54 protein-coding genes and 1 tRNA gene are annotated in these 56857 nt (G+C 61.3%); 31 read left to right on the top strand and 24 right to left on the bottom strand.

Annotated elements, in window-relative coordinates; all coding sequences use genetic code 11:
* Window positions 1-245: 245 nt before the first annotated feature.
* From MHY08_RS04125 to glpX, 4 genes are all read right to left on the bottom strand, one after another.
* Entirely contained in the window at window positions 246-1814 is a 1569-nt protein-coding gene (locus MHY08_RS04125) for an MDR family MFS transporter (protein WP_239235474.1), read from the bottom strand.
* Window positions 1808-2431 carry a TetR/AcrR family transcriptional regulator gene (locus MHY08_RS04120; RefSeq protein ID WP_204609626.1) on the bottom strand — a complete coding sequence of 208 codons (624 nt, stop codon included), beginning with the start codon at window positions 2429-2431 and terminating at the stop codon, window positions 1808-1810. The genes MHY08_RS04125 and MHY08_RS04120 overlap by 7 nt, the downstream gene beginning before the upstream one ends.
* Window positions 2432-2605: 174 nt before the next feature.
* The gene (locus tag MHY08_RS04115) at window positions 2606-4006 is read right to left on the bottom strand and encodes a class II fumarate hydratase (protein WP_204609624.1); all 1401 of its coding nucleotides are present in this window, start codon (window positions 4004-4006) and stop codon (window positions 2606-2608) included.
* Window positions 4007-4091: 85 nt separating this feature from the next.
* Window positions 4092-5105, bottom strand: coding sequence for a class II fructose-bisphosphatase (gene glpX, locus MHY08_RS04110; protein WP_204609622.1), 1014 nt, complete (start codon window positions 5103-5105; stop codon window positions 4092-4094).
* A 188-nt stretch (window positions 5106-5293) separates the two neighbouring features.
* On the opposite strand from glpX, the gene MHY08_RS04105 reads away from it, so the two are divergent.
* Window positions 5294-5863, top strand: a complete 570-nt coding sequence (locus MHY08_RS04105) for a DUF4245 domain-containing protein (protein ID WP_200435108.1) — start codon at window positions 5294-5296, stop codon at window positions 5861-5863.
* On the opposite strand, the gene MHY08_RS04100 is transcribed toward MHY08_RS04105, so the two are convergent.
* The 3 genes from MHY08_RS04100 to xseA are packed head-to-tail and all read right to left on the bottom strand — an operon-like array spanning window position 5847 to window position 7747.
* Window positions 5847-6215, bottom strand: a complete 369-nt coding sequence (locus tag MHY08_RS04100) for a hypothetical protein (RefSeq protein ID WP_204609621.1) — start codon at window positions 6213-6215, stop codon at window positions 5847-5849. The two genes, MHY08_RS04105 and MHY08_RS04100, sit on opposite strands and share 17 nt — an antisense overlap.
* The gene (locus MHY08_RS04095; RefSeq protein ID WP_204609618.1) at window positions 6215-6484 is read right to left on the bottom strand and encodes an exodeoxyribonuclease VII small subunit; all 270 of its coding nucleotides are present in this window, start codon (window positions 6482-6484) and stop codon (window positions 6215-6217) included. Before MHY08_RS04095 ends, MHY08_RS04100 begins: the two co-directional genes overlap by 1 nt.
* A 21-nt stretch (window positions 6485-6505) precedes the next feature.
* Window positions 6506-7747 carry an exodeoxyribonuclease VII large subunit gene (xseA, locus tag MHY08_RS04090; protein ID WP_239192605.1) on the bottom strand — a complete coding sequence of 414 codons (1242 nt, stop codon included), beginning with the start codon at window positions 7745-7747 and terminating at the stop codon, window positions 6506-6508.
* Window positions 7748-7888: 141 nt separating this feature from the next.
* Between xseA and MHY08_RS04085 the strand changes: the two genes are divergently transcribed.
* Window positions 7889-8839: a 4-hydroxy-3-methylbut-2-enyl diphosphate reductase gene (locus tag MHY08_RS04085; protein WP_239235473.1), complete on the top strand. Its 951-nt coding sequence runs from the start codon at window positions 7889-7891 to the stop codon at window positions 8837-8839.
* Window positions 8840-8904: 65 nt separating this feature from the next.
* On the opposite strand, the gene MHY08_RS04080 is transcribed toward MHY08_RS04085, so the two are convergent.
* The 3 genes from MHY08_RS04080 to MHY08_RS04070 form a co-directional block, all read right to left on the bottom strand.
* Entirely contained in the window at window positions 8905-9708 is an 804-nt protein-coding gene (locus tag MHY08_RS04080) for a DUF6542 domain-containing protein (protein WP_239228023.1), read from the bottom strand.
* Between the two features lie 62 nt (window positions 9709-9770).
* Entirely contained in the window at window positions 9771-10841 is a 1071-nt protein-coding gene (locus MHY08_RS04075; RefSeq protein WP_239228024.1) for a DNA recombination protein RmuC, read from the bottom strand.
* A 36-nt stretch (window positions 10842-10877) separates the two neighbouring features.
* Window positions 10878-12347, bottom strand: a complete 1470-nt coding sequence (locus MHY08_RS04070; protein ID WP_239235472.1) for an AI-2E family transporter — start codon at window positions 12345-12347, stop codon at window positions 10878-10880.
* Between the two features lie 47 nt (window positions 12348-12394).
* On the opposite strand from MHY08_RS04070, the gene ychF reads away from it, so the two are divergent.
* From ychF to MHY08_RS04050, 4 genes are all read left to right on the top strand, one after another.
* Complete coding sequence (ychF, locus tag MHY08_RS04065; RefSeq protein WP_239228025.1) at window positions 12395-13480, top strand: redox-regulated ATPase YchF; 1086 nt, start codon at window positions 12395-12397, stop codon at window positions 13478-13480.
* Between the two features lie 130 nt (window positions 13481-13610).
* On the top strand, window positions 13611-14144 hold the full coding sequence (locus tag MHY08_RS04060) for a type 1 glutamine amidotransferase domain-containing protein (protein ID WP_239235470.1): 534 nt from the start codon (window positions 13611-13613) through the stop codon (window positions 14142-14144).
* 226 nt (window positions 14145-14370) lie between these two features.
* A complete protein-coding gene (locus MHY08_RS04055) occupies window positions 14371-15282 on the top strand; it encodes a cation diffusion facilitator family transporter (RefSeq protein WP_239235468.1) in 912 nt (303 codons plus the stop codon).
* Window positions 15283-15795: 513 nt separating this feature from the next.
* Window positions 15796-16725: a PRC and DUF2382 domain-containing protein gene (locus MHY08_RS04050; RefSeq protein ID WP_239235465.1), complete on the top strand. Its 930-nt coding sequence runs from the start codon at window positions 15796-15798 to the stop codon at window positions 16723-16725.
* Window positions 16726-16795: 70 nt separating this feature from the next.
* On the opposite strand, the gene MHY08_RS04045 is transcribed toward MHY08_RS04050, so the two are convergent.
* Entirely contained in the window at window positions 16796-18157 is a 1362-nt protein-coding gene (locus MHY08_RS04045; protein WP_239235463.1) for a dicarboxylate/amino acid:cation symporter, read from the bottom strand.
* 281 nt (window positions 18158-18438) lie between these two features.
* On the opposite strand from MHY08_RS04045, the gene MHY08_RS04040 reads away from it, so the two are divergent.
* From MHY08_RS04040 to nrfD, 5 genes are all read left to right on the top strand, one after another.
* Window positions 18439-19533 carry a thermonuclease family protein gene (locus tag MHY08_RS04040; protein WP_239235461.1) on the top strand — a complete coding sequence of 365 codons (1095 nt, stop codon included), beginning with the start codon at window positions 18439-18441 and terminating at the stop codon, window positions 19531-19533.
* Between the two features lie 187 nt (window positions 19534-19720).
* The gene (gene pcp / locus MHY08_RS04035) at window positions 19721-20308 is read left to right on the top strand and encodes a pyroglutamyl-peptidase I (RefSeq protein WP_239235459.1); all 588 of its coding nucleotides are present in this window, start codon (window positions 19721-19723) and stop codon (window positions 20306-20308) included.
* Window positions 20309-20355: 47 nt separating this feature from the next.
* Complete coding sequence (gene fdnG / locus MHY08_RS04030; protein WP_239235457.1) at window positions 20356-23622, top strand: formate dehydrogenase-N subunit alpha; 3267 nt, start codon at window positions 20356-20358, stop codon at window positions 23620-23622.
* Window positions 23623-24681: a 4Fe-4S dicluster domain-containing protein gene (locus MHY08_RS04025; protein WP_239228032.1), complete on the top strand. Its 1059-nt coding sequence runs from the start codon at window positions 23623-23625 to the stop codon at window positions 24679-24681.
* On the top strand, window positions 24678-25793 hold the full coding sequence (gene nrfD / locus MHY08_RS04020; RefSeq protein ID WP_239235455.1) for an NrfD/PsrC family molybdoenzyme membrane anchor subunit: 1116 nt from the start codon (window positions 24678-24680) through the stop codon (window positions 25791-25793). The genes MHY08_RS04025 and nrfD overlap by 4 nt, the downstream gene beginning before the upstream one ends.
* Here the strand turns inward: nrfD and MHY08_RS04015 are convergent.
* Together MHY08_RS04015 and selD are read right to left on the bottom strand one after the other, a co-directional pair.
* The gene (locus MHY08_RS04015) at window positions 25790-26314 is read right to left on the bottom strand and encodes a hypothetical protein (RefSeq protein ID WP_239235453.1); all 525 of its coding nucleotides are present in this window, start codon (window positions 26312-26314) and stop codon (window positions 25790-25792) included. The genes nrfD and MHY08_RS04015 overlap by 4 nt on opposite strands.
* A gap of 69 nt (window positions 26315-26383) precedes the next feature.
* On the bottom strand, window positions 26384-27367 hold the full coding sequence (gene selD / locus MHY08_RS04010; protein ID WP_239235451.1) for a selenide, water dikinase SelD: 984 nt from the start codon (window positions 27365-27367) through the stop codon (window positions 26384-26386).
* Between the two features lie 170 nt (window positions 27368-27537).
* Between selD and MHY08_RS04005 the strand changes: the two genes are divergently transcribed.
* The 3 genes from MHY08_RS04005 (at window position 27538) to selB (ending at window position 30747) form a co-directional block, all read left to right on the top strand.
* Window positions 27538-27632: transfer RNA gene (locus MHY08_RS04005), tRNA-Sec, on the top strand.
* 25 nt (window positions 27633-27657) lie between these two features.
* Window positions 27658-28974: an L-seryl-tRNA(Sec) selenium transferase gene (selA, locus tag MHY08_RS04000; protein ID WP_370658784.1), complete on the top strand. Its 1317-nt coding sequence runs from the start codon at window positions 27658-27660 to the stop codon at window positions 28972-28974.
* Entirely contained in the window at window positions 28975-30747 is a 1773-nt protein-coding gene (selB, locus tag MHY08_RS03995; protein ID WP_239235449.1) for a selenocysteine-specific translation elongation factor, read from the top strand.
* A gap of 27 nt (window positions 30748-30774) precedes the next feature.
* Here selB and MHY08_RS03990 read toward each other — a convergent pair whose 3' ends face one another.
* Entirely contained in the window at window positions 30775-31860 is a 1086-nt protein-coding gene (locus MHY08_RS03990) for a hypothetical protein (protein ID WP_239235448.1), read from the bottom strand.
* 266 nt (window positions 31861-32126) lie between these two features.
* On the opposite strand from MHY08_RS03990, the gene MHY08_RS03985 reads away from it, so the two are divergent.
* Together MHY08_RS03985 and zupT are read left to right on the top strand one after the other, a co-directional pair.
* Window positions 32127-33992 carry a BCCT family transporter gene (locus MHY08_RS03985; RefSeq protein WP_239235577.1) on the top strand — a complete coding sequence of 622 codons (1866 nt, stop codon included), beginning with the start codon at window positions 32127-32129 and terminating at the stop codon, window positions 33990-33992.
* A 34-nt stretch (window positions 33993-34026) separates the two neighbouring features.
* The gene (zupT, locus tag MHY08_RS03980; protein WP_150851315.1) at window positions 34027-34824 is read left to right on the top strand and encodes a zinc transporter ZupT; all 798 of its coding nucleotides are present in this window, start codon (window positions 34027-34029) and stop codon (window positions 34822-34824) included.
* 27 nt (window positions 34825-34851) lie between these two features.
* Here zupT and MHY08_RS03975 read toward each other — a convergent pair whose 3' ends face one another.
* Genes MHY08_RS03975 through MHY08_RS03965 form a run of 3 tightly spaced genes read right to left on the bottom strand, consistent with a single transcriptional unit; the run spans window position 34852 to window position 37068 of the window.
* Window positions 34852-35799, bottom strand: coding sequence for a DUF808 domain-containing protein (locus tag MHY08_RS03975; protein ID WP_239192536.1), 948 nt, complete (start codon window positions 35797-35799; stop codon window positions 34852-34854).
* Window positions 35800-35802: 3 nt separating this feature from the next.
* Window positions 35803-36339: a DUF402 domain-containing protein gene (locus tag MHY08_RS03970; protein ID WP_204609571.1), complete on the bottom strand. Its 537-nt coding sequence runs from the start codon at window positions 36337-36339 to the stop codon at window positions 35803-35805.
* Window positions 36340-37068: a hypothetical protein gene (locus MHY08_RS03965; RefSeq protein WP_239235447.1), complete on the bottom strand. Its 729-nt coding sequence runs from the start codon at window positions 37066-37068 to the stop codon at window positions 36340-36342.
* 275 nt (window positions 37069-37343) lie between these two features.
* Here MHY08_RS03965 and typA point away from each other — a divergent pair, with 275 nt between their 5' ends.
* Complete coding sequence (typA, locus tag MHY08_RS03960; protein ID WP_239192530.1) at window positions 37344-39254, top strand: translational GTPase TypA; 1911 nt, start codon at window positions 37344-37346, stop codon at window positions 39252-39254.
* 11 nt (window positions 39255-39265) lie between these two features.
* Here typA and MHY08_RS03955 read toward each other — a convergent pair whose 3' ends face one another.
* Window positions 39266-39928, bottom strand: coding sequence for a GPP34 family phosphoprotein (locus MHY08_RS03955; RefSeq protein WP_239192528.1), 663 nt, complete (start codon window positions 39926-39928; stop codon window positions 39266-39268).
* A gap of 89 nt (window positions 39929-40017) precedes the next feature.
* Here MHY08_RS03955 and MHY08_RS03950 point away from each other — a divergent pair, with 89 nt between their 5' ends.
* The 7 genes from MHY08_RS03950 to MHY08_RS03920 are packed head-to-tail and all read left to right on the top strand — an operon-like array spanning window position 40018 to window position 45780.
* Complete coding sequence (locus tag MHY08_RS03950; RefSeq protein WP_239235446.1) at window positions 40018-41649, top strand: ABC transporter family substrate-binding protein; 1632 nt, start codon at window positions 40018-40020, stop codon at window positions 41647-41649.
* On the top strand, window positions 41639-42508 hold the full coding sequence (locus MHY08_RS03945) for a PIG-L family deacetylase (protein WP_239192522.1): 870 nt from the start codon (window positions 41639-41641) through the stop codon (window positions 42506-42508). The genes MHY08_RS03950 and MHY08_RS03945 overlap by 11 nt, the downstream gene beginning before the upstream one ends.
* Window positions 42508-42885 carry a hypothetical protein gene (locus MHY08_RS03940; RefSeq protein ID WP_005327488.1) on the top strand — a complete coding sequence of 126 codons (378 nt, stop codon included), beginning with the start codon at window positions 42508-42510 and terminating at the stop codon, window positions 42883-42885. The genes MHY08_RS03945 and MHY08_RS03940 overlap by 1 nt, the downstream gene beginning before the upstream one ends.
* A 53-nt stretch (window positions 42886-42938) precedes the next feature.
* Entirely contained in the window at window positions 42939-43262 is a 324-nt protein-coding gene (fdxA, locus tag MHY08_RS03935) for a ferredoxin (protein WP_005327491.1), read from the top strand.
* 3 nt (window positions 43263-43265) lie between these two features.
* Complete coding sequence (gene dapC, locus MHY08_RS03930; RefSeq protein ID WP_239235445.1) at window positions 43266-44354, top strand: succinyldiaminopimelate transaminase; 1089 nt, start codon at window positions 43266-43268, stop codon at window positions 44352-44354.
* A complete protein-coding gene (locus tag MHY08_RS03925; RefSeq protein ID WP_239235444.1) occupies window positions 44311-45186 on the top strand; it encodes a pseudouridine synthase in 876 nt (291 codons plus the stop codon). The genes dapC and MHY08_RS03925 overlap by 44 nt, the downstream gene beginning before the upstream one ends.
* A gap of 30 nt (window positions 45187-45216) precedes the next feature.
* On the top strand, window positions 45217-45780 hold the full coding sequence (locus MHY08_RS03920) for a GtrA family protein (RefSeq protein WP_204609555.1): 564 nt from the start codon (window positions 45217-45219) through the stop codon (window positions 45778-45780).
* 241 nt (window positions 45781-46021) lie between these two features.
* Here MHY08_RS03920 and MHY08_RS03915 read toward each other — a convergent pair whose 3' ends face one another.
* From MHY08_RS03915 to MHY08_RS03890, 6 genes are all read right to left on the bottom strand, one after another.
* Entirely contained in the window at window positions 46022-46504 is a 483-nt protein-coding gene (locus tag MHY08_RS03915) for a transcriptional regulator (RefSeq protein ID WP_204609553.1), read from the bottom strand.
* Window positions 46497-46706, bottom strand: coding sequence for a helix-turn-helix transcriptional regulator (locus MHY08_RS03910; RefSeq protein ID WP_049377975.1), 210 nt, complete (start codon window positions 46704-46706; stop codon window positions 46497-46499). The genes MHY08_RS03915 and MHY08_RS03910 overlap by 8 nt, the downstream gene beginning before the upstream one ends.
* Before the next feature lie 57 nt (window positions 46707-46763).
* The gene (locus MHY08_RS03905; RefSeq protein ID WP_239235443.1) at window positions 46764-47621 is read right to left on the bottom strand and encodes a type IV toxin-antitoxin system AbiEi family antitoxin domain-containing protein; all 858 of its coding nucleotides are present in this window, start codon (window positions 47619-47621) and stop codon (window positions 46764-46766) included.
* A 318-nt stretch (window positions 47622-47939) separates the two neighbouring features.
* Entirely contained in the window at window positions 47940-49271 is a 1332-nt protein-coding gene (locus MHY08_RS03900; RefSeq protein ID WP_239235574.1) for an amino acid permease, read from the bottom strand.
* Window positions 49272-49370: 99 nt separating this feature from the next.
* The gene (dapD, locus tag MHY08_RS03895) at window positions 49371-50342 is read right to left on the bottom strand and encodes a 2,3,4,5-tetrahydropyridine-2,6-dicarboxylate N-succinyltransferase (protein WP_204609547.1); all 972 of its coding nucleotides are present in this window, start codon (window positions 50340-50342) and stop codon (window positions 49371-49373) included.
* A gap of 17 nt (window positions 50343-50359) precedes the next feature.
* Window positions 50360-51718, bottom strand: coding sequence for an amino acid permease (locus MHY08_RS03890; protein ID WP_239235441.1), 1359 nt, complete (start codon window positions 51716-51718; stop codon window positions 50360-50362).
* A gap of 89 nt (window positions 51719-51807) precedes the next feature.
* On the opposite strand from MHY08_RS03890, the gene dapE reads away from it, so the two are divergent.
* Genes dapE through MHY08_RS03855 form a run of 7 tightly spaced genes read left to right on the top strand, consistent with a single transcriptional unit; the run spans window position 51808 to window position 56563 of the window.
* Entirely contained in the window at window positions 51808-52896 is a 1089-nt protein-coding gene (gene dapE / locus MHY08_RS03885) for a succinyl-diaminopimelate desuccinylase (protein ID WP_239192502.1), read from the top strand.
* A 3-nt stretch (window positions 52897-52899) separates the two neighbouring features.
* The gene (locus MHY08_RS03880; RefSeq protein ID WP_239228039.1) at window positions 52900-53664 is read left to right on the top strand and encodes a TIGR00730 family Rossman fold protein; all 765 of its coding nucleotides are present in this window, start codon (window positions 52900-52902) and stop codon (window positions 53662-53664) included.
* A 14-nt stretch (window positions 53665-53678) separates the two neighbouring features.
* Window positions 53679-54491, top strand: a complete 813-nt coding sequence (gene folP, locus MHY08_RS03875; RefSeq protein WP_200435252.1) for a dihydropteroate synthase — start codon at window positions 53679-53681, stop codon at window positions 54489-54491.
* Complete coding sequence (locus MHY08_RS03870; RefSeq protein ID WP_239235439.1) at window positions 54488-55210, top strand: glucosyl-3-phosphoglycerate synthase; 723 nt, start codon at window positions 54488-54490, stop codon at window positions 55208-55210. The genes folP and MHY08_RS03870 overlap by 4 nt, the downstream gene beginning before the upstream one ends.
* A gap of 3 nt (window positions 55211-55213) precedes the next feature.
* The gene (locus MHY08_RS03865; RefSeq protein ID WP_005323537.1) at window positions 55214-55507 is read left to right on the top strand and encodes a DivIVA domain-containing protein; all 294 of its coding nucleotides are present in this window, start codon (window positions 55214-55216) and stop codon (window positions 55505-55507) included.
* A 12-nt stretch (window positions 55508-55519) separates the two neighbouring features.
* On the top strand, window positions 55520-55687 hold the full coding sequence (locus MHY08_RS03860) for a DUF3117 domain-containing protein (RefSeq protein WP_005323535.1): 168 nt from the start codon (window positions 55520-55522) through the stop codon (window positions 55685-55687).
* Window positions 55688-55696: 9 nt separating this feature from the next.
* On the top strand, window positions 55697-56563 hold the full coding sequence (locus MHY08_RS03855) for a methyltransferase domain-containing protein (RefSeq protein WP_239235437.1): 867 nt from the start codon (window positions 55697-55699) through the stop codon (window positions 56561-56563).
* Window positions 56564-56857 lie beyond the last annotated feature (294 nt).

The following is a 56857-nucleotide window of genomic DNA, read 5'->3' as shown; positions in this document are numbered from 1 at the left end:
TTTAGGCCTTAGAACCAGGGGAGCGGCAATAAAAATGCCCCGCCTAGGGCGGGGCATATCGGCCCACCGTGCGCGCGGGCTTGCGCCACACTTCGATGGGACCGGCCTGGATTTGCAACGCCGCTTGGAGGGCGCCGGGGCATATCCAAGGGCGGATTCTATGGGGGCGTCGGCAAGCGGGAGTGCATCGCGCAGGGCGTGCAGCTCCTGGCTAGTGGCCTGTATTTCTGCAGGTGAAGGTGATATTAGTCAATCGTTTCCTTCAGTCGTTCCTCGCGCAGTGGCAGGAGGAGGATGAGGGCGACGATAACCAGCGGAACCATGAGGGCGATGACCGGGGTCAGTCCGTCATTGTAGGAGTTGAGGATGGCTTCCTCGATGGGCTTGGGGAAGGATGCAACCAAATCCGGGGTGAGGCTATTGGCACCGCCATTGGCATCGCCAAACTTCTCCGCGTAGGCAGCACCCTCCGGTCCCATCTTCTGGAAAGCCTCAGGCATGCGGGTGGCCATCTCATCCTTCATATTGTGGATGAACATGGAGCCGACCAGGGAAGCGCCGAGGGCGGAGCCGATCTGGCGGAAGAAGTTATTCGCCGCGGTAGCCGTACCCACCTGGGACAGCGGGAAGGAGTTCTGGACGATGAGCACGAGGACCTGGATAACCATGCCCAGACCGATGCCGAAGACCAGGAACTCGCAGCCCAACTGCTTCAGGGAAGTCTCCACGGAGAGGTGGGACATCCAGAACAGGGCGCCGGCGGTAACCGCCAGGCCGATGATGGGGTAGACCTTGTAGTGGCCGGTGCGGGCGATGATGAAGCCTACGCCGGTGGAGGTGCCGATAAGGCCCACCATCATCGGGATCATCATGAGACCCGCCTTGGTTGGGGTCAGGGTGTGCACCATCTGCAGGTAGGTAGGCATGTAGCCCAGAACACCGAACATTGCCAGGCCAAGTACCACGCCGGAGAGAGTGGTCAGGGCCATGTTGCGGTTCTTGAACAGGCGAACCGGGATGAGCGGTTCCTTGGCGCGCAGTTCCATCAGGACGGTGATGATGGCGCCGATGATGGTGATGGCACCCAAGGTGAGGATCATGGAAGAGCCCCACTCGTACTCGGTGCCGCCCCAGGTGGTCATGAGGATAAGGGAAGCGGTGGTGATGGCGATGAAGGTAGCACCAAGCCAGTCAAAGCGCTTCATATCGGCATCGCCTACGCGCAGGTGCAGCACTAGGGTACACACGATAATGGCGAGGATGCCCAGCGGGATATTCATCCACATGCCCCAGCGCCAGCCTGGGCCGTCGGTGAACCAGCCGCCGAGGACGGGGCCGAGAACGGAGGACAGGCCGAAGACGCCGCCCATGATGCCCATGAACTTGCCGCGCTCACGGGAGGAGGTGACCTCGGCGATGATGGACTGGGAGGAAATCATCATAAAACCTGCGCCAAAGCCCTGCACAGCGCGGGCGATGATCAGCAGCGTCATGGAGTCTGCAAAGCCGCCGAGGGTGGAGCCCACGACAAAGGTGGCGATACCGCCGATATAGAGCCACTTGCGGCCTAGCATGTCACCCAGCTTGCCGGAAATAGGCATGGCGATGGTCATGGTGACAAGGAAGGCGGAGATGACCCAGCTCATGTGGTCGACGCCGCCAAGCTCACCAACGATGGTTGGAAGAGCAGAAGAGAAGATCATTTGGCCCAAAGAGCTCATCAGCATGGTGAGCATCAAAGCCGAGAAGATAAGCCCGAGGTTATCGGCTCGGGATTGGCCCTGCGAGGGGGCTTTAGTAGCCGTATCTACCATCGCATTCCTTTCATAAAATCTGTTATTAGCGTGAGGGAAGTATCGAGTCGCGCGTGGAGGTCCTTGCTGCAATCCGCGTCGGGGGATGCCATCGCAAGCCAAAGTGCCTCGCGGACGAGGCCGGCGATGAGCATCGCCTCGGTGCTCGAGGAGCAGTTATCGAGGACGCGAAGCTCCGGTTCTGTGGTGAGGCGTTCTTCAATGAGATCGATAAGCTCAATGGATTTTGCCCGCTTCCGGCTTATTGCCGCCGCGGCCGCATCAGGATCATTAGAGATGCGCTTGCGGCGGTCCCGGATGGTCGGGTTGATGTGGTGGCCTTCCATATGCTGCCTGACCAACTGGAGGACGAGTCCTACCATGCTGGTCGTTGGCTCAGTGAGGAAGAATTCCCGCATCTCTTCCGTAAACTCGGTGCTTGGAGCACCTAGTACGGCGGATTCCTTAGAGTCGAAGTAATTGAAGAAGGTGCGCCGAGAAATACCGGCTACTTCGCAGATCCTCTCAATCGTGACCGCGCTAAAGGATTGTTCATCCACCAGCTTCGTGGCGGCATCCTCAATGCGCAGGCGCGTCTCGAGGCGCTTCTGCTCGCGTAGTGATAATTCTTCTTGCACGCCATGCAACTTTACACTCGGTGCAAACTTGCACCAAGTGCAAAAGTGGTGATTTTAGAGGTGCGTTTCCTCTAATGTGTGCTATGCCATAGCGCTTGCCGACGCCCCCTTACCCCAGGCATGCGAAACCCCGCCCGAGTCCTGCCCGGGCGGGGGTGGCGGTGCGGCGAGTACTTAGAAGTTATCGCGGTCGCGGTTAGTCATGCTCAGCACGTTGAGGCGCTTATCCAGCTCTTCCTCGGTGAGGTTTTCGCCGTCGACGAAGCCCAAGTCAATAACGGCCTGACGGACGGTGATCTTCTCGTGCAGGGCGTGCTTTGCTGCCTTAGCTGCGTTCTCGTAGCCGATGGCAGAGTTGAGCGGGGTCACGATGGAGGTGGACGACTCCGCAAAGTGCTTCATGCGCTCCTCGTTGGCCTCGATGTGATCGATGCACTTATCGGCGAAGACGCGGGAAGCATTAGCCAGCAGGCGAGCGGACTCGAGTACGTTGCGCGCCATCATCGGGATGAAGACGTTGAGCTCGAAGTGGCCCTGGGCGCCGCCGAAGGCTACGGCTGCGTCGTTGCCCACCACCTGGCCCGCCACCATGGTGACGGCCTCAGGGATAACCGGGTTGACCTTACCCGGCATGATGGAGGAACCCGGCTGCAGGTCCTTCAGGTGAATCTCGGCCAGACCAGTCAGCGGGCCGGAGCCCATCATGCGCAGGTCATTGGCAATCTTATTGAGGGATACAGCAATCGAGCGCATGGCGCCGGAGAACTCCACCAAGCCATCGCGGGCTGCCTGGGCCTCGAAGTGATTTTCTGCTTCCTTCAGTTCCTTCACGCCGGTGAGCTTCTTCAGCTCTTCGGTGACCTTGGCACCAAAGTCTGCGGAGGTGTTCAGGCCGGTACCGGTGGCGGTGCCGCCGATGGCCAGCTCGCCCAAGCGTGGCAGGGTGGCCTCAATGCGTTCAATGCCCAGCTCGATCTGGCGGGCGTAGCCGCCGAATTCCTGGCCCAGGGTAACCGGGGTGGCATCCATCAGGTGGGTGCGGCCGGCCTTGACCACATCGGCGAATTCCTTGGCCTTCTTGGTCAAGGATTCGTGGAGGACCTTCAGACCCGGGATGAGGTCATTAACGGCAGCTTCCGTAGCAGCCACGTGCGTAGCGGTGGGGAAGGTGTCATTAGAGGACTGGCCCATGTTCACGTGGTCATTCGGGTGAATTTCCACGCCATTGTTATGTGCCAAGGAGGCGATAACCTCATTGGTATTCATATTGGACGAGGTGCCGGAACCGGTCTGGAATACGTCGATTGGGAAGGCGTCGTTATGCTTGCCCTCGGCGATTTCAGTGGCGGCAGCAATGATGGCATCGGCCTTATCCGCATCCAGCTTGCCGGAAGCCTTATTTGCCTGAGCGCAGGCTGCCTTGAGCAGGCCAAGGGCGCGAATCTGTGCATTTTCCAGGCCACGGCCGGAAATCGGGAAGTTGTCCACTGCGCGCTGGGTTTGTGCACGCCACAGGGCATCTGCAGGAACCTTAACTTCGCCCATGGTGTCATGTTCAATGCGGTATTCAGTCATGTGAAGATCACCTCAGTTAATTGGGTAGTGTGTGCTTTCCAGTATGGCGGAGATCTAAAAGAAGGGCCGCCTTCGGGGGTGAACCCTACTTCTTGGTTGGCGTGTTGTAGTCCACGACGGAATACTCCTGCAGCTTGGACAGCTTGTGGATGGAGTCGATGTAGCGGATGGTGCCGGACTTGGAGCGCATAACCAGCGAGCGGGTCGTAGCACCGGAATTACGGTAGGAAACACCACGCAACATGTCACCATTGGTCACGCCGGTGGCGGCGAAGTAGCAGTTCTCAGAGGAGACCAGATCAGTAGTGGTGAGAACGCGGTCCAAATCGTGGCCGGCGGCGCGGGCCTTTTCTGCTTCCTCTTCATCCTTCGGCCACAGCTTGCCTTGGATTTCGCCGCCCATGCAGCGCATAGCGCAGGCGGTGATGATGCCCTCTGGGGTGCCGCCGATGCCCATCATCATGTCGATGGAGTTCGAATCCTGGCAGGTGGCGATGGCGCCAGCCACGTCACCATCCATGATGAGGCGCACCTTGGCGCCTGCGGCGCGAATTTCAGAGATGAGCTGTTCGTGACGAGGACGGTCAAGGACCACCACCGTCAGATCGGAGGGGCGAATATTCTTCGCCTTTGCCACGGACTGGATATTCCATTCCACGGACTCGTTGATATCGATAGCGCCAACTGCCTCGGGGCCAACGGCAATCTTTTCCATGTAGAAGACTGCGGAAGGGTCATACATGGTCCCGCGTTCGGCAGCCGCAATGACAGAAATGGCGTTGGGGCGGCCTTCCGCCATCAAGCGGGTACCGTCGACCGGGTCTACGGCGATATCCATGGCGGCACCCTCGCCGGTGCCTACCTCTTCGCCGTTAAAGAGCATGGGGGCCTCATCCTTTTCGCCCTCACCAATGACAACGACGCCGTTCATCGCTACGGAATTGATGAGCTTGCGCATGGCGTCGACCGCCGCGCCATCGCCCTCATTCTTCTGGCCGCGGCCTACCCAACGGCCGGAAGCGAGTGCTGCTGCCTCGGTGACACGAACCAGTTCCATTGCCAGGTTGCGGTCAGGAAGATAAGACGTATTTTCGGACATGTGTAGTGGTTGCCTTCCATAGTTTTCTCATCGAGGGGTGTTCCCCTTGATGCTCTACCTTTCCATTCTCGCACTTTTTTGCTCTAATGGGTTCGATTTTGCGCCCCATTTGTGGGGGATTGACAGATCTTTCGGAGCAAAAGGGGCCGTGTGGCTTTTTGAAAGCAGGCCGTGCGATACTAAGGCGCGTGGCTGCAGAAGAAAGACCAAAGATTTTTGAAGGCGCGAAGGATATTTCTCTGTCCCTCGCCGTCGTGGTGATTATGATGCTGCTCGCCGTGGGAGCGACCGGCCTGTGCTCAATTAACTCCGAAACCCAGCAGGGAGCGGTGCAGGAAGTGGATGAACAAACCTTCCTAGACACCCAGGCTCGCGCAGGGGTCGGTGCTATTCGCAATCCCGAAATGCCGGAGGGCTGGGAGGCCAATGCTGCCCGCCGCGTAGATATGGGCGGCGAGAATGCCACCGTGGTCAGCTGGGTGACCGCTGACCAAGGGTTTGTGGAGTCTACACAAACGCAGGTCGCGGCCGATAAGGCAGGCGAGGCGTACGATGCCAACTACCGCGGCATTGAATCCGCCCGCGAGGTCAAGGGCCACCAAGTGCGGGTGCTAGAAAGCGACGATGATTCCGTGCGCCGCCTGTGGGTTACGGATTTGGGCGATGCCCGTCTCATCATCTCCGGCGCCGCGGACGACAGTGACTTTGAGGCTGCTACCGCTGCGTTTATCGACGCCGCACCTATAGCCGAAAAATAACCTCGCCCAAGCCTTCTTCCGCGGCGGTGGCGCTAAGACCGTCGCCGGCTTGGGCGATAACTTCAGCTAGGGCCTGCGAATCTAGGCCGCTGAGGCGTGTTTTTCCTGCAAAGACATCGATGCGCTCGCGCTGCGAGCGCTGCGGATAAATGGCAATCTCGCGTACTTTGTCGTCCGTAAAGCGCAGCACCACAGATTGGGAGAAGTAGCTCACCTCATTATCGTCGCGGGTGTGCGCAGGGCCGAAGAATTCTTCTACGAATTCTCGGGAGTCTCCCGCCATGATGGAACCGGCGGCCGCGGATTTCGATACAAAGTCCACGCGCTCGCCTGGATACCCATAAATCTGCACTACTCGTCTCCTTCAGCGTCTGCGTCCTCGGCCCGATCGAGCGCGTCTTCCACACGCTTCGCCGCGCCGTCGAGGTGCGCCTCGCACGCACGGGCAAGCGCCTCCCCGCGCTCCCAGTACTTCAGCGACTCATCCAAGCCCATTTGTCCGAGCTCGAGAATCTTGACGGTTTCAATGAGTTCATCGCGAGCTTGCTCATAGCTCAATTCTTCTACTGGGGTAAAAGCATCCTGGCCTGGCTGGCCGGTACCAATGGTGTCCTCGGACATGATTTTCTCCTCGTCTGGTGATTAATCGGCGGCCTGGGAGGCCATAGAAACTGCGGTAATAGATCCATCGCCTACGCGAATGCGCAACTGTGCGCCGGGTGGGGATTGCTCATATGAAGTCACAACCTCAGGGCCGGAGCCGTCCTTGGGCACTACCTGGACGATGGAGTACCCGCGGGCGAGAGTCGCCGACGGACCCAAGGCCGAAACGCGGGCGCGCAGCGATTCCACGTGGCGGGTTTCTCGCTCCACCATGACTTCAATTTCTCGCCGCATGGTGGCGCGGGTGCGCTCTACCTCTTCGCGGCGCGCACGGATAGGGGTCATTGGGTCCGCCATGACAGGCCGGGAACGAATATTGTCGAGGCCGCGCCGTTCCCTTTCCACCCAGCCGCGCAGCGCGGCCGCCATGCGAGAGCGAGCCTCTGCGACGATGGCGCGCTCCTCTGTCACAGAGGGCACGACGCGCTTGGCGGCGTCGGTAGGCGTCGCAGCGCGCAGGTCGGCGACGTTATCGAGCACCGGGCTGTCCGGCTCATGGCCAATGGCAGAGACTACCGGGGTGCCGGCCGCAGCCACTGCGCGTTGCAGTGCTTCTTCCGAGAAAGGCAGCAGATCTTCCACGGAGCCGCCGCCACGGGCGATGATGATGACGTCGACTTCAGGATCCGCATCAAGCTGCTGGAGCGCATCAATAACCTCAGGCACGGTATTCGCACCCTGGACCGCGGTATTGAGGACGCGGAACTGCACCGCTGGCCAGCGGTCATGGGCTACCGCCATCACATCCCGCTCTGCAGCCGAGCCGCGGCCGGTAATCAACCCGATTTTGTGTGGCAGGTAGGGGAGGGGCCGCTTGCGTGCGGGATCGAAAAGGCCTTCAGTAGCCAGCTGTTGGCGCAGCTTTTCAATACGAGCGAGCAGATCGCCAATGCCTACATGACGAATTTCGGTGGTCCACAGCGAAAAGGAACCGCGTCCAGCGTAAAAGGCGGGCTTACCGTGGACAATGACGCGGTCGCCGTCTTTTAGCGGTGCTGACAATGACTGCAACATCGATGATGGGCAAGTCAATTGCACGGACTTTTCCTGCTGTACGTCACGCAGCGTGAGGTAGGACAGCTTCCAGGTGGGCTTGAAGTTAATTTGGGTCAACTGACCCTCTACCCACAGGTAACCCAGGCGCTCGATCCAGCCCTTGACTTGGTCATTGACCTTGCCAACGGGCCAGGGAGTGTCCGGTGTATTTGCCGGTTGATTCACACAGCCTCCCTTTCTTCAGTCTGCCGTGTTCTTCCGTCTAGTTTAGGGGCCAGCGCAGTTGATTGTCCCGCTCGGGGTAGTCAGAAAGGTGACGTTAGGCCCCACTATTGTTTTGCGTAGTGTTTCGATACTCTGGGAGCCATGACTGATGGTAAAAATGTTCTCCTCGCGGCCCCGCGCGGATACTGCGCGGGCGTGGACCGCGCGGTCGAGACTGTAGAAAAGGCGCTGGAAAAGTACGGCGCGCCCATTTATGTACGCAAGCAAATCGTGCACAACCGTTACGTCGTAGAGTCTCTGGCAGAACGCGGCGTCATCTTCGTCGACGAGGCCTCTGAGGCACCAGAAGGCGCTCACCTAGTCTTCTCCGCCCACGGTATTTCCCCAGCCGTGCGCGCAGAGGCAACGCAGCGCAAGCAGCTTACTTTGGATGCCACCTGCCCATTGGTAACCAAGGTGCATAAGGAAGCCCAGCGCTTCCAGCGCGATGGCTACCACATCCTCTTGGTTGGCCACGAAGGCCACGAAGAAGTAGAAGGCACTGCCGGCGAAGCACCTGAGGTCACCCACCTCGTGGACGGTGTCGAGGGCGTCGCCAAGCTGCCAGATTTCTTGCAGGATGAGAAGCTTATTTGGCTGTCCCAGACCACGCTATCGGTGGATGAGACCATCACCATTGTCAATAAGCTGCGCGAGCGCTTCCCACACCTGGAGAACCCGCCTTCAGACGATATTTGCTACGCCACCCAAAACCGCCAAGAATCCGTCAAGGCCATTGCGCCACAGTGCGACCTGATGATTGTGGTGGGCTCTAAGAACTCCTCCAACTCGGTGCGCTTGGTTGAGGTGGCGCTGGAGGCAGGCGCCAAGGCTTCCCACCTCGTGGATTTTGCCAAGGAAATCGACGAATCTTGGTTGGAAGACGTCCAGACCGTCGGCGTAACCTGCGGTGCTTCGGTACCTGAGTTGCTGGTACGCGAAGTACTGGAGTTCCTAGACGAGCGCGGTTATAGCGACGTAGAGCAGGTAACTACCTCTACCGAGACGATTACCTTCGCCCTGCCGCGCGACCTGCGCCCAGCACGCACCTAAGTAGCGTTCGCCTATACGGCGGTGAAAACGAAAGAAAGGCCCGGAAACGGGCCTTTCTTTTTGCTTTAATCCTCGTCGTAGAGGTTATCGTCCCAGCCTTGCTTAGGCTGTTCCTTTTCCTGCTGAGACGCCGGGACGGAATCGCCAGCGCGCCGGGCTGGATCCGGGCGCAGCGGATTGTCGCGTTCCTCTTGTTGCATTCGGCGGCGCTCTTCACGGTCGCGCCCACGCAGGCGATCCTTTGGCGCTGGGCGTGACTTCTTTAACGTGTGCGAGGCGCGGGCGCGCTGCGGTGCGGCTTGAGACTGCTTGGAGTTCTTTGCCGGCTTATCGCGCGCCATCAAGTCTGCAACCGATAGGCGTTCCTCGCGGTTGCGTCGGTCTTGTTCGGCGTCGGCACGGCGGGAAGCGGTTTCCATTTCGGCGGTGCGCTTGGCCGTCTTGCGATAGCGTGCCCAGCGCAGCCAGGCGATGATTGCCGCACCCACGAAGGCAATGAGGAGCCACAGGAACCTCTGGACAAGGGGGAACGCCGCGGTGACGATCGCCGTCTTGGAAAACGCCGATGCGCCGTCTGGCAAGTTGGCCTTGGTGATAAAGAAACCGGCCACGCCCACCGTTATGGCATACACAATGGGGATAGAAGCCACGGTGAGGAAGAGGCCGCGTTCTTCTACGATGAGCGCCACCAGCAGCGAGCCGATGACAAGGAACGCGAGGTAAGCCCACCCGATGGAACCCATCAGGATGGAAATCAACGCGCCCGTGAGCAAGAGTGCCGCGAGCAGCCCAAGGCCCTTGCCCAGCGTGATGCTGGGGAGACCGGAGCTTTGGGCGGCGGAGGACTTTCTTTGCTTGGCTTGTGACACGTCGGAAGATCCTACCGGTTGCCGCCGGCCCATGGCTATTTCCACGCACGAAAGCGGCGGATTTATAGTGCCGAATTCCCGCGCGGCCAGGTATCAATAGGCAAGGGCTCCCGCGGGGTGCGATCCGTGCGGCCGGGGATATCCATCTCATGCAATTTGCGGGCGGTCACGCCCACGCGGGAATCAAGCGAAGAAAGCGTGGCATTATAAGCCTCGACTGCTTTCTCCAGGTTATGGCCCACCTTGCTGTAGTGATCAGAAAGCGTATTCAGGCGCGTATACAGTTCGCGCCCTAAGCGCTGGACCTCCTTAGCCTTGGCGGAGATATCTTCTTGGTGCCAGCCCATGGCCACCGTGCGCAAGAGGGCAAAAAGCGAGCTGGGGGTGGCGATCACTACATTGCGTTCAAAGGCGTACTCGATAAGTTCTGGATCCACCGATAGCGCGGCATCAAGGAAGGGGTCTGCGGGAACGAAGAGGATGACGAACTCGGGCGTTGGTTGAAACGCCTCAATGTAGTCCTTCTGCGATAGTGCTTGGACGTGGCCGCGCATTAAATGCGCGTGGCGGCGGAGGAAGCCGGCGTGCTCTTCTGGGTCATCGGTTTCTAGGGCGTCAAGGTAAGAGGTAAAAGGAACCTTGGCATCGACGATGATGTGGCGGCCACCGGCCAAATTGATGAGCATGTCAGGGCGGACGATGCGCCCGCCTAATGGGGCGGAGACCTGGCAATCAAAGTCCACGTGTTTGGTCATACCGCCTAGCTCCACCACGCGCTCTAATTGCACCTCGCCCCAACGGCCACGCACATTGGGTGAGCGCAAAGCGGTTACTAGTTTGTCGGTGCGTTCGGTCAGGCGGGAGGAGGTGCGGGTCACCGCCTGCACCTGGCTGGAGAGGGAGGCGAGCAGCGCGGTGCGGTCTTCCTCAATTTCTTGGAGCTGAAATCCCAAGCGGTCCATGGCCTTTTCTAGCGGTTGGAGTTCGGCTTGGCGGCGCTGCGAGTCTTGTAGCGCGCGGTGCTCGGCGCTCGGCGCGGAGCGCGTAGCGGAGTAAGAATGGGCCAGCCAGCCCATTACCGCGCCGAGGATGAGGCCGATAAAAAGTAGCAGCACGGGCAAAGTGGAAGTCATGACTTCCAGCATGGCACGCGCGGCCGACACGACCCATTATTTTTTCGAATCTCCGTTCAAAAGGCCTTCGAAGGCGTCGCGGGCGCGGCGCAGGTTTGCGCGCATGCCGGGCTTGTCATGCTCCTTGGGGGTGGATTCCACATTGAGGGCGGCGTCGAGGGAATTGGAATCGCCGTCCGCGGAGACGTCGGCAAACGCGCCTTCTGGGGCTGCATAGTCCGGCATCTTGAGCCATGCCTCGCGCTTATAGCGCCCTTGGTCTTCGGTGTAGCGGCCGATGAGATAACCAGCTACGGTAGAAAAGTCCAGATCCGCGGCGGTCTTTTCGCCCGACTGTAGCTTCATCATGTCTTGTCCGTAGCGGTAGGCCACCGCAAACATGGCGGCCGTCGGAACCGCGAGGAAACCACCTATCAGGCCAAAGAGAGCTGAGCCGACCGTGACGGAAACCAAGACGATGACCGGGTGCAGGTCCATGGCCTTGGACTGCAGCCAGGGCGAGAGGACATTGCCCTCCAACTGCTGGACCAGCAACACCAAGCCGAGGACGAGCAGAGCCTTGGTTACGCCAAGGGAGACCAACGCGATGGTGACGGAGAGGGCGCCGGCCACGATCGCGCCGACGAAGGGGATAAAACCCGCGATAAAGGTGATGATCGCCAAAGCCATGGCCAGCGGAACGCCGATGAGGGCGAGGCCGACGCCGATAAAGATGGCGTCGACAAGCGAGACAACTGCTTGCGCGCGAATGAAGCCGCCCAGCGTATTCCAGGCGCGAGTAAGCAGCTCCGTCAGATGCCAGCCGGCGCGCTTGCCCGTGGCATCGCGCAGCCAGGGAAGGAACTTAGCGCCGTCCTTCAGGAAGAAGAAGGTCAGCACCAACACGATAAAGAGCGTGACCAAGATGGAGGTAGCGGTGCCGATGCCGGTAAAGACCGATCCGGCGATGGCTCCGGCACGTTGCTGCAGCCAGGACGCCGCCTCGTCGATGTAGCTACTCATGTCATCGCTATCAAGGTTGAGCGGTGGGCCCTGGGCCCAGAGCTGAAGGCTTTGGATGCCGGAGACCGTCTGCAAATACAGTGACCGGGATTGGCGCATGAAGTCTGGGGCGACAAATGCAATGAGGCCGCCGACGGCCGTGAAGGAAACCAAAATGGTTACGGCGGCCGCCAACGCGGCGGGAAGGCCAATATTGCGCAGCTTTTTAGCCACCGGTGCCAGAACGGTGCAGATAATAAGGGCCAAAAGAACTGGCAAAAGCCCCTGCCAGAAGTTACCCAGCAAACGGTAGAGGGCGTAGAGGAATACGCAGATGATGAGCAGGCGAACGGCCCATAGGGAAGCGGCCTTAACCACCTCGCCGGCGATGACGGAGCGGTCTACCTGATCGCCTGGTGGATGTGGGGATACATCCTCCAGCTTGCTGGTGTCGAAGCTTTCATCAAACTTATCGCCCAGGCCCGCTTGGGGGTCATCGGGCAGCGGTTGGTTATCAGAATTCACCCCACCATCTTGCCTTAAAAGAAGGCGGGTGCGTTAGGATTGGCCCCGTGAGTCTTACACTAGGAATCGTCGGCCTGCCCAATGTGGGCAAGTCCACTTTGTTTAATGCCCTGACCCGTTCCGAGATCCTGGCGGCGAACTACCCGTTTGCCACCATCGAGCCCAACGTGGGCTTGGTGGAGCTGCCGGATTCCCGCCTGACCCAGCTGGCGGAGATGTTTAACTCTGAGCGCATCCTGCCTGCCACCGTGTCCTTCGTGGACATCGCCGGCATCGTCTCCGGCGCTTCGCAGGGTGAGGGTATGGGCAACGCGTTCCTAGCCAATATCCGCGAGGCAGACGCCATTTGCCAGGTAGTACGCGCCTTCTCTGATGACAATGTCATTCACGTCGATGGCAAGGTGGACCCGCGCAACGATATCTCCGTTATTAATACCGAGCTCATTCTTGCGGACCTCCAGACCATCGAAAAGGCCCTGCCGCGCTTGGAAAAGGATGCGCGCAAGAATAAGGATTTGGCCGCCGAGGTGGAAGCAACCAAGAAGGCCCAGGAGATTTTGGAAGATGATCGCACCCTCTTCGCCGCCGCGAAGGAGGGCGAGATTGACCTCGCCCTCGTGCGCGATCTGCACCTGATGACGGCTAAGCCCTTCCTCTATGTCTTCAATTCGGATGAAGCAGTGCTTACCGACGACGCTAAGAAGGAAGAACTCCGCCAGCTCGTCGCCCCGGCTGAGGCCGTATTCCTCGATGCGCAGACCGAAACCGAGCTGCTCGAGTTGGAAGAAGATGAAGCCCGCGAGTTGCTCGAGGCCGTAGGCCAAGATGAGCCGGGCCTAGCTACCCTGGCTAAGGCAGGTTTTGCCACCTTGGGTCTGCAGACCTACCTCACCGCCGGGGAGAAGGAGGCCCGCGCGTGGACCATTAAGCAGGGCTCTGCCGCCCCGCAGGCCGCCGGCGTTATTCACACTGACTTTGAGAAGAAGTTCATTAAGGCCGAAATCGTTTCCTTCGATGATCTTGTAGAAGCCGGCTCCATGGCTGAGGCCCGTGCGCATGGCAAGGTCCGCCAAGAAGGCAAGGACTACATCATGCAGGACGGCGATGTGTGCGACTTTAAGATCGGCGGCTAATTCCACACCGCTTTGAACCGGCCCTTTGTCAGAGCGAGAAGGCACCGCCCACTCACGCACAAAAGAAGGTAGCGAAGGCGAAACTTCCGCGTTACTGTGGGCGGCGTGCCCGAACAAAGGAGGCTGCAACATGGCTGACCTAGATAACAAGACCATTGCCATCATCGCTACCGATGGCTTCGAAGACTCCGAGCTGACCTCCCCGTTGGAGGCCGTGAAGAACGCTGGTGCTACCGTGCGCGTCCTCGCCCCAAAGGCCGGTACCATCACCGGTAAGAATGGTACGGAGATTTCCGTTGACGCCGCTACTGCTGACTCCACTGGCGAGTCTTTCGACGGCATTATCCTGCCTGGCGGCACCAACAACGCCGACCTCATCCGCCTGGACAAGGCTGCAGTGGAAATCGTGCGCAACCACATGAGCAAGGATCTCCCGCTTGGCGCCATCTGCCACGGCGCTTGGATCCTGGCTGATGCTGAAGCCCTCAAGGGCCGCACCCTGACGTCTTTCCCATCCCTGCAGACCGACCTGCGCAATGCAGGCGCTACCTGGGTAGATGAGGAAGTCCACTGCGACCAGGGTTTGGTCTCGTCCCGCACTCCAGATGACCTGCCAGCCTTTAACGCCAAGCTGGTAGAAGAGTTTGCAGAGGGACAGCACTAAAGTTCCACGAATTTCAGCCACGGGTACTGCCCGTGGCTTTTTTCGATCTTGCGCCGGTGTCATGTGCCCTATAAAGTTAGTTTTTCTGAAGGGGAGTAGTTCCCTCGGTTAATTCCGAGATGACTGGTCGACATACTGGCGTGTAGCCCGGCCAGCCAGCGCCCGCAGTGCCCGCGGCCGTGAACGAGACCTTCGGTCCGCAACCGAACCGAAGGGAGAAGTGACTATGTCCTCTATTGGCTCAGAGCAGCGCATTCTTGAGCGCTTCATGCAGCTGTCCATCGCCGCCGCTGTGGCCACCATTATCCTCAAAGCCTTGGCCGCGTGGGTTACCGGCTCGGTGGGCTTCCTCTCCGATGCCTTCGAATCCATCGTGAATCTCGTCGCAGCCGTCGCCGGCTTTTATGCCCTCCGGATTGCCTCTAAGCCGGCCGACGATAACCACCAGTTTGGTCACGGCAAAGCCGAGTACGTCTCCGCCTTGGTAGAGGGCGCAATGATTTTTATTGCGGCCGGCATGATCGTGTACACGGCGATCCAACGCTTCTTTGTTCCGCAGCCGATTGAAGAGCCGGGCTGGGGCTTGGCGTTGTCAACGCTTTCGTCCGTGCTCAACGGCGCAGTGGGTATCGCGCTCATCCGTGCAGGTAAGCGCTACCGTTCCGCCACCTTGGAGGCGGATGGGCACCATCTGTTTACCGACGTCTGGACTTCCGTCGGAGTCCTTGTCGGCATCGCCGCCGTATTCCTTACTGGCTGGTGGTGGCTGGATCCTGTAGTGGCGCTCGCAGTGGGCATCAATATCTTATGGACGGGCTATAGCCTCCTGCGCGATTCGGTGAGTAGCCTGCTTTCTGAGGCGCTTCCCGACGACGAGCGCCAGAACATTAGGCAGCTCCTAGCTCGGCTGGAGCAGGAACACTCGGTAAACTTCACGGATCGTCGCACCGTGGCCTCTGGCCGCCAGCGGTTGGTGTACCTGACCATGGAGGTGCCAGGGGAGTGGAGCGTCATGCACTCCCACGAGGTTGCAGACGCAGTGGAAATTGCCCTCGACGAGCTTTACCCAGGCTGCAGTGCGTTCATTCATGTGGAACCAGCCGGTCTGGAAAATCGACGCCCGTACCTATTCCGCTAAGACTTAATCTTCTCAGCTTTCTGCCGACAGCTGAGGTGAATGCGCACTAGACCAATATGTGTGTAGGCCTGTTCGGGGGCACGGACTTGTATGTTGCCTGTAAATTGGCGGGGTAAAAGCACACCCTCTTTAAACAATCCTGTGGTACTGCTGTCACCGCATTTCGGGGGTGTGGTGAACAATGGACGATTTGGAGATCGTGAAGGGGTGCGTCTAGGACGCTGCGGGCGAGAGAATCGACATCCGGTTTCCCGGTTTGGGTGTTTATGGTGCAGATTTTCCAATGTTATAGAACTGTTATCAACCGTTCTGAGCTGCATCAAGCTTGGCTTTGGTGAACAAAGTTGAGAAAAATCTCCGCTAGCGGTCGAAAAATTTTGATTTCTCCGTATGGTGGTTGTCACAGCAATCAATTGGAGATTTTCACCCCCACACTCCACGTGGCGGGGTTGGAAAATGTCCTTTTGTTTGGTTGAAGATAGCTATACCAATAGCAGAAAGGATTTACTGACAATGGGCAAGAACATTAAGGACCTCTTTAACGCAACCGCATACGACAAGGACGGCGAGAAGCTGGGCGACGTTAACGAGGTATTCGTTGATGACCAGTCCGGCCAGCCTACCTTCGTTGAGGTTAACCACGGCCTGTTCGGCATGAACTCCAGCTTGGTTCCGCTGCGTGGCCACGACTTCTCCGGCGATGACCTGAAGCTGGGCTTCTCCAAGGACCGCATCAAGGATGCTCCGGACTTCGACTCCGATAAGCCGCTGACCCCTGAGGCACAGTCCGATATCTTCAAGCACTACGGTCTGGAAAACGCACACGACGTTACCGACTACAAGGATTCCAACCTTGACTCCAAGCGCGACGTTCAGGCTGGCGCTGACAAGGATCACAACCTGACCGCAGGTGCTGGCGCTGCTGGTGCTGGCGCAGGTGTTGCAGGTGCAGGCGTTGCTGGTGCACACGCTGATGAGAAGAAGGCAGCTACCCACACCACTGACGCCGCTGCTACCGAGCGCAAGGCTGGCGTAGCTGATGACGCTGCAGCTGCACGTACCAACAACGATGGCGAGCTCATCCGTTCCGAGGAGCAGCTCAACGTCAACAAGGAGCGCGTCGCTACCGGTGAGGCTCGCCTGCGCAAGTACGTTGTGACCGACACCGAGTCCGTTGAGGTTCCGGTTGAGCGTGAAGAGGTTCGCGTCGAGCGCACCCCGATCAACGCTGAGGATGCCAAGAACTACAACGGCTCCATCTCCGGTGACTCCGAGGAAGCTTCCGTCACCCTGCACGAGGAGCGCGTGAACGTGAACAAGGAAACCGTTCCGGTTGAGAAGATCAACCTGAAGAAGGACACCGTTCGCGACACCGAGACTCACACCGAGGAGCTGCGCAAGGAGCAGATCGACACCGATGGTGTTGACGGCCTCAAGAAGTAAAAGAGCATAGCTAAACGCCCGCAAGGAATACCTTGCGGGCGTTTCTTTTTTCCTTATCTAGGAGACTGGTTTAAGCCTTGACGCCGATAGCCTCAGCCGAGTCAGAATCCATAATGTCCTTGACGCCGTTCTCGGCAGCATCCCAGGTTGCCTTGTCCTGGATGCCGGCGCGCTTAGCCACGATGGTGGCGCACAGCACCTGTCCGGTGACGTTGAGTGCGGTACGACCCATGTCAATAATCGGCTCGATAGCAAGCAGGAGACCTACACCAGCCAGTGGCAGGCCGAGCGTGGAAAGCGTCAGAGTGAGCATCACCGTTGCGCCGGTGGTGCCTGCGGTGGCAGCGGAACCGATGACGGACACAAAGATGATGAGCAGGTACTGGGTGAAGTCAAGGTCGATGCCATAGAACTGGGAGACGAAGATGGCAGCGATGGCTGGGTAGACGGAAGCGCAGCCATCCATCTTGGTCGTTGCGCCCAGCGGAATGGCAAAGGAAGCGTACTCGGACGGAACGCCCATAGCCTTTTCGCTGAAGCGCTCGGTAGCTGGCATGACGCCCATCGAAGAACGGGTAACAAAGCCCAGGGAGGTCACGGGCCATACGCGCTTGAAGAAGCCGATGACCGGGATCTTGTTGAACTTCAGCACTGCCGGGTAGACCACGGCAAATACCAGGCCCATGCCTACGTACATGGCCAAGACGAACTTGCCCAGCGAGCCCAATGCATCCCAGCCGTAGGTAGCTACGGCCTTACCGATGAGGGCCGCGGTGCCAATCGGGGCAAGGCGGATAATCCACCACAGGATGACCTGAATGACCTTCAGGAAGGACTCGGTAAAGCGCAGGAAAGGCTCGGCAGACTTGCCAGTCTTGACGGCGGCGATACCAATGGCCAGCGAGATGACGAGGAGCTGGAGGGCGCCAAAGCTGAGGGATACTTCGCCGTCGGAAAGCGAGGCAGAAAGGCCCACGAAGTTCTGGGGCAGAAGCTGCTCAAAGAACGCGGTCCACGAGCCGACGTGGGAAGGATCCTGCGCGGTGGAAGCATCGATGCTCGTACCGATGCCCGGCTTCATTACGACGGCGACAATGATGCCCGTCAAGACGGAGAAGAATGCGGTGATGGCAAACCACACAAGCGTGGAAATTGCCAGGGAAGCGGCGTTGGCCACCTTGCGCAGATTAGCCACGGAAGTAACAACAGCGGCGAAGATGAGTGGCGGGATCATCACCTTGAGCAGCTGAACGTAGGCGCCGCCGACGCCCGTGAGCAGAGTGGTCAACCAGCCTGGGTTATCTGGGTCGGTATCCATGCCGGAGGCAATGAAGCCCAGGATAAGGCCGATGATGAGGCCCGCGATGACCTGAGCACCGAATCCCGTGGCCCAGCCGGGAAGCTTGGAGCGCGAAGATTCTTGTTGAGACATAAAGATTCCTTTGAAAATAAAAATGGACAGATCGGACTATTTTCCAGATACTGTTCTGTTCAACTTCAACATCGCTCAGCTTATTCCTTCTACGTCTGTAGGTACAAAGTGCGAGTGGTTTGCCGTGGCTAGAACCTCACCTTTCACGCTCACGGAAAGGTGGATCTGCGCTGGCTTTATGGCGCTGGTGAGCGCGAAGGGAGGGGAGTTTGAGCTACCACATGTGTCCCATTGCTAACTTTAAGTAGCTACTCTCTCTATCTTTCTCAGGAGGAACATTTATGGGCTGGGTTAAACCTCTCGTTGGCATTTTCGCAGTTGGCGCAGTGGCTTCCGTTGCTTTAGGCGGCGGTGATGAAGATACTGTGGCGGTCAACCGAGTGATCGATGGCGACACCATTGACGTCGACATAGACGGCGAAAATACCCGCGTCCGGCTGCTCAATATTGATACGCCTGAAATCGGCCATAACGGCGAACCGAGTGAGTGCCTTGCGGAGGAAGCGAAGCAGTACTTGGAAGGACGGCTGCCAAAGGGAACGGAGGTTCGGTTGGAATATGACTCCGAGCGGACCGACAAATACGGCCGCACTCTTGCCGGTGTCTTTATCGACGATGACTTCATAAACGCGGATGTCGCGGCCGAAGGGCTTGCCACTGCAGTCGTATTTGGCGGAAACGACAAATTTTACGACGAAGTGCGCAACGCCGAACGCGGCCCTAAAGACGCCGGCGAAGGGGTCTTTGGGGTCTCGGACGAGTGTAAGGTTTCCAGCGATAAGGACATGGCCGAGGCGCTTAGCGGCGCTGAAGCTGCGGCGGTAGCATTTGCAGCTTCCGGGGAAGCTGATATTGCAGGGTACGAGGATGTACTGGACAAATCAGCAGCTGCGAAGGCCGGATTAGCGATTCTGACCCGCCACAAAGATGATCGAAGCACCTTCCAGAAAGCAGCGTATCCGGATGCTCCCAAGGAGATTGCCGCGAAGAAGGAACGCGAGCTTGAGGGGGAGGAGAAACAAGCCCGCGAAGAGCTCGAGAAGTTGGAGGAGAAAGAGCGGGAGAAAGAGAAGCGCGAAAAGGAACGCCAGGAAGAAGCACGCCGCCGTGCAGAGCAGCGGCAAGAAGAGATTCGCCAGCAGGAGCACAACGCGCCGGAAGTAGAGGTAGCGGAGCAGCCAGCGCATGAGGAGGTGGCTGACTATCAAGCCCCCGAGCAGCAGCCCGCACCTCGGCCGGCACCTCAGCCGGCGCCGGTGGTCGATAACTACACCGGGTGCCGAGCTTATGGCGGAAACTATGCCATGACCTCCGTAGATAAGAAGGGGCGTTCATACGCGAAGATCGACTGCACTACGAAGCAGCAGATCGGTTAGGCACCCCGCCCTTCGCGCTCACGGGCAGGGCCCTGAGTACTTGGAGTATGGCTCCCGGTGAGCGCGTGGGGAGCGGGGATTAGGGCCTACGCCCTTGCCGCTCACCGGGACCAAGGGGAAGTGCCATCCAAGCGCTGCCGGTGAGCGCGAAGGGTGGGAGGGCCCGGGGATCTGGAATACTGGCAGCATGAAAATCCTCGTAACCGCATTCGACGCCTTCGGCGGAGAGAGCATAAACCCCACGGAACGAGTTCTTCAGCAACTGCCGGATCGCATTGGAGACGCGGAGCTCATCAAGCTCGTGATCCCGACGAAGTTCGGGGAATCGCTGCGTCGGGCGATTGAGGCCGCGGAGGGCTCGGCGGTCGATGCAATTGTATGTTTGGGACAGGCCGGTGGGCGGGCGCATATCACCCCAGAGCGGGTCGCGATTAACGTTATGGATGCCGATATTCCTGATAATGCGGGTTATCAGCCGGTGGATGTACCGGTTGTGGAAGGCGGCCCGGCGGCATATTTCTCTACGCTGCCGGTAAAGGAAATGGTTGCGGCAATGGAGGATATTCCGGCGCGGTTGTCGAATACGGCCGGGACTTTCGTGTGTAACCAGCTGCTCTATGGTCTCTTGCATCACTTCGCAGGGGCGAAGGTGCGCGCAGGATTTGTCCACGTCCCGTTCATTACAGAGCAGGAGAAAACGGATAAGCCCATGATGGAGCTGGCGGACATCGTTGAGGGGATTAAGCGGGCACTCTGGGCGGTGCAAGCTAGTTAGGGTAGCCTTTGTGGCTTTTTTAACCGGTGAAATATAGATTAAGGGACATGTCTCGCTTTAGCCCTCTCAACTGGCCGGTTGTGCGCCAGCTGCGCAGTGGCGATCCCTTTGGAAGGGACGTCAATACGCAGTCTCAAAAGAGTAAAGATAAGCATGGGCGCACCGTGGAAGCAGACCGCGTGGTGCAGTCGGTGTGCCCGTACTGCGCGGTTGGTTGCTCGCAGCGCGTATATGTCAAAGATGACCGCGTCATTCAGGTGGAGGGCGATCCGGATTCGCCCATTTCTCGTGGACGCCTGTGTCCGAAGGGATCTGCGTCGGAGCAGTTGATTAACTCCGCTACGCGCCTTACCAAGATTAAGTATCGTGCGCCGCACTCGACGAAGTGGCAGGATCTTGATGAAGATACCGCGATGGAGATGATTGCGGATCGTTTCTTGGAAGCCCGCCGGAACGGTTGGCAGGATGTGGACGATGAAGGTCGTGCGCTCAACCGCACGATGGGCATTGCCGGTTTGGGCGGTGCGACCTTGGATAATGAGGAAAATTACCTCATCAAGAAGCTATTTACCGCTGCTGGTGCGATTCAGCTCGAGAACCAGGCGCGTATATGACACTCCGCCACTGTTCCTAGTCTAGGAACTTCGTTTGGCCGCGGCGGCGCAACCCAACCGCTGCAGGATATGGCGAATGCGGACTGCATCGTCATTGAGGGTTCTAATATGGCCGAGTGCCACCCCGTGGGGTTCCAATGGGTGGTGGAAGCCAAGAAGCGTGGTGCCCGCATCATTCACGTGGATCCGCGTTATACGCGCACGTCTGCCTTTGCGAATCGCCACATTGGCATTCGCGGCGGTACGGACGTGGTGCTTTTGGGCGCAGTCATTAACTACCTGCTGGACAATGACCTGTATTTCCATGACTACGTGGTGGCGTATACCAATGCGCCGATGATCATTTCGGAGGACTACCAGGACACCGAAGATCTGGACGGCCTGTTCTCTGGTTATGACCCAGAGACCGGTAAGTACGTCACGGATTCGTGGCAGTACGTACAGAAGCCGGAGGGCGCGTCGTGGAATGTGGAACGCGATGAGACGCTAGAGCATCCGAATTCAGTCTTCCAGATTCTCAAGCGGCACTACGCGCGCTATACGCCTGAAGTAGTGGAGGAGACCTGCGGTATTGCGCAGGAGGACTTCTATTACCTAGCGGAGTCGATCGCGCGGAATTCCACGCCGGATCGCACCACCTGCTTTGCCTATGCGTTGGGCTTTACCCAGCACACCCTGGGTGCGCAGTTCATTCGTACAGCCGCCATCTTGCAGCTGCTCACCGGCAATGTGGGGCGCCCAGGTTCGGGAATTATGGCGTTGCGCGGTCACGCCTCGATTCAAGGCTCTACCGATATCCCGACGTTGTTCCACTCGTTGCCGGGGTATTTGCCCATGCCGAGCGTCGATAAGCAAAGCTGGCCAGAGTTCGTTGATGGAATCCGTAATGAGTCGCAGAAGGGCTTTTGGCAGATCGGTGAGAACTACGCGGTCTCGCTGATGAAGTCCTACTGGGGCGATGCGGCAACCAAGGACAACGGATGGGGATATGACCTCATGCCGCGCATTTCTGGTGCGCATTCGACCTATGAAACGCTCATGGCCATGCTGGATGAGCAGGTGGAAGGCTACTTTGTCTTTGGCCAGAACCCGGCCGTCGCGCAGTCCAATGGCGGTATGCAACGCCGTGGCTTGGCGGCGCTGAAGTGGCTGGTCGTACGCGATTTCCAGGAGATTGAGACCGCCTCTTTCTGGAAGGATTCGCCGGAGATTAAAAACGGCGAGCTTAAGACCGAAGACATCGGCACCGAGGTCTTCTTGATGCCGGCGGCCACCCACGTGGAAAAGGCGGGAACCTTTACCCAGACGCAGCGCATGCTGCAATGGCGCTTCCAGGCGGCCCCGCCGCCAGGGGATGCCAAGAGTGACCTGTGGTTCTTCTACCAACTGGGCAAGAAGATCAAGGAACGCCTGCGCGATTCCACCGATCCGCGAGATATTCCATTGCAGAAGGTCACGTGGGACTATGTGGAAACCGAGGAAGGCGAGCCGAATTCTGAGGACGTCCTCAAGGAGATCAACGGCTACTACCTAGAGGGCCCGAAGAAGGGCGAGCTTTTGCCTGCCTTCGTGGAGATGAAGAATGACGGCAGCACCTCGGGCGGTTGCTGGATCTATACCGGCGTGTTTAAGGACGGCATTAATCAGTCCGCGCGCAAGGTACCGGGGTCGGAGCAAAACGAGGTAGCTCCCGAGTGGGGTTGGGTATGGCCGGCCAACCGCCGCCTGCTCTACAACCGTGCCTCGGCGAAGCCTGACGGCACGCCGTGGTCCGAGCGCAAGAAGTATGTGTGGTGGGACGCTGACCAGGGTCAATGGGTTGGCGATGACGTGCCGGACTTCCCGGCTACCAAGGCCCCGGACTACAAGGCTCCGGTCGACGCCGTGGGCCCGGACGCCCTCGATGGCACCGATGCCTTCATTATGCAGGCAGATGGCCGCGGTTGGCTCTTTGCACCGACCGGGCTTTCCGACGGCCCATTGCCCACCCACTATGAGCCGCACGAGTCCCCGGTGCACAACGTGCTGTACAAACAGCAGCAATCGCCGACGCGCCTGACCATTAAGCGCCCAGACAACCTGTCGCGCCCAGAGCCTGGTGAGCCGGGCTCGGAGGTGTTCCCGTTTGTCTTTTCCACCTATCGCCTCACCGAGATGTATACTTCGGGTGCGATGTCGCGCCGCCTGCCGTATTTGGCGGAGCTGCAGCCGGGCCTTTTCTGCGAGGTCGATAAGGCCTTGGCAGAAAAGCGTGGCTTGGAAAACGGTAAGTGGGCCACGATCATCTCGCCACGCGGCGTCATTGAGGCGCAGGTCTTGGTCACTGACCGCATGCAGATGATGAAGATCAATGGTGAGGAGTTCCACCAGATCGGCTTGCCGTATCACTATGGCGAGTCCGATTCCACGGCCGTCGCAGGCGATGGTGCCAATGATTTGCTGGGCCTTACGTTGGAGCCGAACGTATTCATCCAGAATTCCAAGATCGGCGCTTGCGATATCCAGCCGGGGCGTCGCCCGCGTGGTGAGGCCCGTGTGGAGATGCTCAAGGAGTATCAGAAGCGCGCGCACCTGAACCTGGATTCCGGCAATGATCTGCTCACCGTGGATGATTCCTTCACCTATAACCCAGAGCCGCAGCAGCCCGCGGATGCGGATGAGCACGGCGAGAAGGGCGAGGAAAGCGAAGAAGGTAGGTAAATGACAAATCTTCTGACCGAAAACGCGAGCCGGCATGGCTATGACAAGTACCGCCGCATGGCCTTTTTCACCGATACTTCCGTGTGCATCGGGTGTAAGGCCTGCGAGGTGGCGTGCAAGGAGTGGAACCGCAACCCGGTTGAAGGCTATGACGTCACGGGTGATTCCTATGACAACACCGGCGCACTGGGTGCAAATACCTGGCGGCACGTGGCCTTTGTGGAGCAAAACAATGACCGCATCGAGCATGCCCGCGAGGAGGGAAAGAATCTCATTTCCCTGGGTATGCCCTCGGTAGGGGTGCAGGCCCCAGAGGTTGATACCACCCCGCCGGATACGGATACGTTCCGGTGGCTCATGTCCTCGGACGTGTGTAAGCACTGCACGCATGCGGGCTGCTTGGACGTGTGTCCTACAGGCGCGCTGTTCCGCACCGAGTTTGGCACCGTTGTGGTCCAGGATGATGTGTGCAATGGCTGCGGCACCTGCGTTGCCGGCTGCCCGTTTGGCGTCATCGAGCGCCGCGATGACGGCGGTGTGGCGCTGAAGTACGACAAGACGGCCACGGTGGATTACGTGGATAATTCCCATGCCGGCGTGAACGTGCTGAAAAAGCTGAAGCAGCTTGCCCCGCAGGGACCGGACCACACGCCAGGCGAGTCGATGCCGATCAAGAACTTGGGCGTGGCCCAAAAGTGCACCATGTGCTACGACCGCCTGAAGCAGGGCGAACAGCCAGCATGTTCTAAGACCTGTCCTACTGATTCCATCCAGTTCGGCCCGTACGAGGAGATGCTGGCCGCAGCCAAGGAACGCGTGCGCGTACTGCACGAGCAAGGCCTTACCGAGGCCCGCCTTTACGGTGCCAACCAGGACGATGGCGTGGGCGGAACTGGCTCCATCTTCCTGCTTTTGGATTCACCTGAGGTCTACGGTTTGCCGCCGGACCCGCGCGTGCCGACGGCCGATTTACCGCAGATGTATAAGACCGCAGCCAAGGCTATCGGCGGCATGGCGCTGGCCGTGGCCGGTTCCTTCCTGATTGGGGGACGCAAATGAGCAACTTTGATGAGTATCGCCCACCGCAGCCGGAGCGACGCAATCGCTACCGGAAATTCGACGGTACAAAGCCGAAGAAGAAGCGGAAGCGGCCGGGCGCCGGCGCGCAGGACGGCTCCAAAGAGGAGCGCATGGCGCAAGACTTCGAGTTCTCGTCTTACTATGGCCGCCCAGTGGTGAAGGCTCCGCCGTGGGAATGGCCTATCGGCGCCTACTTCTTTCTGGGCGGTGTGAGCGGTGGCTCGGGACTCTTGGCCGCTGGTGCACAGGCCGTGGGCAATGCGCCGCTGCGTCGCACCACGCGGATCTCTGCCTTTGGCGCGGCGGCCGTGGGATCGGTCTTTTTGATTCTGGACTTGGGCCGCCCGGAACGCGCCCTGAACATGTTCCGCGTCTTCAAGGTGACCTCGCCAATGTCCATGGGCTCGTGGATTTTGTCGGGATTTGCCAGCGCGGCCGCGCTGCCGGCCGCCGCGGAAGTGGATGCGGCGACCGGCCACAAGCTGCCGTTGCCGAAGTTTGTGCGCACGGCGCTGAAGAAGTCGGCCGGGCCGGCGGGCGCGGTCGCGGGCGTACTCGGTGGTCCGCTCGCGGGCTATACCGCGGTATTGCTGTCTAATACCTCGAACCCGGTGTGGAATGACATGAAAAAGCACCTGCCGTATGTTTTCGTCTCCTCGGCGGGCGCGGCGTCGTCAGGCCTGGCTATGGTGACCACTCCGGTCGAGCACGCGGGACCGGCCCGCGCGTTGGGTATGGCCGCGGCGGCCAGCGATCTGGTGGCGACCAAGGTTCTTGAAGAAGGCATGGAGCCGGAGCCGCGCGAGGCGCTGCACGAGGGCAAGCCGGGCGCGTTGATGAAGGCTTCGGAATGCTTCATCGCGGCCGGCGGTGTCGGTAGTGCAGTGGCTGCGGTGACGAAGTCGCGGGCCGTCTCTGTGGCTGCGGGGCTATCGCTGTTGGCAGGCTCGGCGTGCACGCGCTTTGGCGTGCTCAACGCTGGCTTGGAAGCGGTGAAGAACCCGGAGACCACCATCGGGCCGCAGAAGCGCCGGGCGGAAAAGCGCCGGCGCGAGCAGGGCCTCGACCACGATGTGGTGAGCCCGGACTAGTCCAGGTCCTGCAGGGCGGGGGCGAGCTCTGCGCCGATGTCTTCCATGCGTTGTTGCTCGGCTGCGGAGTCGCGGCCATCACGGTGGAGGTAGTAGTTCAGCGCCACATCGCCCACGGTGGTCACGCAGGTGGTAGACACTGACTCTTCGACCGGCCAGGAGGAGCAATAAAAGCGCCTGTCAGCGGCGGTGAACTCGAAGGGGGAGTACTCATTGGCGGGGCGCTGCTGGGCGGCGTTCTGGGCATCGAGGTCGTCGTGCAGCAGCTCTAAGTAACGCTGTGCCGCCTCATCGGGATCCTCGGGGCACACGAGTGCGCCCTCGGCCTCATACTTCGTCCCCAGCAGGCTGACCTGCTCCTTATCCTGTGCACGGTAGAGCACTGAGAAGGAGTGTTCATCCTCGTCGGTGGAGTGCGGGTCGAGCTTCGCCTTAGCGAGCGAATCCGGCAGGGCCTCGCGCACCGCGGCAATATCAACAGGGGAGCATTCGCTTGGCGATGCCCCCCCTCGGACGAGCACCCCACCAGCCCCACCCCGGCAAGGGCGATGGAGGCGAGGGCGAGGAAAGTGGGGAGGCGTCGGCGCATCTTAGGCCTTGATATAGGCATCGCCGGTGCGCTCGGTGGTGTGGCCGATGACGGGGTAGCCGGGAACCTCGCCGATGAGGAGGAGGCCGCCGGAAGTTTGGGCGTCGGCAAGCAGCACCAGCTCTTCCTCGCTCAAGGAGGTATCGAGGTGGGGACGCACCCAGTCCAGGTTGCGGCGGGAACCGCCGGGGATGAAGCCCTCCGCCAGCGCCTCTTTCGCGCCTTCGATGGTGGGCACGGCGGAAAAGTCGAGCTCCGCGGCGATGCCGGAAGCGCGGCACATTTTGTACAGGTGGCCGAGCAACCCGAAGCCGGTGACATCCGTGGCCGCACGCACGCCCGCCTCCACCGCTGCGCGGGCGGCCTCACGGTTCAAGGTGGTCATAGAATCGACCGCGGCCTGGGAGACCTCGCCGGTGGCCTTGTGCTTGTTGTTGAGGATGCCCACGCCAATGGGCTTGGTCAGGGTGATGGGCAGGCCGGGTTCGGCGGCGTCGTTGCGCATGAGCTTGTCGGGGGCCACGATGCCGGTAGCTGCCATGCCGTACAGCGGCTCGGGCGCGGTGATGGAGTGCCCACCTGTGACGGAGATGCCGGCCTCGGTGGCTATATCCATGCCGCCGCGCAATACCTCGCGCAGCACATCCAGGCTCAGCTTTTCATTGGGCCAGCCCACCAGGTTAATGGCGGTAACCGGGGTGCCACCCATGGCATAGACATCAGACAGCGCATTGGCCGCGGCCACCCGTCCCCAGTCATAGGGGTCATTGAGCATGGGCGTAAAAAAGTCCGCAGTGGAGATAACCGCCAGACCATCTTGGATCTTGACGGCCGCGGCGTCGTCGCCATCGTCCAAGCCGACCAGCACGTTGGGGTCGGCCTTACCAATGAGGCCTTCGACGGCGGATTCCAACTGCCCAGCGGGAATCTTGCAGGCGCAGCCGCCACCGGCCGCGAAAGAGGTGAGCTTAATATCTTCGGTCATACGGCTATTTTACTAGTTCTACGGGAGCCCCTTGCTGCGTATTAGCGGGGAATAATGCGCAGCAAAGGAATCTCCTTGAGTGCCGCAGGAGCCACCGTGGCGCACCGCGGTGAATGTAGCGTCTGGTAGGTGTCTCGGTACCGAGGAATGCCCGTGTAAGGTGAGCACACGGAGGCGTACGTGTCCTGGTGGGCGCCCCGGTCTTCAAAACCGGTGAGGCCGAGCATCTCGGTCTGGCAGGTTCGATTCCTGTCCGTCTCCGCCACCCGCGCGCAAGGAGGAATGCCACAGTGCCCACGCCCACGCCTGCTGCCAGCCCGGATCCCCGCAGGAATATCCCCCGCATGGACGAGCTACTCCAGCTGCCGGAAGTAGAATCCGCGCGCCACCGCCTAGCCGCGCACACCATCCGCGCGATAATCCAGGGCGCAGTCACCCAAGCGCGCCGCGGTCAGCTGCCGGTCAGCGATATACCCGCAGAAATTGCGAAGCGCCTGGAACAAAAGAATGCGCATTCCCTGCAGCCGGTCATTAACGCCACCGGCGTCATCATTCATACGAACCTAGGGCGTGCCCCGCTTCCCGGCGCCGCGGTAGAGGCCCTGCACGCCGCTGCCTCCTATACGGATGTGGAAATGGACCTGGACTCGGGCAAGAGATCAAAAAATCGCGGTGCCGGCGCCACGGCCGCGCTGCTCGCAGCCTGCCCCGGTGCAGAAGATGCCCTGGTGGTCAATAACGGCGCCAGCGCCTTGCTGCTGGCTACCGCTGCGCTCGCTCCCGGCAAAGAGGTCATCATCTCGCGCGGCGAGCTCATTGAGATCGGTGCGGGCTTTCGCCTGCCGGAGCTCATCGAGTCCACGGCCACGCGCCTTAAAGAAATTGGGGCGACTAACCGTACGCACCTGGCCGACTACGAGCGCGCGCTGGGCGTCAACACCGGCGCCATCTTGAAGGTGCACCCTTCCAATTTCCGCATCGAGGGCTTTACCTCCGCAGTCGGGGTAGAGGAACTGCACCGCCTAGCGGTGGAGCACGATACGCGACTCATCGTGGACTTGGGCTCCGGCCTGCTCACCCATGACCCGGCGCTGCCAGAAGAACCAGATATCCAGGCTCAGCTGCGCGCCGGGGCCGATATCGTCATAGCCTCCGGCGATAAGCTACTTGGTGGCCCGCAGGCAGGAATCTTGCTCGGCACCAAGGAAGCGATTGCCGCGGTGAAGAAGCACCCGCTGGCGCGTGCGGTGCGCATAGATAAGCTGCGCCTCAACGCGCTGGAGGCGGCCATTTCGACGCCCTCGAATGCGGTGCAGGACGCCCTCCACCTCGATCCTCAGACCCACCGCGAGCGCACGGAAGCCATCGCGCAGGCAGTTGGGGCAGAAGTGGTGCCTCATGATGGCCGCGTGGGCGGTGGCGGGGCGCCCGAATACCCGCTGCCGGGCTATGCAGTGAGCCTGCCTGAGCACTATGCGGACGCGCTGCGCCGCCAGGACCCGCCCGTGGTAGGCCGCGTGCATCAGGGCCGCTGCTTGGTGGATATTCGCTGCGTTCCCGCTCACCACGACGCCACGGTTATTGCCGCTATTAAGGCGGTGGGCTAGGTGTACGTCGTCGCTACTGCCGGCCATGTGGACCACGGCAAATCCACCCTGGTCCGGGCTCTTACGGAGATGGACCCGGACCGCTGGGAGGAAGAAAAGCGCCGCGGCCTGACCATTGATTTGGGGTTTGCCTGGACCACGCTGCCTTCTGGCGCGGATGTGGCTTTCGTAGATGTGCCCGGCCATGAAAAATTCCTGGGCAATATGCTCGCTGGCGTGGGCCCAGCCCCGGTCGTCCTCTTCGTGGTGGCGGCCGATGAGGGATGGCAGGCCCAGTCCACCGACCACCGCGATGCCTTGCGTGCGCTGGGAGTAAAGCATGGCATCATTGCGCTCACTCGCAGCGACCGCGCCACCGTGGACCGCACCGCAGAAATCCGGACGCAGCTGGCCGGTACCCCGCTTGCCGACGCCCCCATTATCCCCGTATCCGCCCCCACCGGCGAAGGCATTGCGGCGCTGCGGCAGGTGCTCGATGAGGTCCTTGCCGCTGCGCCCGCTCCCGATGAGCAGGCACCCGTGCGCCTGTGGGTGGACCGCGCCTTTAGCGTGAAGGGCGCGGGCACCGTGGTGACCGGAACGCTTTCCGCGGGCACCCTGCGCGTGGGCGATAGCCTTAAGGTGGCCGCGGCCGGTGGGGAAAGGGACGTGGAAATCCGTGGCCTCCATAGTGAAAATCGTGCGCAGGATTCACTCGGCCCCGTCACTCGCGCGGCCGTCAACCTGCGTGGGGCGGATGCCGCCGATATCCACCGCGGCGACGTGCTGCTAACCCCGGGTGCGTGGCGTATGGTGGACCACCTTGATGTGCGCCGCACCTTTGGCGCGGAGCTCGACGGGCTGCCCGATAACCTCGTCGTGCACACCGGTACTGCCGGGGTAGAGGCCCACCTGCGTCCCCTGTCCGCCGATTTCGCGCGCATCAGCCTGGCGCACCCGCAGCCGCTGCGGCTCCTTGATCGCTTCGTAGTGCGCAGCCCTGGCGGCCGGCACGTCGTCGCCGGCGTAGAGACAGTAGACCTGCGCCCGCCGGAGCTTAACCGGCGCGGAGCCGCCCGCCGCCGCGCAGAAGATCTCAGCGCCCAGCACTCATTCCGCGATCCTGCCACTTACCTGCGCCGCGTCGGCTTTGCCCGTGTGGATGACTTAGCCCGCGATGGCTTTACTACCGCAGCGCCGCCGCACGGCATTATCGCCTTCCGCGACTGGTGGATTGCCGCCTCCCAAGTTACGCGGTGGAAGCAAGCGCTAACCGACGCCCTGCATGCCCACGCCGCCGCACATCCCCTGGCAGCGGGAATGCCCCGCAAAGCAGCCTTGGATGCCCTCGGCCTGCAAGAAGAAGGCTTGCTGGGGCTTGCCATCGCCGCTGCGAAGGCGGAAAGCAGCGAGGGAGTGCTGCGCCTTCCCGGGCAGCAGGCGGACCTCGGCGCAGCGGAGCGCGGGGTCGCTGCCATCGAGGAAAGGCTTAAGGCAGAACCCTTTGTGGCACCCGAAGCAGATGAACTCACGGAGCTGGGCTTGGGCCCCAAGGAGCTTGCTGCCGCCGAGCGCGCCGGGCGCCTCCTGCGCCTCAAGCAGGGAATCGTGCTCTTGCCCTCGGCACCGGAGAAAGCGCGCCGGCGGCTGGCCGAACTGGAGCAGCCCTTTACGCTTTCGGCCGCCCGTAAAGCACTGGGTACCACTCGGCGGGTAGCCATCCCGCTGCTGGAATACCTCGACGCCCAGCGGATTACTCGCCGCGGCGACGGGGGCCAAAGAACCCTGCGCTAACAAGGCCCTTGTGACCGGTCGCCGCACCTATTTGCGGTGATTGCCCCCGCGGTGGTGGGAGGTTTCGCGGGCCACGCGCCGGGCTCGCACGCGCGCGGATTCGGAGGAAAAGCGGCCCGGTTCTTCGGCTACCGGCAGCGCACGCCAGCTGAAATTTTGCTCTCCTGGGACGGAGGAGACCAGCTCCGCCAGCTTGGCGCTGGCTTGCGGTTTTTGTGCTTGCTCATTGTGCTGCTGAGCTGGCGCATCTGGCTCAGCGGGTGCAGCCGGCTGGGCCTGTGGCCCTTTCGGGCGGCGCGAGCCGGTGGGCAGCGCCGTGACAATGTCCTCGCCGGCAAGCGTGTGCTCCCAGACCTCGGGCTGTGCGGGCGCGGCGGCGGGCGCGTTGGTGGGAATCGCAGGCTGAGGCGTGGGCACGCGCAGGGGCGGAACGGCGGGGGAGAAGAGCTCCGCGGCGGTGGCCTCATCGGCGGGGATGTCGACGGCAAGCATGCCGCGGCTCGCGTAGGCGCGGGCAGAAAGCCCCGCTCCAGAGCCGCTGGCCGCGGCGAACGCGGCGCGCAGTCCAGGGAGCGCGGTAATGTCGCCGAGGGGACCGAGAACCATGTCATCGCAGGTCGCCACCGCGGTGCCGGCAAGGTCGTCCAGTGTGACGAAAAATTGCTGCGTGCCCATCTGCTCAAGCTGAGCGGGCGATAGGTCGCCGGCGGCGGCATCGATCAGCACGCCTCGTCCGCCGGAGAGCAGCGCGGTTCCTTGCGGTTGGTCATTGACCGGCACCATCCACGGCCACAGGCCCAGTGACACGGCAACCTCGACTTGGCCGTCAACTACCTCCACGGTGGCGATCGTCTGTGGCTGTGCAGAGGAAGCCTTCAATCGCTCCAAGGCGGGATACTCCGCCGCCTCGACCTCGTCCAGAAACCCTAAGAAGCCGAAATCCGAGCGAACGCGCCAGCCGTTGGTGTAGGTATCGGGCTCTAGGGAGACGTCGACAAGCGCAGCGTGCTCTGCCACGCCGGGGATACTCAATGCGGTGCCCACTACTGGGTGCTCGAGGACCGCAACATGCTCCACGCCGAAGTAACTAGTCGCGAGCGGGTAAAGCGCCATAGAAAGTCACTCCCAAAGTGAAAGGCCGGTAAACAATGCGTAGCTCATTTTACGCATATGGGGGATAGGGCTCGCGCCAGCTTTATATCCTGCGGGTTTTTATTAATGTATAGACAGCTCTCTTAAAAGTGAAACCCGGAAAACAGAATAGGAGTAGAACCATCTCTTCTTCATCGTCTTCCTCACCGCACTCCGCACGCGGGGTGAATAATTCGGAGGAAAGCAAAAAGCGCACCCGCAACGCCAAGCGCATTCTCAAAGACATTATGTACCCGCATAATATCCACCCCGCACTGGTGCCGGGCGTTTCCATTGAGGACCAGAAGGTCAAGTACGGCGTGGATAAACCGATCCTCTTTGTGGTCGGCGGACTGGTCGTCGCCTTCGTAATCTGGGGTGTGATTGCGCCCGAGCAGGTCTTCGATGCTTCTTCGACAGCGCTCGATTGGGTGATGCGTAACTTGGGCTGGATCTTTACCGCCCTGGCGACGTTCCTGATGTTTTTGCTCATCATTTTGGCCTTTTCAAAGTACGGCAAAATCCCTCTCGGGCTAGATGGGGAGAAGCCGGAATTTTCCACGGTGAGCTGGGCCGCGATGCTCTTTGGTGCCGGCATTGGCATCGGCATTATCTTCTTCGGCCCCTTCGAGCCGCTGAGCTACTACCTTTCGCCGCGCCCTGGTGCCTATGAGGCTGCGAGCGATGAAGCGGTGCTGGGCGCCATGGCGCAGGCAGCCATGCACTGGGGCTTTAATGCCTGGGCAATTTACGCCATCGTGGGCCTGTGCGTGGCCTACGTGTCCTTCCGCCGCGGCCGCGTGCCGCTGATGAGCTCCATCCTGATGCCGCTCTTTGGCAATCGCTCCTCTGATTCCCTGCCCGCGCGCATCATCGATGGCCTGGCCATTATTGCCACTCTCTTCGGCACCGCCGCCACGCTGGGCATCGGTGCGCTGCAGATTGGCCGCGGCGTGGAATTGGTTAGCGGCTGGTCTACCACCGGCAATGCCGCGGCGCTGGTAATCATCGTGGTACTGTCCATCGGAACGATCTTCTCGGCCGTCTCCGGCGTGGCCAAGGGCATTCGGTGGCTCTCCAATATCAATCTGGTGCTGGCCATGGCACTGGCCCTGTTCTTCTTCGTCGTGGGGCCGACCGCCTTCTTGGCCAATATGCTGCCGGCCGTGGTGATTGAATATCTCGATGAAATGCCGCAGATGCTCTCTGCCAACATGGGCGAGGGCGAAGACATGGTGGCCTTCCTGTCCTCTTGGACCACCTTCTACTGGGCGTGGTGGGTATCCTGGTCGCCATTCGTGGGCGTCTTCGTAGCCAAGATTTCGCGCGGGCGAACCATCCGCCAGTTCGTGCTCGGTGTGTTGCTTATTCCCTCGGCCATCATTGTTGCCGCTTTTACCATCCTGGGCGGTACCACCATTTGGTTGCAGCGCCGCGATGGCGATATCGCCTCAGATGGCACTATTGATTCCATGCCGGCGGCAGAAGACATCTTCTTCAAGGTCTTGGACCACTTCCCAGGAGCGGAGTGGATGGCGCCCATCGTCATCATCATGCTGGTGGTCTTCTTCATTACCACGGCTGACTCCGCATCCATTGTGAACTCGCAGCTCACCCAGCGCGGCAACCCCAAGCCCAACCCGGCAGTAACGGTCTTTTGGGTGGTATGTATGGCTGGCATTGCCGTGGTCATTTTGCTTGCCGGTGGCCGTAATGCGCTGCAGGGCCTGCAGAACCTTATTACGGTGACGGCTTTGCCTTTCGCGGTTATCATCGTGCTCATGTGCATCGCGTTGGTGCGCGAGCTGCGCCATGATCCTGCCTCCATCCGTCATTTCTACGAGGACGAAGCGGTCTCTAATGCGATCGTGCGGGGCGTGCGCGATTATGGCGATAACTTTGCCCTGTCTATCGAGCCGACAGACGGCGACTACGCAACGGGCGCGCACTTTAACTCCACTGCAGCAGAGGTGACCGATTGGTACGCGCGCACGGACGAAGAGGGCCGCGCCGTGGGCTATGACTATGAGGCGGGCGAGTATGTGGACAACGATCCATCTATCAAGAATGGCGAGTTCATCTCGCCGGTGCCGGAGGATAAGGAAGAAAATTAATACTTGACAATTATTGGCTGGTAGGGTGCCAGCTATGACTTTTAGTACCTTTGCCTTTGCCTTCGCCTTGGTGCTGCTGTCGGGTCTATCGACCTCGATTGGCGGCGCTTTGGCGGTGGGAAGGCGCCAGCCGGGGCCGGCTTTTATGGCCGCTGCACTGGGGCTTTCGGCCGGCGTGATGCTGTATGTCTCCTTTATGGAGATCCTGCCGGAAGGCATTGCGCAGCTTTCCGACGCCCTCGGCGAGGAAACCACCGGCACCTGGGCCGCCGTCGGGGCGTTCTTTGCTGGCATCGCCGTCATCGCCATCATTGACCGGCTCGTGCCGGAGGAGATTAACCCCCATGAGCCGGCCACCACGGCCGAAGAAGCCCGCCGCAAGAAGCTAATGAAAACCGGCGTATTTACCGCCTGCGCGCTGGGCCTGCACAATTTCCCCGAGGGGTTTGCCACCTTCCTATCCGGCCTGGATTCTAAGGAAGTTGCGGTGCCGGTGGCGGTGGCCATCGCCATTCACAATATCCCGGAAGGCATTGCGGTGGCTGTTCCGCTGCGCGAGGCCACTGGCTCCCGCAAGAAGGCCTTTTGGTGGGCCACCTTGTCTGGCCTGGCCGAGCCGCTCGGCGCGCTCATCGGCTTCGGCCTTCTCATGCCGGTTATTGGTCCGGCGACGATGGGCATTAGCTTCGCCGCCATCGCCGGCATTATGGTCTTTATCTCGCTGGATGAGCTATTGCCCACCGCGGAGGAGACCGGCGAGCACCATCACGCCATTTACGGCTTGATTGCCGGCATGGCCGTGATGGCGGTTTCGCTGATGCTATTTATGTAGCCGGCTATGCAGCCGGGCTACGGAGCGTTAAGCTTCCGCCGGCTCGGCAGAAGTGGCCGAAGTCTTGCCAAAGGAGGCCTTAACCGCCATCACGATGGTGGCAACGACTACGCCAAGCACCAGGCCGCAGACCATGGACATGCCGGTATCTGCCAGCCATGCCAGGGCGCCATTGGAGATATTCTCGGTCGTGGACGCGATGAATTCGTGGGGCTGATCCATGCCGAACTCGTGCAGGCCCTTGACCACGATATGGCCGCCTACCCACAGCATGGCGGCGGTACCGATGACGCCGATGATATCCAGCACGATCGGCATGCCCTTGACCAAGGCGTTGCCCACCGTGGACTTGCCATCGTGGCGCTTATTGAGGGCCATGCCAATATCGTCCATCTTGACCAAAAGGCCAACGGCGCCGTAGACACCCAGGGTCAGCAAGATGCCGACGAAGATGAGGGCACCCAGGCGCATCCAAAATGGCTCGTTGATGACCTCATTAAGGGAAATGACCATGATCTCGGCAGACAAGATGAGGTCGGTGGTGATAGCGGACTTAACTAGGCTGTCCTCGGCATCGGCGCCCTTTTCCTGGACTGACTCGGTCTCCTTTTCCCGGTGGGGGAGAACGTGGTGCAGGATCTTCTCCGCACCTTCAAAGCACAAGAAAGTACCGCCGCACATCAGGATGGGGGTGAGTGCCCACGGTGCGATCCAAGAGAGGATCATGGCGATGGGCAAGATGATGACGAGCTTATTGATGAGCGAGCCCTTGGTGATGCGCCAGATCATCGGAAGCTCGCGCTGGGGCTTAATTCCCTCCACGTATTGTGGGGTTACGGCAGCATCATCGACTACCACACCTGCGGCCTTCACGGAGGTCTTACCCGCAAGGGCGGCCACATCGTCAACGCTAGAGGCAGCGGAGCGGGCGATCAGGGCGACGTCGTCAAGCAGGGCAAAAAGGCCACCAGCCATAAATTATCCTTCTGGGGTTAGGGTGATGTTATCGGACCACGTTAAGTGTATTCCCTGATGCGCCAACCAAGCCATCGCATCATCACCGCTGCGAGTAATGCCCTCGACCGCGGCAAGTGTAGTGTCGATCGCTTTCTCGGCGTCTTCGGCAGAAATCAAGCCGGCGGAGGTAGCGGCAGAGAGTTCATCAATATCGAGCACGGAAATGGGCTCGCCGCGCGTGGCTACTAGATCCACATAAAGGTCGCGGGTGGTCCACACCGTGCCATCGCGTTGGATCTCGGCCACATCAATATAAAAGTCCTGGTCGACGTCTACACCGGGGCGGAAATGGAAGATATTGGCGCGCAGGTTGAGATCGGGCAGCAGCCACGATTCCAGGTAACCAAAGCGCGGGTGATCGGCGCCGCGAGCCATGTAGAGGCCGAAATCCGTCTCGGTGTACGTGTCGACCTCGCGCAGGAATCCCTTGGGATCGGTATTGGTGTACTCGGCGGTATTAAAGGTCTCGCGCTTGACCGGATGGAGATCCACCGGCATCTACTTCACCTCAAGGAAGGCGGCGGTCGGGGCAAAATTGCAGCGGGATTCCTGGGTGTTCACGCCGCCAGAAAGCAGCGCGATGACGGTGCCCCTGCCGGTCTGGGCGGTGCCGGACAAGGTGGTAGGGCCGTCCTGATTGATGCCATTGTTATTCAGTGGGGTGACACCGCTGCGCAGGGTGTCAAGGTTGAACCACTGCACGTTCATCCCGCCTTGTTCGCGCGCGGCCGGTGGGGTGCCAAGAGCGGTGAAGAGGAATACGGTTTCACCGGGCTTTGCGCCCGGTGCCGGCATTTCGGTGGGGCCGGGAACGGCGATGGCCGAGCCCATGGCATCGCTGGTGCCGTCGATGCAGTGTGCGGAGACCGTGGGCCAGTAGAACTGGCGGAAGTTCGGGTTATTGCCCTCCGGCATGGCTACCCCGTCCTTGCCATCGCCGCCGCCGGCGAAGAACGCGAGGCCCGAGAGGATAGCGTTGCGAACATCCTCGGGAATCCACGGTTGTGCCGCAAAAGCGCGGATGCGGTCCTGGGTTTCCTGGTTGGGGCGGCCGAGCTCGTCCAGTGGGCTATGGGAGGACGCCTGCTGCACCAAGGAAGAAAGATCCGGTGCGGAAGCCTGCGCTGGGGCGACGAGGGGAGAGGCGAGGCCGATGAGCGCGGCCGTGGCAGCGGCGATATAACCGGTGCGGCCGGACAGGCGCCAGGTGGTGCGGGCGTGGCTCACGTTATCAATTCCTTGGGTGCGGTCTCGGGAAGGGCGGTTAAACCCCAGTTGTCACATTTGTAACAATATTACCTACAGTAACGATAGTGATGGCTGGGGGAGTGTCAAGTGCTTTGGCAATCTATAAGATTTTTCGCCCGTTCTATACGGTGCGTTACGGGGTAAAGCCATCCCCAATGCTGCACTTGGCCCTTTAAGGGGGTATCGTGGGAGCTCGTTCAAGATCAATTTCGCGCGCGCAAGCGCTGTAGATCCTCCGAAGGAGAACCCCACTAGTGAGTAATACCGAGTTCCGTAATGTTGCCATCGTCGCGCACGTTGACCATGGCAAGACCACCCTGGTCAACGGCATGCTGGAGCAGTCCGGCGCCTTTGGTGACCACGGTGAACACACGGACCGCGTCATGGACTCCAATGATCAGGAGCGCGAGCGCGGCATTACCATTCTGGCCAAGAACACGGCCATTCACCGCAAGGGCCTGGGCAAGGACGGCCAGGACCTGATTATTAACGTCATCGACACCCCAGGCCACGCCGACTTCGGTGGCGAGGTCGAGCGCGGTATTTCCATGGTGGATGGCGTTGTCTTGCTCGTCGATGCCTCCGAGGGTCCGCTGCCGCAGACCCGCTTCGTGCTCACCAAGGCACTAGAAGCCAAGCTGCCGGTTATCATCTGCGTGAACAAGACTGACCGCCCAGATGCCCGCATCGACGAGGTTGTCTCCGAGTCTCAGGACCTGCTGCTGGAAATCGCCGCCGGCCTGGAGGACGAGGAAGCTGCGGCCGCCGCCGAGGAGCTGCTGGACCTTCCGGTTCTCTACGCTTCCGGCCGCGCCGGCGTTGCCTCCACCGAGAACCCAGGCGATGGCAACGTCCCTGAAGGCGAGGATCTGCAGCCGCTTTTCGACGTCATCTACAACGTCCTCCCAGAGCCCTCCGCTACCGTCGACGCCCCGCTGCAGGCGCACGTGACCAACCTGGACGCCTCCGACTTCCTGGGCCGTATCGCGCTGCTGCGCATCTACGCCGGCCGCATCAAGAAGGGCCAGCAGGTGGCCTGGATCCACTACGACGAGGATGGCAACCAGCACACCAAGACCGTGAAGGTCGCCGAGCTGCTGCGCACCGTTGGCTTCGAGCGCCAGCCCGCGGAGGAGGCCATCGCCGGCGATATCGTAGCCATTTCCGGTATCTCCGATGTCATGATTGGTGACACCATCGCCGATCCGGAAAACCCTGAGGCTCTGCCGCGCATCACCGTGGACGAGCCGGCCATCTCCATGACCATCGGCGTCAATACCTCCCCGATGGCAGGACAGGGCGGTGGCGATAAACTTACCGCGCGTATGGTCAAGGCCCGGTTGGAGCAGGAGCTTATCGGTAACGTGTCCCTGCGCGTGCTGCCTACCGAGCGCCCCGATGCTTGGGAGGTCCAGGGCCGCGGCGAGATGGCGCTATCCGTGCTCATCGAGTCCATGCGCCGCGAGGGCTTCGAGCTGACCATCGGCAAGCCGCAGGTTGTGACCAAGGAAATCGACGGCAAGACCTACGAGCCATACGAGATCCTCACCATTGACTCCCCGTCCGAGCACCAGGGCGCTATTACCCAGCTGTTGGCTGGCCGCAAGGGTCAGATGCAGGCCATGGACGTTCGCGAGGGCGACTGGGTGCGCATGGTCTTCCGCGTTCCTGCTCGCGGTCTCATTGGCTTCCGCACCCAGTTCATGACCGAGACACGTGGTGCCGGCATTGCCAACTCCATTTCCGACGGCCTGGATGTCTGGGCCGGCGAGATCAAGTCCCGCCCGACCGGCTCTCTCGTGGCTGACCGTACCGGCCAGATCACTCAGTACGCGCTGATGCAGCTGGCTGACCGCGGCAACTTCTTCGTCGAGCCGGGCGCCGAGGCTTATGAGGGCATGGTCGTTGGTGCCAATAACCGCGATGAGGATATTGACATCAACATCACCAAGGAAAAGAAGCTGACCAATATGCGCTCCGCTACTGCGGATGCCACCGTCACCCTGGCCAAGGCGCACACCCTCTCCTTGGAAGAAGCACTGGAATTCTGTGGTAACGACGAGTGCGTCGAGGTCGCCCCGGACGTCCTGCGCGTGCGCAAGGTGGAGCTTTCCGCTACCGACCGCAAGCGTGCTGCTGCTCGCAAGAAGCAGATGAATAAGTAATAAGCCGCACCCTAGGTGGTGGTGATTGCCGCTGATGTGGCCACCATCGCCGCAACCGCTGCCGCCTCCTCAACTACGGCCTTGACCGCTGAGGAGGCGGTTTTGTCATACTCCACCTCTTTTTTGATGTCCTGAATGCGTGCCCGCATCTCCCGGCGCTTCATTCCCTCCGCATTGTTTTTCAGCAGGGTATAGGCGCCGCTGACCTCGCGGAGAATATCGAGAATAATGACGTCGTTGACCTCGGCCGGCCGCTGCGCCTCCAGCACCGCAACCAACCGTTCGCGCAGTTCCTTTTCCAGCTCCAAGTCCGTCATGATGTAGCGGTCGCCGCTTATCTGCCACCACTTGGCCTTTTCCACGTCGAGCTGTCCATTTGCGTGGAAATCCAACGCGATGATTTCCCGCGGGGTAAACCACGAGGCCTCCAAGAGGCTCTGCATGCTGGTGGCTTTGTGTTGCTGCAGCTCCTCCCAGGCCCAAGCCAACACGGGGTGCTCTGGGCGCTGTGGAGTGGTCTCTACCTTCTTCTTCTCACCGAGCTCTACGTGACCGCCCAGCAGCAGGTCCGCGAGTACGGTGGCGCGCAGGGCGGCCTCATTATTGGATACCCAGTCTTCCTTCTTGCCGTTGTCCTTGGTTAGTAGAAGGAACATTTCTTGGCAGATGAGCATCGGGGCCTCCTTAAAAGTTGCGGTCTATGGCCGAGTCTAGCGCCAATAATCTTCGTTTCGGCGGGGGAGAGGGACTAAAGTAGTCCGCGATGAAAAAGAATCCGGCTTCACCAAGGCGCGCGGCGTCGGCAATCGCAGCGGTACTCAGCACCGCCAGCCTTGCACTACTTAGCGCCTGCGCGGCTAACCCCGGCCCACCACCGGTGGTGGAGGAAAATGCCTCCGTGCTGCAAGAAGATCAGACCACCACCACGCCTACCCCGGAAGAAGAGCAGCCGCAGGATGCCGACTCCGCCAAGCGCCCCACCATCTCGGTGGGCGTGGACCCCTTGCGCGCGGGATTGAACCCGCACCTGGTGGCCAATAACTCCGAGCTGGTCGACCAGATTGCAGAACTGGTGCTGCCCTCAGCGTTCCACAACGGGCAAAGGGACGCCGATATCCTCGAATCCGCCTCTGAGGTCACCGCGCCTAAGGGCGTGGTGCAGCGGGTGCGCTACGTCATTGCCTCGCCCGCACAATGGTCCGATGGCACACCCATTTCCGGTGCGGACTTTAGCTACCTGTGGAAGCAGATGACCACTACCGCCGGTGTGCGCGATCCTTCCGGCTACCACGCCATATCGGCTGTTAATACCTCCGATGGCGGCCGCGTAGTCACCGTGGATTTCTCCGAGAAGGTGAAAGATTGGCACCTGCTTTTTCATAATTTGTTGCCTTCCCACCTGCTGCAGGACGATAACTTCGGCTCCGCCTTGGCCGATAAGATTCCGGCATCGGCCGGGCGCTTCCTCGTCGATAGCGTGGACCGCGGCCGCGGAGTCATTACCTTGAACCGGAACGACCGCTTCTGGGGTGCCAATCCGGCGCAGGTGGACGTCATTCAGCTGCGCGAGGTGCGCGATAGCACCCAGGCGCTTAATATGCTGCGCTCCGGGCAGATTGGTTTCGCGGACTTCACGCCTGGCCAAACCTCGCAGGAAGCACTGGGCCTTTTGGGGCATGTTTCCGATAAGACACTGACCCGCCCGCGCCAACTGCGCCTGCACATGTCCACCGCGGATGAAGCTCTGGAAGAAAGGGCCGCGCGCCGCGGATTGGCCTCGCTGATTGATACGGACCAGGTCGCGCGCTTGGCCACCGGCCGCGCCTCCAACCTCGAACCGGGGAATAACCCCATTAGTAAGGACACGGATCTCACTGCGCTGCGCACTCGCGCTAGTAAGAAGCCGATTCGCTTTGCGGTAGACCCCACCAGCCCCACGGCCTTGGCCGCGGCCAATACGCTTTATGACGTCCTCGAAGCCCACGGGATCGCCGCCGAGGTGGTGTCCGAGCGCCTGACCACGATCACCTCCAAGCTCCTGCCCGAAGGTGAGGTGGATGCGGTAGTGACCTGGGAGGATATCTCCCTGAACTCGGTGGCCGCGGCAAATATCTTCAGCTGCGATGACAAGCAGCCGCTCGCCGGCGACCTGTCCGGAATCTGCCCGGAGAACGCGGAGGAGATTCGCGAGGAGATTTTATCCGGCGCCCTGAGCCCAAAGGAAGCACTCGGACGCATTCGCGATGTGAACTCTAAAGAAGCTCTCTACGTGCCTTTGGTGGATGAGACGCGTATCCACGCGCTCGGGGAGGGTATTGTAGGCCCCGGCCAAAGCGTCGATGATTGGGACGAGGGTCTTATCACCGCGCCCCGCTGGAGGATAGATGAAGACTAAGGACCTAACCGGCTACCGCGTGGTGGCAGTGCACGCCCACCCGGATGATGAAACCCTCTTTATGGGTGGCACCCTGGCAACTCTAGCCGCACGCGGCGCCGAGGTTATCGTCATTACGCTTACCTTGGGCGAGGACGGCGAGGTCATCGGCGAGCCTTACCAAGGCTTGGCCGATCATGATCAGCTCGGCGGTTTCCGCGCCCGCGAATTGGCCAATGCCCTCGATGCCCTGGGCGTCAAGGGCATCCAACTGGGCGGTTTCGGCCACTTCCATGACTCCGGCATGGCAGGCTCTCCCTCGCACGAGAACCCGCGTGCACTGGTCAATCGCATCGAGGAGGCGGCCGATTTCCTGAGCGACGAGCTCGAGGCGATTCACCCCCACGCCATCTTGACCTACGGGCCCGATGGCGGCTATGGCCACCCGGACCACATTGCGGTGCATAAGGCGGTGATGAAGGCGGCGTCGCCAAGCACGCGCATTTGGTACGGCATTTTTGAACGCGCCGCCAACTATGCCGGTTTGGACACCCTCGATGCGCCGGCGGGGTGGACCAAGCCCAGCCAGGAGTACCTAGACAATTTCACCAACGAGGGCGCGGACGTCACCGTCGCTCTTTCCGACGCCGCCCTGGACGCCAAGCGCTGCGCTATGCGCGCCCACGCCTCCCAAATCTGGGTGGCCGATGGCACCACCACCCGCACCAACCCCGAGGCCGCCGTGGCCGCGCTGCACGAACCCGAGCACGTGCCCGGAGCCTATGGCCTATCCAACCTGCTGGTCATGCCCCTGCTGCGCGCCGAGTACTTCCAGCTGGGCCAGGGTGAGCCGGCCGATGACTTGCTGGGCGGCCTATAATGCGCACGGATTTTAGTCGCGGCGAGCAGGTCACCGGCCTAGTGTGGCTGGCCATCGGCGCGTTGCTATCGGTCTTTCTTGAGGTCATCTACCTCACCGCCCGCATTCCGCTATCCAATGGGGCGAGTGTGGCTTTTCCCATCACCATCCTGCTTGCGTGGTGGTTTAACTCCGTGCTCACCCGCACCGCCCGGCTATGGAGCCCCGCGCCGATGGTCGGCGCCATCCCGCTCATCGTTTGGTGCCTGGGCTTTTTCGCCTTCATGCTCCTCGTACCGATGACAGGAGACATGCTCTTGGCCAATAATATTCTCAGCCTGCTCCTGCTTTTGGCCGGGATAGGCGGGGGCGTTTGGCCATTTTTCAAGCAGAAGTGACATACTGTTAAACATCCCAAATCCGAGAAATCAGGAAGCTTCAAGGAATCTCCATGACTTATACGATCGCACAGCCTTGCGTTGACGTAATGGACCGCGGCTGCGTTGAGGAATGCCCTGTTGACTGCATCTATGAGGGCAAGCGCATGCTCTACATCCACCCGGATGAGTGCGTGGACTGCGGCGCCTGCGAGCCGGCTTGCCCAGTCGAGGCCATCTTCTACGAGGATGACGTTCCCGATGAGTGGCTGGACTACAACGACGCCAACGCGGCCTTCTTCGATGACCTGGGCTCCCCGGGCGGCGCGGCAGCCCTTGGGCCACAGGACTTTGACGTCCCGATGATTGCCGCGCTTCCGCCACAGAATCAGGAGTAAGACATGGCACGCACACCGCTAGGAAAGACGCTTCCAGACTTCCCCTGGGATTCGCTGGCCGGCGCCAAGAAGAAGGCCCAGGCCCACCCGGGTGGAATCGTTGACCTCTCGGTGGGCAACCCCGTTGACCCTGTGTCCCCGGGCGTGCAGCTCGCGTTGACCGCGGCCGCGCAGAACCCTGGTTACCCGCAGACCGCCGGCACCCCGGAGCTGCGCGAGGCCATCGCCGCCGCGCTCACCCGCCGCTATAACATGCAGGTTGACCGCGTCCTACCGGTGGTCGGCACCAAGGAGGCCATCGCCTGGCTGCCCACGCTTCTGGGTATGCGCGGCGAGACCGTCGCCTTCCCCTCGGTGGCCTATCCCACCTATGAGGTGGGCGCCTTGCTCGCCGGTGCTAAGCCGCTGCGCGCGGATTCCGATTTCCAGGATGCCTCCCTGGTCTTTTTGAATTCGCCCTCCAATCCCACCGGCCGCGTCCTCGGCGTGGAGGAGCTGCGCCGCATCGTGGCGTGGGCACGGGAGACCGGCGCCATCATCGCCTCCGATGAGTGCTATATGAGCCTGGGCTGGAACGACGATAATCCGCCGGTGTCCATCCTTGATCCGCGCGTGACCGATGGCGATAACACCGGCCTCATCGCCATGCATTCGCTGTCCAAGACGGCGAATATGGCCTCCTACCGCGCCGGCTTCTTCGCGGGCGATAACGAGCTCATCGCCGAGCTGCTGCAGCTGCGCAAGCACGCTGGCCTCATCGTTCCAGGCCCCATCCAGGCCGCCATGGTCGCCGCGCTAAACGACGACGACACCGAGGCCCTCCAGCGCAACCGCTACGCTTCCCGCCGTGCGGTGCTTATGCACGCGCTTGTCGACGCCGGCTTTACCATCGACCACTCCGATGCCGGCATGTACTTGTGGGCCACCCGTGGCGAGAATTGCCGCGAGACCATCGACTGGCTGGCTGAGCGCGGCATCCTCGCTGCCCCGGGCGACTTCTACGGCCCGGCAGGTGAGAAGCACGTGCGCATCGGTCTCAATGGCACCGATGAGCGCATCGATGCCGCCGTGGACCGCCTCGCCGGTGCCTAATTCCGGCAGGCCTCCCGCCCGCGCGGGCATTTCCCCGCGCAAAACGGTCCTGCGCGGCCGCGTGCCCGAGGAAGGGGAGTACTTCGCCGCCCGCGCCGGCGACTCCCCCTTTTCGCCCGGCACCTTGCTGCCGCCCGGCGCCGCACTTTCACACCCCGTGCCCGCCTGGTACCACCCCTCCGTTCCTCCGGAATGCCCGATTCCTTTCGACTACTCCGTGGTCCACGCCGACCGCGACCTCATCGTGGCCGATAAGCCGCACTTCTTGCCCACGACCACCAACGGCCGCCTCCAGCACGAAACGCTGCAAACCCGCCTCCGCGTGGATTTCGGCGAAGACGACATCGTACCCCTGCACCGCTTGGACCGCCTGACCGCTGGCCTCGTCATCTGCTCCCGCAATCCCGAAACCCGCGCCGACTACCAGCGCATCTTCCTGGAGGGGAGTGCGGTGAAGAGGTATCGGGGCGTCGTCAAGCAGCCGCTTTTCGTGGACCGGGAAATCACCCTGCGCATGCGCAAGCCCCGCGGGTCGCGCCAGGTGCTCGTCGCCCCCGACGGCGCGCCCACCTCCACGTTTGTGCGCGCCGCCGGCCGGGAGGTGACCATGTGGCCGCGCACCGGCCATACCCACCAACTGCGGGTGCTGCTCAATTACCTCGGCCACCCGCTGCTCGGCGACGATACCTATCCCACCCCGCGCGAGCTCGACCTCTATGACTTCCGAACCCCGCTCGCCCTGCTCCACGAGGCTATAACTTTTATAGATCCTCTATCACATTCCGAGCGTCAATTTTTCAGTTCCCAGGCTTTAAGAACTACAATCGAGTAGTTATTTAATCACTGGCTAGAAAGGCGGCCCATGGCAGACCTCAGCGTCGCGCGCTTTGTGTCCAATTTTGGGCAGTTTCTCAAATTCGGCATCGTCGGCGGTTCCGGTACCGCGGTAAATCTCATCACCTCGGTCCTGGCGAAGAAGTGGGGCTGGGCATGCTTCGAAGCGATGCCCAATGACCCGCTGGTCAACCTCTTCGGAACCCAATTTCACCTGCGCTGGTTCATGCTCTATTCCACCATCGCTTTCTTAGTCGCAAATACGTGGAACTACCAGCTCAACCGCATGTGGACCTTCAAGTCAGTGTCTAAAGTGTCCTGGATCCGCGGATTCTTCCCCTTCCTGCTCGCCGGTATTGGTGCCTTCGTGGTGTCGATGGCGATTCAGCATCTGCTGATGAATCCCACCTCTCCGCTCCATTTGCCGGCCGATATTCTGGATGATTCCACCGGCCTGCGCACGATGTATTACTGGGCAAACGCCATTTCCATCATCGTGGCGATGCCCATCAACTTCGTCATCAACAAGCTGTGGACCTTCCGCTCGAAGCCGAAGGCGCCTCAGGTTGTCCAGGAAACTGAACCTGCCTAGCCAGGTCCCGGGCCGGCCTCATCCGCCTCGCTCTGTCCCGCCCCTTGGCCCCATCGCCTTTCGCCCCACCGCCCTTCGCGCTCACCAGCGCACGGCGATGGGGCTTTTTCTAGCTGCCGGTGAGCGGGAAGGGGGGCGTCGGCAAGCAATGCTCCCGTCGCGGTCACCGGCATCCCTTCGACGACGGTGAGTGGGCCTCTCGGTGAGCGCGAAGGGCGGGTGGAGGGGAGCGGGAGTGGGACTAGTCTTCGAGCTCGGCATCCAGGCGAGCCTGGTCGCGGCGGTGCTGGCGGCGACGAATGAAGGGGGTGAGGATGAGTACGGTGATTACACCGACGGCGGTGCCGAGGAGGTAAGAGGCGGGGCTGTGGCCGTCGGCAGGCGCGTAGGCGTTATAGGCAATGCCAGCGAACATGGCGATAAGTGGGATGAAATAGACGGCCATTGCGGTCCAATTTCGGCCCACTGGTGGGGTGGCGACGCGCTTGCGCATCCAAGCTGTGCCGATGGAATTGCCGAGGATGGACGGTACGAGCGCGAGGAAGCACAGCATGCTCATTCGGCCGGGGAGAACCCAGGCGAGGATTGCGGCGACGACGAGCTCGAGGAATGGGATGAGAGTGATGCCAATTGCACAGGCTTTATAGAGCGTGTCGCGTTCGAATTCATCGCGAGTGGCGCGCTCGATTTCATTGAGGGAGTAGTTGGCAATGGCGTTAATCATGTTGTTCGGCTCCAAAGATTTCTTCGACGGATTTACCTAGTTCGTGGCAAATGTCCAGTGCGAGGTGCACCGAAGGGGAGTAATTGCCCCGTTCGATATTGGCGATGGTCTGGCGGGAGACGCCGGCTTTTTCAGCGAGTTCGGCTTGTGATAATTCGAGCCAGCGGCGCCATTTGCGGACCATGTTGGGGTGGTCGGCCATCTGGACTCCTTTACTGTGTGTCTTGCTTGTATATCCGAATGTAAAGGATAATTGTCATTAAAGCAAATGTTTCACACATAGATGCCATTTCCAGTAAGGCTGAGTTGCTGAGGTCGGAAGCTCAGGGTTGCGGCCTTTTAGCACCTCAAGAGTGGCTTTGATAAGTAGGATGGCTTCGCTGAGGTGGTAGTTGATGTCGTCGGCAGTAAAGCGCAAAACCGTATATCCGTGGGCGACGGCCGAGTTTTGTTTGGACCGGTCAGCTTGAAAGGCCTCGCTGTGCTTGTGGTATTCCCAGCCATCGACCTCCACAAGGAGCCTTCCAATCCTGAGATCAAAGCGGTACCCCGCAATGAGAGCATTGTGTTCTGGGAAAATTCCTTCAGTGCGCAGCTTTCTGCTTAAAGTGCGCTCCGGTGGGCTATCCGCTCCAATCGCGGCGTGCCGGATCGTCTCATTTAGACTCCTTGGGACGCGCCGCATTCGCCGACGATCCGTTTCTAGACGGCCGGGGCCGTGTTTCCCTCGGTAGTGTTCTTCCAAAAGAGGCCTGCAGGCTCGCGAAATCCTTCGCGCGGCCCACAACGGTTGCATCACCGGAAGGCCGTTGACATTGTGCGTGGCTTGAAGTCGCGAGTGTGAAACGCGAAAGCTCTTACCCTTCAAAGTGCGCGGTCCCTCCGCTTCCAGAGGAAATGTCAGCTGCCGGCCGAGGTAAATCTCTTGCGCCGTCTTTCCCGTGAAATGGATGCGGCTGAGCCCATGCGCCAGCGCCCGCGCCACCGCCCAGGGCGTCCATTCATCGGTATAAATCCCCCTGTGCACGCGATACAGCTTCCCCTCGCGCACTTTGCGACGAATCGCATCCTTGCTCAAACCTTGCCCGCGTAGTTCCGCGGTAGTCCATTCCCCCATGGGGCTTAACCTAAGCGGTCGTGTTGAGCTGTAGCTATGCGCGTCGCGGCATCCTGTGGATAACCCGGGGTTCGGGGGCGATTTTCCGCTGCGTGGTCCGGATAGCTGTGGATAACTGCCCTTCACGCTCACCGGCGGCCCCGGGTTGCCCTGATTTGTGCTCCCCGTGAGCGCGACGGGAGGGGGCGTGGGCAGAGTTCGCCCTAGGCGCTCACCAGGTGACGAAAAAGAGAGACCCCGCCTCGTGCCGGTGAGCGCGAAGGGCGGGAGTGGCCGAGGGAGGACGGAGGGGCGAGGTGAGCCCCCTGGGATAAGGGGCTAGGTGAGGGGCAGCGTTGAGGTCGGGTTGATGCCGCGAACCTTGGAATTGATAACGCCGGCGATGGCGAGCACCGCGAACATGGCGGCGGCGGAGAGGAGTTGGGTGCGGGCGGTGGCGTCGGTAAGCATGAGCACCGCGATGGCCGCAAAGAGGGCGAGGGCGAACCAGGTGAGGTAGGGGAAGGCCCACATGCGGATGGGGAGGGGGTGGAGCGCCTCGAGCTGGCGGCGCAGGCGTAGCTGGCTGACGGCGATGAAGACCCAGACGATGAGTAGGGAGGCGCCGGCGGCGTTGAGCATGAAGCTAAGCAGCCAGCCGGTATCGGCGTAGTTGAGCACCACCATGACGGCCGAGAGGAGGACAGAGAGGGCGATGGCGGTGGTGGGAACGCCGTCCTTATTGGTGGTGGTGAAGATGCGTGGGGCCTCGCCGCGGGAGGCTAGGGAATGCATCATGCGGGAGGAGGCGTAGATCTGCGAGTTGAAGGCGGAGAGTAGTGCGAGGACGATGACGACTTCCATGATGCCGGCCGCGCCCGGGATGCCGGCGCGCTCGAGAACCATGGTGAAGGGGGATTCCGCGGCCGTGGAGGCACCGCCCAGGATGGAATAGGGCAGGAGGAACGTGATGACGAGGACGGAGCCCAAGTAGAACACGGAGATACGCAAGATGGTGGAGCGCACGGCGTTGACTAGGGATTTTTCGGGGTCCTCGGATTCGGCAGAAGCGATGGCAACCACCTCGATGCCGCCGAAGGCGAAGGCTACGGCCAACAGGCCGGCCGCGACGCCGCCGAGGCCATTGGGCATGAAGCCGTCCTCAAGAAAGACGGAGGTTCCGATGAAGGAGTGGCCGGGCAGTAGGCCCAAGATGAGTAGCGCGCCGATAATGAGGAAGGCCACGAGGACAACGACCTTGATGAGGGCGAACCAGTACTCGAATTCGCCGAAGCTGCGCACGCGCAGCAGGTTGACGATGCCGAAGAGGACCACGCAGACGGCGGCGGGGATCCACGGCGAAACGTTGAACCAAGAGCCAATGAAGCCGGCCGCGCCGGTGATTTCGGCGCCGAGCACCGCAACGGTGGCTAGCCAATAGATCCAGCCCTGAGTAAAGCCCGCCCAGCGGCCGATGCCGTGTTCGGCGTATTCGGAAAAGGAGCCGGAGGCGGGGATAACGGTGCCCATCTCGCCCAGCATCTGCATCACCAAAATGGCCAGAAAGCCTGCGATGACGTAGGCGAGGAGCACGGCGGGGCCGGCGGCGGAAATGCCGACGCCGGTGCCCAAGAAAAGTCCGGCACCGATGGTGGAGCCTAGCCCCATCATGGTCAGGTGGCGGACCTTCAGGCCAGAACCGAGGGTGGAGGAGTTATCAATCACCCCTCCATCTTATTTTGCCCGATTGGGCTATAGGAATCGGGGGTGTTAATTCTTGTGCAGCTCGTCGTTAAGCGCGACGGCCTCAGCCTTCCACTCCACGGCCTCAACCGCGCCGGAGACGGAGTTGCGGCGCAGCAGCATGCCGGAGGCACCGGAGAGCTGGGAGCCCTTGACGTTCTCGCCATTGTCGACGCCCAGTGCTTCCGCGACCTTGCCAAAGACGGCCACCTTGGTGCCGGCGGTGACGTAGAGGCCGGCTTCGACCACGGCGTCGTCGCCAAGCGAAATGCCAATGCCGGAGTTGGCGCCGAGGAGGCAGCGCTCGCCGATGGAGATGACCTCCTTGCCGCCGCCGGACAGGGTGCCCATGATGGACGCGCCGCCGCCGATATCGGAGCCATCGCCTACGACGACGCCCGCGGAGATGCGGCCTTCCACCATGGAGGCGCCTAGGGTGCCGGCGTTGAAGTTGACGAAGCCCTCGTGCATAACGGTGGTGCCCTCAGCCAGGTGGGCGCCCAGGCGGACGCGGTCTGCGTCACCGATGCGGACGCCGGACGGTACAACGTAGTCCACCATGCGGGGGAACTTGTCCACGGAGTAGACAACGACCGGGCCGCGGGAGGCCAGGCGGCCGCGCACCATCTGGAAATCGGACACGGCGCACGGGCCGTAGTTGGTCCAGACAACGTTGTTGAGGTGGCCGAAGATGCCATCCATATTCAGGCCGTGCGGCTTGACCGCGCGGTGGGAGAGCAGGTGCAGGCGCAGGTAAGCATCGTAGGTATCGACGGGGGCGTCATCCAGATCCTTGATGGAGGTCTCAACGGCGACGCGGGCTACGCCGCGCTCCTCGTCCGGGCCGGCCAGCGCGGAGAACTGCTGGGGAACCTCCTCCAAGCGCTTGGTCTCGGTGGTCTCTACGTTCTTATCGGTGTATACGGCCGGGAACCATACGTCCAAGACGGTGCCGTTATGGGTAATGGTTGCTAGGCCACGTGCGGATGCAGAAGTCATGCCCGCTAGCTTAGCAACTACTTCCGCGCCCCCGCGCGCTGGCCGGTGGGAAGCACGAAGGACAAGATGACGAGCACCGCAGCCAGGATGAGCACCGAGATGACCTGGTTGCGCGCGGCCGGATCAAAGAGCATGAGCAGGGTCAGTCCGGCCAGGGCGGCGGCCGTAACCCACGGAAGCCAGGGGAAGCCGGGTACGTGGATCTCGGTCAGCTCGCCATTATCGCGCAGGACGGGGTGCAACTTGATAAAGGAAGCCACGATGAAGGACCAGATGACCAGCAGGCACCCTCCGACCGCGTTGAAGAGGAAGGCCAGAAGCCCTGGCGGGTTCCAGAACTGCAGGCCCACCGAAGCGAAGGCGAAGACCATGGACAAGATGACGGCGTTGATGGGGGAGCCGGCACGATTTTGCTTCAGGAAGAATCCCGGGGCGCAGTGGTCTTTGGCCATATCGAAGACCAAGCGGGAGGTGGCGTAAATCTGCGCGTTGAAGGCAGACAACAGTGCTAGGGCGATAATCGCCTCCATGAAGCCGGCCGCAAAAGGAATCTTGGCGGCCGCGAGCACCAGGGTGAAGGGGGAATCGGCCGCGACATCGGCGTCCTGGATGGAGCTAAACGGCAGCGCCATGGTGATCACCACGATGGAGCCGATGTAGAAAATCATGATGCGCACGATGATGGCGCGCACCGCGGTGGCCACGTTGTGCGCCGGGTTCTCGGATTCGGCCGCCGCGATCGTCACCAGCTCGATGCCGCCAAAGGCAAAGGCAACGGCCAGCAAACCGGCGGCGAAGCCCGGCATGCCATTGGGCAGGAAGTTCTCGGTGAAGTTGGTACCGGCCAAGGAGAAATCCATGCCCGGCAGGATGCCCAGCGCCATGAGTACGCCGATGACGAGGAAGGCGACGATGACGCCAACCTTGATGATGGCGAACCAGAACTCGAACTCACCAAAACCGCCCACGGCCGCGAAGTTGACCACCGCGAAAAACGCCACGGCGATAAGCGCTGGAATCCATGGGGCAATATCGAACCAATTGGAAATGATGGCGGCCGCGCCGGTGATTTCGGCGCCCATGACCATGATCAGCATGAACCAGTAAATCCACCCCATGGTAAAGCGCGCCCAGTGGCCATAGGCCTGGCCGGCGTAGGTGGAAAATGACCCCAAAGAGGGGCGGGCGGCAGCCATTTCACCAAGCATCCACATCACCAGTGCGATGAGCGCGCCGGCTACGGCATAGGAGATGAGCACGGAGGTGCCGGAAATCTGGATGCCGAGGCCCACGCCGAGAAAGAGACCGGCGCCCACGGCGGAGCCAAGGCCCATCATCGTGAGATGACGGGATTTCAATTGAGTGGCTTCGGCCATTGTTATCACCTTACGGGGGACGAATTATTTGCAGTGAAGTGAACTTTACACAATGCGGTGAGCTGCGCGGAGCGCTAGCATGGCGCTTTGTGACTTTAGATCTATATGCAGACCCCATCGAACTAACCAAGGCGCTCGTAGATATTCCGAGCCCCTCCCACCATGAGGAGGCCATCGCAGACGCCATCGAAGAAGCGCTGCGCGGATTGGACGTCGAGGTTGCCCGCTACGGCAATACCGTGTGCGCCCGCACGAACCGCGGGCTCGGTTCCCGCGTGGTGCTCGCTGGCCACATTGATACCGTTCCGTTGGCAGAAAATGTACCGCATCACATGGAAACCTCTGAAGACGGGGTAGAGATTATGTGGGGCTGCGGCACTGTGGACATGAAGTCCGGCATGGCCGTCTACCTCAATGCCTTTGCCCAGCTGCACGAAGCGGACGAGCTCAAGCATGACCTGACCGTCATCGCCTACGAGGGCGAAGAAGTGGCCACTGAATTTAATGGCCTGGGCCACCTGCAAAAAGACCACCCGGAGTGGCTCGAGGGCGACTTCGCTCTTCTGGGCGAGCCCTCCGGTGCCATGGTGGAGGCCGGCTGCCAGGGCTCCATTCGCCTGCGCGTGACCGCCCACGGCACCCGCGCGCACTCGGCCCGCGCCTGGCTCGGCTCCAACGCAGCACACAAGCTCGCACCCATTATGAGCCGCATCGCCGCCTATGAGTCCCGCGATGTCACCATCGATGGCTGCACCTACCGCGAGGGCCTCAACATCGTCCACCTCGAGTCCGGCGTGGCCACCAATACGCTGCCGGATGAGGCATGGATGTTTGTGAACTTCCGCTTCGCGCCGGACCGTACGAGCGACGAGGCGCTGGACTACATGAAGTCCATCATCGGCGAGGAAGAAGACGTCACCATCGAGATCGATGACATCGCACCGGCCGCCCAGCCCGGTTTGGGCCAGCCAGCGGCCAAGGCTCTTATCGACGCCGTCGGGGGCAACGTCCGCGCCAAGTACGGCTGGACCGACGTCGCCCGCTTTTCTGAAATGGGCACCCCGGCCGTAAACTTCGGCGCCGGCGACCCCGGGTTCGCGCATAAGAAGGACGAGCAGGTCCCCACCGCGCAGATCACCGAAGTATCCACCGCCCTCGTGAACTACCTGAAGGGATAGACCATGACCCCTGAGCAGATGCGCACCCTGCGCGGCCCGATGCTGCTGCGCACCGAAGGCGAGCAGGCCTCCACCTTTGACCAACGGCTCTTGGAGTCCGGCGCGGACCATGAGTGGCAGCATGCCGATCCGTGGCGCGTCCTGCGCATCCAAGGCGAGTTCGTCGCTGGCTTCGATGCGCTTTCCAAGCTGCCGAAGGCCGTGACCGTCTTCGGTTCCGCACGCACCACGCCGGAGGATGCGAGCTACCAGTTGGGCGTCGAGGTTGGCCGCAAGCTGGCCGAGCACTCCTATGCCGTCATCACCGGCGGCGGCCCCGGCATCATGGAGGCAGCCAACCGCGGCGCCCACGAGGCCGGCGGGCTATCCGTGGGCCTGGGCATCGAGCTTCCCCACGAGCAGGGGCTTAATGAGTATGTGGATCTGGGCCTGAATTTCCGCTACTTCTTTGCCCGCAAGACAATGTTCTTGAAGTACTCGCAGGCTTTCATCTGCCTGCCTGGCGGCATGGGCACGATGGATGAGTTCTTCGAGGTCATGTGCATGGTGCAGACCGGAAAGGTAACCAATTACCCCATCGTGCTCATGGGCACCGAATACTGGTCCGGCCTGCTGGAATGGATGGAAAACACCCTCGCGGCCAACGGCTATATCAACGAGGGCGACCGGGAGCTTTTCCTGCTTACCGACGACCCCGATGAGGCCCTCTCCCACATCATCCAGCGCCACCAAGTCATGAGCGATAAGCGCATCAGGGAGCCGCGTTGAGCCTCGCGCGTGTGATGGCGATTGTCAATCGCACCCCGGATTCCTTCTATGACAAGGGCGCAACCTTTGACCTCGACCCGGCGCTGCGCCGTTGTGATGAGGTGATCGCGGCCGGTGCGTCGATCGTCGATATTGGCGGTGTGAAGGCTGGCCCCGGCAAGGCAGTGGACGCGGCGGAGGAAATCGACCGCGTGGTGCCGACCATCGAGAAGGTGCACGAGCGCCACCCGGACGTGCTCATCTCCGTCGATACTTGGCGCAGCGAGGTAGCCGAGGCAGCCATCGCAGCCGGCGCCGGCCTGGTCAATGACACCTGGGCCGGTTGGGACCCCGAGCTCATCGAGGTCGCCGGCCACCACCGCGTGGGCTACGTGTGCTCGCACACCGGCGGCATCACCCCGCGCACCCGGCCGCATCGCGTCCACTTCGACGACGTGGTGGCCGATGTCATCGCGGAAACCACCCAATTGGCCGAGCGCGCCGCCTCCCTCGGCTGCCCGGAGGACCTGACCTTCATCGATCCGACGCATGACTTTGGCAAAAACACCTTTCACGGGCTCGAGCTCCTGCGGCGCATCGACGAGGTCGTCGCCACCGGTTGGCCGGTGCTCATGGCGCTATCCAATAAGGACTTCGTGGGCGAGACGCTCGACCGCGGGGTAGGAGAGCGCGTGGCCGGCACCCTGGCCGCCACCGCGTGGTCCGCCGCCCGCGGCGTGGCCGCCTTTCGCGTGCACGAGGTGGCCGAGACGGCTGATGTCATCCGCATGACCGCCGCCATCCAAGGCGAGGTCGCCCCGCTAGCAACCACGCGAGGCCTTGCATGAGCGTCTCTGTAATCATTCCAGCGCTCAACGAGGAGGACACCGTCGCGGACGTCGTGCGCGCCTGCCTCGCCGATGAACCGCTCGAGGTGCTCGTCATCGACGCAGACTCCACCGACGCCACCGCCTCCCGCGCTGCCGCCGCCGGGGCGGATGTGCGCAATTGGCGCGATATCCTCCCAGAGGAACCGCGACCCGGTAAGGGCGAATCCCTCTGGCGCGGGGTTGCCGCAGCGAAGGGAGACATCGTCGTCTTTGTCGACGCCGACCTCGAATCCGCCGCGCCCGGCATGGTCTCGGCCTTGGCCGCGCCCTTCGCCGACCCCGCGGTGGAGATGGTCAAAGCCCGCTACCGCCGCAGCCTCAACGGCCAGCCCACCGGCGGCGGCCGCGTGACCGAACTGACCGCCAAGCCGCTCATCAAGCAGCTCTTTCCCGAGCTCGCCCACATCGATCAGCCCCTTGGAGGCGAATACGCCCTGCGCCGCGCCACCGCCTTAGAACTTCCCTTCGTGGAGGGGTATGGGGTGGAAGCGGGGCTAATGGTGGACGTCGCCAAGCGGGGCAAAGTCGCACAGGTAGACCTGGGCACGCGGGTACACCGCAACCGGCCGCTGCACGAGCTGGCGCCGATGGCCGAGGTGGTTGCGCGCACGCTGCTCGCCCGCGCCGGGGTCCTCGCGCCCGTTGCTCAACGCCCGCCGCTAAAAGGTAAGGTTTAAGCCATGCTGTCTTGGATTATGCTCCTCCTCGTCCTTATCGCCCTGACCGTCATCGGCACCTGGGTGTGGGGCTCCATCTTTGGCCGCGGCGAGGTCATGCACCCGCTCGACGAGCCGCAGAAGGTGCAGGAAAATAACCGCGCCGCCCTCCGTGAAGGCCGCCTTGACCAGGTGAAATTCGAGGTAGTTCCCCGTGGATACCGCCAGGACCAGGTAGACGATCTCCTCGCGCAACTGGAAGAACAACTATCTTCCGCGCAGAAAAGGTCTAAGCTGGAAGGAAAAGAAGTTAACTAAAGGAGACTCACTATGGCAGCAATGAAGCCGCGCACGACGGGCGGAGAAATGGAAGCAGTAGAGGAGTCCCGCAAAATTGTCATGCGCATCCCCTCGGATGGCGGCGGTCGCATCGTCATCGAGCTGAGCAAGGACGAGGCCGCCGAGCTCGGTTCCCTGTTGACCGAGGTTTCTAGCTAGTCTAGGTACATGCTTTCTCATATCGTCGACATTCTGGCCGATCCCACCGATGGCACCGCGCTTTCTGGTGCCGATGATTTCTCTCGCCTCGTTTCGGAATCCGGCCACTCTTATGATGTGGCCAAGCAGGGCTACGTCACCCTCGCGGCCGGCGCCGGACTCAAGCACAAGGGCGATGACATGGATATGGTCAACGCCCGCGAGACCTATTTGGCCATGGGCCACTTCGCGCCCTTCGTTGAGGCCGTAACCGGGGCCGTCCAGGACGGACTGGATTCCGCCTCCCTGGCCGAGTCCACGCCCGCCTCCCTCCTCGAGGTGGGTGCCGGCACCGGCTACTACCTGGCCCACACCCTGGACTCCATCGCGGAGGCCCGCGGCGTTGGCCTCGACATTTCCCCGCACGCTGCGAAGCACTTGGCTAAGTGCCACCCGCGCGTCGGCGCCGTCGTGGCCGATGTGTGGGAGCGCCTTCCCATCCAGGATGAGTCCGTCGACGCAATCTCCGTCGTCTTCGCCCCGCGCAATCCCGCCGAATTCCAGCGCGTGCTTGCCCCAGGCGGCCAGGTCATCGTCTTGACCCCCGGCGCCGGACACCTGGATGAGCTGCGCGAGCCGCTCGGCATCCTCGGCGTGGAAGAAGGCAAGGTCGAGCGCATGTATGAGCAGGCCGAGGGCTTCCTCGAGCAGGCGGCCGACCCGGTCGATATCTCGTTCCCCATCGAGCTGGATAAGGCCTCCGTCGCCGCCCAGGTGGGCATGAGCCCGTCCGCGCGCCACATCAGCGCCGGCGAACTCGCCGAGCGCATGGCCGCACTGCCCCCGACGCTCACGGTCACCGCCCGCGCCCGCTTGGACCGCCTCCGCGCCGTCTAGCTCCCGGCTGGCCCCAGCCACCTCACCGCCCTTCGCGCTCACCGGCAGCGCGTGGGGCGGTTCTTTCGTCTCCCCAGTGAGCGCGAGGGGAGGTTTTCGCCTTTGCCGCTCACCGGCACACGCTTTCCGACGCCCCAGCTTCTCCCCGTGAGCGCGAAGGACGCGTATGAGGGAGCGAGGACAGACGCGGCTCAGCGGAGTGAGGCCGAAAACGCGCAACCCCGCCCTTGCCGCTCACCAGGGGAGGCGGAACCGCGGTGGGCGGCCGCGCCGGTGAGCGCGAAGGGCGGGGTC

Origin of the sequence: Corynebacterium sp. ACRPJ, from assembly GCF_022347345.1 — a bacterium.
Classification (GTDB): domain Bacteria; phylum Actinomycetota; class Actinomycetes; order Mycobacteriales; family Mycobacteriaceae; genus Corynebacterium; species Corynebacterium tuberculostearicum_D.
Note: the sequence above shows the minus strand (reverse complement) of the source record. Positions and strands in the feature narration are given on the sequence as shown.

Coding starts and splice junctions, on each gene's coding strand:
- MHY08_RS04125 (WP_239235474.1), bottom strand. CDS start 1,814: ATGGTAGATACGGCTACTAAAGCCCCCTCGCAGGGCCAATCCCGAGCC.
- MHY08_RS04115 (WP_204609624.1), bottom strand. CDS start 4,006: ATGACTGAATACCGCATTGAACATGACACCATGGGCGAAGTTAAGGTT.
- glpX (WP_204609622.1), bottom strand. CDS start 5,105: ATGTCCGAAAATACGTCTTATCTTCCTGACCGCAACCTGGCAATGGAA.
- MHY08_RS04095 (WP_204609618.1), bottom strand. CDS start 6,484: ATGTCCGAGGACACCATTGGTACCGGCCAGCCAGGCCAGGATGCTTTT.
- MHY08_RS04085 (WP_239235473.1), top strand. CDS start 7,889: ATGACTGATGGTAAAAATGTTCTCCTCGCGGCCCCGCGCGGATACTGC.
- MHY08_RS04075 (WP_239228024.1), bottom strand. CDS start 10,841: ATGACTTCCACTTTGCCCGTGCTGCTACTTTTTATCGGCCTCATCCTC.
- MHY08_RS04060 (WP_239235470.1), top strand. CDS start 13,611: ATGGCTGACCTAGATAACAAGACCATTGCCATCATCGCTACCGATGGC.
- MHY08_RS04055 (WP_239235468.1), top strand. CDS start 14,371: ATGTCCTCTATTGGCTCAGAGCAGCGCATTCTTGAGCGCTTCATGCAG.
- MHY08_RS04050 (WP_239235465.1), top strand. CDS start 15,796: ATGGGCAAGAACATTAAGGACCTCTTTAACGCAACCGCATACGACAAG.
- MHY08_RS04045 (WP_239235463.1), bottom strand. CDS start 18,157: ATGTCTCAACAAGAATCTTCGCGCTCCAAGCTTCCCGGCTGGGCCACG.
- MHY08_RS04040 (WP_239235461.1), top strand. CDS start 18,439: ATGGGCTGGGTTAAACCTCTCGTTGGCATTTTCGCAGTTGGCGCAGTG.
- pcp (WP_239235459.1), top strand. CDS start 19,721: ATGAAAATCCTCGTAACCGCATTCGACGCCTTCGGCGGAGAGAGCATA.
- MHY08_RS04025 (WP_239228032.1), top strand. CDS start 23,623: ATGACAAATCTTCTGACCGAAAACGCGAGCCGGCATGGCTATGACAAG.
- nrfD (WP_239235455.1), top strand. CDS start 24,678: ATGAGCAACTTTGATGAGTATCGCCCACCGCAGCCGGAGCGACGCAAT.
- selD (WP_239235451.1), bottom strand. CDS start 27,367: ATGACCGAAGATATTAAGCTCACCTCTTTCGCGGCCGGTGGCGGCTGC.
- MHY08_RS03990 (WP_239235448.1), bottom strand. CDS start 31,860: ATGGCGCTTTACCCGCTCGCGACTAGTTACTTCGGCGTGGAGCATGTT.
- MHY08_RS03985 (WP_239235577.1), top strand. CDS start 32,127: ATGTACCCGCATAATATCCACCCCGCACTGGTGCCGGGCGTTTCCATT.
- zupT (WP_150851315.1), top strand. CDS start 34,027: ATGACTTTTAGTACCTTTGCCTTTGCCTTCGCCTTGGTGCTGCTGTCG.
- MHY08_RS03975 (WP_239192536.1), bottom strand. CDS start 35,799: ATGGCTGGTGGCCTTTTTGCCCTGCTTGACGACGTCGCCCTGATCGCC.
- MHY08_RS03970 (WP_204609571.1), bottom strand. CDS start 36,339: ATGCCGGTGGATCTCCATCCGGTCAAGCGCGAGACCTTTAATACCGCC.
- MHY08_RS03955 (WP_239192528.1), bottom strand. CDS start 39,928: ATGCTCATCTGCCAAGAAATGTTCCTTCTACTAACCAAGGACAACGGC.
- MHY08_RS03950 (WP_239235446.1), top strand. CDS start 40,018: ATGAAAAAGAATCCGGCTTCACCAAGGCGCGCGGCGTCGGCAATCGCA.
- MHY08_RS03945 (WP_239192522.1), top strand. CDS start 41,639: ATGAAGACTAAGGACCTAACCGGCTACCGCGTGGTGGCAGTGCACGCC.
- MHY08_RS03940 (WP_005327488.1), top strand. CDS start 42,508: ATGCGCACGGATTTTAGTCGCGGCGAGCAGGTCACCGGCCTAGTGTGG.
- fdxA (WP_005327491.1), top strand. CDS start 42,939: ATGACTTATACGATCGCACAGCCTTGCGTTGACGTAATGGACCGCGGC.
- dapC (WP_239235445.1), top strand. CDS start 43,266: ATGGCACGCACACCGCTAGGAAAGACGCTTCCAGACTTCCCCTGGGAT.
- MHY08_RS03925 (WP_239235444.1), top strand. CDS start 44,311: ATGAGCGCATCGATGCCGCCGTGGACCGCCTCGCCGGTGCCTAATTCC.
- MHY08_RS03920 (WP_204609555.1), top strand. CDS start 45,217: ATGGCAGACCTCAGCGTCGCGCGCTTTGTGTCCAATTTTGGGCAGTTT.
- MHY08_RS03915 (WP_204609553.1), bottom strand. CDS start 46,504: ATGATTAACGCCATTGCCAACTACTCCCTCAATGAAATCGAGCGCGCC.
- MHY08_RS03910 (WP_049377975.1), bottom strand. CDS start 46,706: ATGGCCGACCACCCCAACATGGTCCGCAAATGGCGCCGCTGGCTCGAA.
- MHY08_RS03905 (WP_239235443.1), bottom strand. CDS start 47,621: ATGGGGGAATGGACTACCGCGGAACTACGCGGGCAAGGTTTGAGCAAG.
- MHY08_RS03900 (WP_239235574.1), bottom strand. CDS start 49,271: ATGATGGGGCTAGGCTCCACCATCGGTGCCGGACTTTTCTTGGGCACC.
- dapD (WP_204609547.1), bottom strand. CDS start 50,342: ATGACTTCTGCATCCGCACGTGGCCTAGCAACCATTACCCATAACGGC.
- MHY08_RS03890 (WP_239235441.1), bottom strand. CDS start 51,718: ATGGCCGAAGCCACTCAATTGAAATCCCGTCATCTCACGATGATGGGC.
- MHY08_RS03880 (WP_239228039.1), top strand. CDS start 52,900: ATGACCCCTGAGCAGATGCGCACCCTGCGCGGCCCGATGCTGCTGCGC.
- folP (WP_200435252.1), top strand. CDS start 53,679: ATGGCGATTGTCAATCGCACCCCGGATTCCTTCTATGACAAGGGCGCA.
- MHY08_RS03870 (WP_239235439.1), top strand. CDS start 54,488: ATGAGCGTCTCTGTAATCATTCCAGCGCTCAACGAGGAGGACACCGTC.
- MHY08_RS03865 (WP_005323537.1), top strand. CDS start 55,214: ATGCTGTCTTGGATTATGCTCCTCCTCGTCCTTATCGCCCTGACCGTC.
- MHY08_RS03860 (WP_005323535.1), top strand. CDS start 55,520: ATGGCAGCAATGAAGCCGCGCACGACGGGCGGAGAAATGGAAGCAGTA.
- MHY08_RS03855 (WP_239235437.1), top strand. CDS start 55,697: ATGCTTTCTCATATCGTCGACATTCTGGCCGATCCCACCGATGGCACC.